Annotated in this window: 33 protein-coding genes; 12 read left to right on the forward strand and 21 right to left on the reverse strand. The window is 50.5% G+C overall.

The window, feature by feature from the left end:
- The 7 genes from K9N21_19245 to K9N21_19275 all read right to left on the reverse strand — a co-directional run.
- The coding region (locus tag K9N21_19245; GenBank protein ID MCF8146047.1) for a hypothetical protein at window positions 1-946 on the reverse strand (946 nt) is incomplete at its 3' end.
- An 863-nt stretch (window positions 947-1,809) separates the two neighbouring features.
- Window positions 1,810-3,609 carry a hypothetical protein gene (locus tag K9N21_19250; protein MCF8146048.1) on the reverse strand — a complete coding sequence of 600 codons (1,800 nt, stop codon included), beginning with the start codon at window positions 3,607-3,609 and terminating at the stop codon, window positions 1,810-1,812.
- A 134-nt stretch (window positions 3,610-3,743) separates the two neighbouring features.
- Window positions 3,744-4,310 carry a hypothetical protein gene (locus K9N21_19255; protein ID MCF8146049.1) on the reverse strand — a complete coding sequence of 189 codons (567 nt, stop codon included), beginning with the start codon at window positions 4,308-4,310 and terminating at the stop codon, window positions 3,744-3,746.
- A 91-nt stretch (window positions 4,311-4,401) separates the two neighbouring features.
- Window positions 4,402-4,851, reverse strand: a complete 450-nt coding sequence (locus tag K9N21_19260) for a hypothetical protein (GenBank protein MCF8146050.1) — start codon at window positions 4,849-4,851, stop codon at window positions 4,402-4,404.
- 161 nt (window positions 4,852-5,012) lie between these two features.
- Entirely contained in the window at window positions 5,013-5,612 is a 600-nt protein-coding gene (locus K9N21_19265) for a hypothetical protein (protein MCF8146051.1), read from the reverse strand.
- 291 nt (window positions 5,613-5,903) lie between these two features.
- Window positions 5,904-6,983 carry a toll/interleukin-1 receptor domain-containing protein gene (locus K9N21_19270; protein ID MCF8146052.1) on the reverse strand — a complete coding sequence of 360 codons (1,080 nt, stop codon included), beginning with the start codon at window positions 6,981-6,983 and terminating at the stop codon, window positions 5,904-5,906.
- 22 nt (window positions 6,984-7,005) lie between these two features.
- Window positions 7,006-9,627, reverse strand: coding sequence for an AAA family ATPase (locus K9N21_19275; GenBank protein ID MCF8146053.1), 2,622 nt, complete (start codon window positions 9,625-9,627; stop codon window positions 7,006-7,008).
- A 383-nt stretch (window positions 9,628-10,010) separates the two neighbouring features.
- On the opposite strand from K9N21_19275, the gene K9N21_19280 reads away from it, so the two are divergent.
- Entirely contained in the window at window positions 10,011-11,324 is a 1,314-nt protein-coding gene (locus K9N21_19280) for an integron integrase (GenBank protein MCF8146054.1), read from the forward strand.
- A 374-nt stretch (window positions 11,325-11,698) separates the two neighbouring features.
- On the opposite strand, the gene K9N21_19285 is transcribed toward K9N21_19280, so the two are convergent.
- From K9N21_19285 to K9N21_19305, 5 genes are all read right to left on the reverse strand, one after another.
- Complete coding sequence (locus K9N21_19285) at window positions 11,699-11,923, reverse strand: YgiT-type zinc finger protein (protein ID MCF8146055.1); 225 nt, start codon at window positions 11,921-11,923, stop codon at window positions 11,699-11,701.
- A gap of 410 nt (window positions 11,924-12,333) precedes the next feature.
- On the reverse strand, window positions 12,334-12,648 hold the full coding sequence (locus tag K9N21_19290; protein MCF8146056.1) for a hypothetical protein: 315 nt from the start codon (window positions 12,646-12,648) through the stop codon (window positions 12,334-12,336).
- A gap of 41 nt (window positions 12,649-12,689) precedes the next feature.
- The gene (locus K9N21_19295) at window positions 12,690-13,004 is read right to left on the reverse strand and encodes a hypothetical protein (protein ID MCF8146057.1); all 315 of its coding nucleotides are present in this window, start codon (window positions 13,002-13,004) and stop codon (window positions 12,690-12,692) included.
- 470 nt (window positions 13,005-13,474) lie between these two features.
- A complete protein-coding gene (locus K9N21_19300) occupies window positions 13,475-14,176 on the reverse strand; it encodes an ORF6N domain-containing protein (GenBank protein MCF8146058.1) in 702 nt (233 codons plus the stop codon).
- 566 nt (window positions 14,177-14,742) lie between these two features.
- A complete protein-coding gene (locus K9N21_19305) occupies window positions 14,743-16,293 on the reverse strand; it encodes a hypothetical protein (GenBank protein ID MCF8146059.1) in 1,551 nt (516 codons plus the stop codon).
- Between the two features lie 497 nt (window positions 16,294-16,790).
- Here K9N21_19305 and K9N21_19310 point away from each other — a divergent pair, with 497 nt between their 5' ends.
- The 5 genes from K9N21_19310 (at window position 16,791) to K9N21_19330 (ending at window position 21,491) form a co-directional block, all read left to right on the forward strand.
- Window positions 16,791-17,264 (forward strand): peroxiredoxin, encoded by a 474-nt coding sequence (locus K9N21_19310; GenBank protein ID MCF8146060.1) that lies wholly within the window; start codon window positions 16,791-16,793, stop codon window positions 17,262-17,264.
- Window positions 17,257-18,159 (forward strand): ADP-ribosylglycohydrolase family protein, encoded by a 903-nt coding sequence (locus K9N21_19315; protein ID MCF8146061.1) that lies wholly within the window; start codon window positions 17,257-17,259, stop codon window positions 18,157-18,159. The genes K9N21_19310 and K9N21_19315 overlap by 8 nt, the downstream gene beginning before the upstream one ends.
- A gap of 795 nt (window positions 18,160-18,954) precedes the next feature.
- Window positions 18,955-21,063: a FapA family protein gene (locus K9N21_19320; GenBank protein ID MCF8146062.1), complete on the forward strand. Its 2,109-nt coding sequence runs from the start codon at window positions 18,955-18,957 to the stop codon at window positions 21,061-21,063.
- 58 nt (window positions 21,064-21,121) lie between these two features.
- A complete protein-coding gene (locus K9N21_19325; GenBank protein ID MCF8146063.1) occupies window positions 21,122-21,349 on the forward strand; it encodes a CBS domain-containing protein in 228 nt (75 codons plus the stop codon).
- Between the two features lie 7 nt (window positions 21,350-21,356).
- On the forward strand, window positions 21,357-21,491 hold the full coding sequence (locus tag K9N21_19330) for a CBS domain-containing protein (GenBank protein ID MCF8146064.1): 135 nt from the start codon (window positions 21,357-21,359) through the stop codon (window positions 21,489-21,491).
- A 374-nt stretch (window positions 21,492-21,865) separates the two neighbouring features.
- Here K9N21_19330 and K9N21_19335 read toward each other — a convergent pair whose 3' ends face one another.
- The gene (locus K9N21_19335) at window positions 21,866-22,762 is read right to left on the reverse strand and encodes an amidohydrolase (GenBank protein ID MCF8146065.1); all 897 of its coding nucleotides are present in this window, start codon (window positions 22,760-22,762) and stop codon (window positions 21,866-21,868) included.
- A gap of 99 nt (window positions 22,763-22,861) precedes the next feature.
- Window positions 22,862-23,236: a DUF202 domain-containing protein gene (locus K9N21_19340; protein ID MCF8146066.1), complete on the reverse strand. Its 375-nt coding sequence runs from the start codon at window positions 23,234-23,236 to the stop codon at window positions 22,862-22,864.
- Between the two features lie 684 nt (window positions 23,237-23,920).
- Here K9N21_19340 and K9N21_19345 point away from each other — a divergent pair.
- The 3 genes from K9N21_19345 to K9N21_19355 all read left to right on the forward strand — a co-directional run bounded on the left by K9N21_19345 (window position 23,921) and on the right by K9N21_19355 (window position 27,268).
- Window positions 23,921-24,415 carry a response regulator gene (locus K9N21_19345; protein ID MCF8146067.1) on the forward strand — a complete coding sequence of 165 codons (495 nt, stop codon included), beginning with the start codon at window positions 23,921-23,923 and terminating at the stop codon, window positions 24,413-24,415.
- A 300-nt stretch (window positions 24,416-24,715) separates the two neighbouring features.
- On the forward strand, window positions 24,716-25,351 hold the full coding sequence (locus K9N21_19350; GenBank protein ID MCF8146068.1) for a ferritin family protein: 636 nt from the start codon (window positions 24,716-24,718) through the stop codon (window positions 25,349-25,351).
- Window positions 25,352-25,981: 630 nt separating this feature from the next.
- Window positions 25,982-27,268, forward strand: coding sequence for a C40 family peptidase (locus tag K9N21_19355; protein MCF8146069.1), 1,287 nt, complete (start codon window positions 25,982-25,984; stop codon window positions 27,266-27,268).
- 174 nt (window positions 27,269-27,442) lie between these two features.
- On the opposite strand, the gene K9N21_19360 is transcribed toward K9N21_19355, so the two are convergent.
- From K9N21_19360 to ppsA, 6 genes are all read right to left on the reverse strand, one after another.
- Window positions 27,443-27,613, reverse strand: coding sequence for a hypothetical protein (locus K9N21_19360; protein MCF8146070.1), 171 nt, complete (start codon window positions 27,611-27,613; stop codon window positions 27,443-27,445).
- A 72-nt stretch (window positions 27,614-27,685) separates the two neighbouring features.
- Window positions 27,686-28,162: a hypothetical protein gene (locus K9N21_19365; protein ID MCF8146071.1), complete on the reverse strand. Its 477-nt coding sequence runs from the start codon at window positions 28,160-28,162 to the stop codon at window positions 27,686-27,688.
- A 296-nt stretch (window positions 28,163-28,458) separates the two neighbouring features.
- Complete coding sequence (nhaR, locus tag K9N21_19370) at window positions 28,459-29,412, reverse strand: transcriptional activator NhaR (protein MCF8146072.1); 954 nt, start codon at window positions 29,410-29,412, stop codon at window positions 28,459-28,461.
- 468 nt (window positions 29,413-29,880) lie between these two features.
- A complete protein-coding gene (locus K9N21_19375) occupies window positions 29,881-30,672 on the reverse strand; it encodes an alpha/beta hydrolase (protein ID MCF8146073.1) in 792 nt (263 codons plus the stop codon).
- A 211-nt stretch (window positions 30,673-30,883) separates the two neighbouring features.
- On the reverse strand, window positions 30,884-31,873 hold the full coding sequence (locus tag K9N21_19380; GenBank protein ID MCF8146074.1) for a ketoacyl-ACP synthase III: 990 nt from the start codon (window positions 31,871-31,873) through the stop codon (window positions 30,884-30,886).
- Window positions 31,874-31,876: 3 nt separating this feature from the next.
- Window positions 31,877-34,372, reverse strand: a complete 2,496-nt coding sequence (ppsA, locus tag K9N21_19385; protein MCF8146075.1) for a phosphoenolpyruvate synthase — start codon at window positions 34,370-34,372, stop codon at window positions 31,877-31,879.
- A 266-nt stretch (window positions 34,373-34,638) separates the two neighbouring features.
- On the opposite strand from ppsA, the gene K9N21_19390 reads away from it, so the two are divergent.
- The 3 genes from K9N21_19390 (at window position 34,639) to murI (ending at window position 39,248) form a co-directional block, all read left to right on the forward strand.
- Entirely contained in the window at window positions 34,639-35,820 is a 1,182-nt protein-coding gene (locus K9N21_19390; GenBank protein MCF8146076.1) for a cysteine desulfurase, read from the forward strand.
- A complete protein-coding gene (gene priA, locus K9N21_19395) occupies window positions 35,817-38,360 on the forward strand; it encodes a primosomal protein N' (GenBank protein MCF8146077.1) in 2,544 nt (847 codons plus the stop codon). The genes K9N21_19390 and priA overlap by 4 nt, the downstream gene beginning before the upstream one ends.
- A gap of 69 nt (window positions 38,361-38,429) precedes the next feature.
- Complete coding sequence (gene murI, locus K9N21_19400; protein ID MCF8146078.1) at window positions 38,430-39,248, forward strand: glutamate racemase; 819 nt, start codon at window positions 38,430-38,432, stop codon at window positions 39,246-39,248.
- Between the two features lie 486 nt (window positions 39,249-39,734).
- On the opposite strand, the gene K9N21_19405 is transcribed toward murI, so the two are convergent.
- Window positions 39,735-40,277, reverse strand: coding sequence for a transposase (locus K9N21_19405; protein ID MCF8146079.1), 543 nt, complete (start codon window positions 40,275-40,277; stop codon window positions 39,735-39,737).
- Between the last annotated feature and the right edge of the window lie 170 nt (window positions 40,278-40,447).

The following is a 40,447-nucleotide window of genomic DNA, read 5'->3' on the forward strand; positions in this document are numbered from 1 at the left end:
CGGCCTCCCACGCAAGGATAAGGTCTCCGGGCCGATCCTCTGTCAGGACCTGAATAAGCTGCGAGGCCTGAACCAGGTCCTTCTCTGCTTTGGTGTGTGCAATCACTCCCCGTTCGCCGAACAACATCAGTTTGTGGAGGGCAAACCTGGCCGGCGTAGGCACCTGAACCAGCACCCCGCCGCCGTTTACCACGGCCCCATGTTCGGCATGTTCCATGAGGAAATCCAGAAAGGGGAGCGGTTGAGCGGCCACGCCGAAACGGGGAATCGGTACGGGACCCGTGTCTTTCGATCCCCTTGAAGGGGTGAGGAAATCCACCCGCAGGGATTTTCCCCGGACTTTGAAGGATGAGGAAGGTTGTCCTGGGTCAAAGGCGGGTACAGGCAGGAAACCCATCTCCAGTTGATCGAGAACTTGGGGTACATCGGCCTTTTCGACTGATGGAAAGGCGATGCCAAGGCGTCGTTCGCCTGCAATATCCAAATCTTGGGTTTGCAGGGCGGAATGAAGCCATTTCACACCAAGGAGGTTCCCTAAAACCGTAAAGGCATGGGTCCCAACCAGGACCGCCCCCATTCTGAACAGTCCGCTTTGGGCAAAGGCCTTGAGCACCCTTGCGGATGCACCTTCCGTTGTCATTGCGCCCCCGGCTCGGAGCAGCGCGCAAAGGCGTTTGATCTCATTCTGGTCGTCTTTCACGCTCTCCCTGTCGGAAGCAAAGCGATCCACGACCCGGTCCAGCGAAGGTCCCCTTTTCCCGATATAGGTTTGCCGTTTCCGGCCGCCAGGGTCGGAATATTGGAAATAGACGTATTGCTCCCCTTTGATGTTCTTAGTGGTGAAACACCCTTCCACACCGCCGATGCTCCTGCCCGCCTCCAGGGCCAGCATCTGCTCCATGAGTTCGGCATACAGGGTCTGTACGACCAGCGGCTGTCTTTCCAAATTCCATCCTTCCTTTCCATGATTTTATACGCACCTTACCATAACTCTGCGTATAAATCACAGATTTTCGAGAAAGCTGAAGATCTTCCTGTTCAATCCCCGGCCCCTGCCCGGGAAGCTCCAGCTTCGCCTGGGAGTGTCCCCTCAGCCAAAAAGAAAGAAGCTCTTCGATTGAGGCGGTTGGATCGCTCCGGCGTACATATCGCCATATTGAATGGCAATTTGGAGGTGTCGACTCACAAAAATCTTCCACTTTCAAAACACCAAAATCTGCACTTGTGAAAGGGGGTGAAATACGTTAATTTGGCCACTTGTCGAGACCCACTTTCGGCCACTTTCAACTGGCTCCATAACCCCGATCATCGGTGGCTCCATAATACCGATCATTGACACCCGCCTCTGGCGGGGTTGTCTGCCTTCGGCAGGTTTAGCCGCCTGTGGCAGGGAAGCCCGAGTGCAAAGCTATGAGTCCCGCTTTCAAGCGGGATTGTGTACTCACGCCAAGGCGTGATTCCCGTCCTTTTTATCCGCCTCAGGCGGAATCCAGGGAGATCTGTCTCACTTGCCGTAAGGCTATAAAAGGGATGCTTCCGGCCCAGACCCAACCAAGGACGCAAGGTTTGGGCTTTATCGATGACGTCGCCAGGGTTGGCCAAACTCCTCCTCATTTGAAATTTATCCGCAGTGCATGCATTCAGACTGAACAGAGAGAATCTTACTTTCTAAACAGCGTTTCGCTGCCGCACAGAAAGTAGTTTGTCACGTTAGTCAACAACGTCCCCTCGGTCCTGTTAAAACCCAACATTGAATATGCTCCTAATTGTTACCAGCTAATCGCGGCGCTGTCCGACTCCAGCCCTTCGTTAGCCGTTCTCATAGATCTGCAAACTTCCTCCCGAATACTGTCTCACCGCATCTATCAGTATGTCGAGAGCGCTGGATGCCAACTTCCGGTTATGGTACATAGCGTCACGATATTGGGCGCTGAAAGCGATGAAATTGTGCAATGACATTAAGCGATCAGGGCACGACCGGGAGTAGTCTGCAAGCAGATCGCGAAAAGCAAAATGCTCGACCGACGTCTCAAGATTCTCTAAGTCATCGATTGACATGACAATCACAGGGGCAATTTTCATATCTCGCTTTATGAATATCCCGCTGGCCAGCGTTGAATCAGGTTGTAAATGGGCAGCAAACTCGGAGGAAAAGAAACTGCCATATACGGGTGAAGTCAGAAATGTATCGTGAACGATGAGAACCGGGTAAATATTCTTAAGAGTCCGAAACTCATCGTCTTTGCCTGCCCGTTTCTTGGTGGCTAGTGATTCAGCCGCTCTCGCGAGTTGGCCAACGCCTTTGAGCTTTAGACGCCCCTTTGAGTTGCTAGTGATACTGTATTTATCCCGCATCGACTGTAGGAGAGTCTCGTAGTCGTCGCATAGGACAGCGGTTTCTGGTATGAGCCCCGATTTGACTTCAAACAGCACAACCTCTAAAGCATCGTTAAGCAATCCGTCTATCTCAACCGAGTTGCCTGCGCTGTCCGCAATTTGGATATTCCGAGAAAAACGCTTTGCCAGACCTCCAGAGGAGGCAAACATACGTCCCAGAATGTCAAGTACATAATCTTCAAATGCATGACCAAAGGCGTTAAATAGATCATCGGATTTGTACTTGGGGGATTTCAGTATGTGGAATAGCGGACCAATCGATGCTTTCTCACTGTAAAAGGTGGGGTCAAATATGATTCCCCGGCCGTCCTCAGTACGTAGGATTGGCCTATCCCTCAATGGACGGTAATAAGCAATAGGCGCATCCTCGTATCGGCCAATATCATGGCCGATGCCGGCCCAAAGTGCCTGTTTCAGTTCATCAGGATCCTGAGACTCGAGCTCCAAGTACCGAGAGAATACATCTCCAAACCTCGAATCTTCTTGAAGGTTTCTGACGTTGAAAATTCCGCTGTTATTTCTGGGATTCATAAAGCTCGTGACCATGGCCGCAAAAGCAATAAAATATTGTTCAACTGAGATTGCCGTCGCTGAAAAGAAATCGGCATCAAAGGAGTGGCAATACTTGGGAAGGTACTGATTAAACAACGCCCAACCACGACCCAGTGATTGAGTCAATTCTGGAGCCGCTGTAATTCCTTCCACACTCTTCCTATTAGGTCCCAGAGCTCTTCTTCGGGCGAGGTCTATACCTCCATCAAGCGAGAATTTATTCTTAAATATGCGGTTAGCCCATATGTCACTCGCTATGAGAGCAGCCTGCGCGAACTTTCTTCTTATCTGAGGGTCCTCATAAGTCGTTCCATCTCCAGGATGATCGATACTCAAAAGGGCTACCCAACGAAACAGCTCAAGAATTTGGCCTCGAAAGAATACCTTGATTCTATTTGCACCTCCGTGGCTATGGGCGAAATCATTGATCGCTTGGATATCTCTCGAAGTGAAGAACTGATTGAGGCCGAATTGTTGCGCTCTTAAGCTGTCTGTGCTGGCACTGGCGGAAACCACAAGATTCAGACGGGCGCACCAAAAGAGTGTATCAGTCCTGCTCAAGTCCGAGAGCAGAGACCTGAATGTGCTGATGTCACTCTGAACCTCAGGGAAGACTTCCGAGACTGGTACGTATACGCCTATTTGGTTCCGACTTTCCATGTCAATGCTCGATCAATTGAAATGGGGAAAACTTGTCTACTCCTGCAGCCGGGTGTGGACTGGCTTGGCTGACCGGCATCAGCGGGCGCGTTTTTTTGGCGATTTGCTGAATGCCGATGTTATCATGTAGTTTTCTATGCTCCTATCTTCGAGCGTATCGAAATGATATATGCTCTCCACAAATAAAACCAATATACTGATACGGCGAATACGACTAGATCAAAACCGCCGATCATTTTGTATAACCATTTTGGTATTTTACTATTTTCTGGCATTGAGAAGAAGAGATGTGCAACTGTGAGATAAATGCAGTAAAGCATGCCCAAACCTATCATGAATGAAAAAATACTAGGACCTATTTTACCTTCTGAAAAAGGAGAGCCAACCCAACTACCGTATTTGATCATTTTGACGTTAGTCATACCTTCAGGCGTAGAAATAGCGTGAGCAATTATGCTTTGAAAGTTTAGATACATAAGATGAAAAACAATGATCGATGCAAAAAAAAGGATGCCAAAAATTAGAGAGAAATACTCTGGATAAATATTCATATCTAAAAATTTAAGGGGTGAACTTTCCTTGTAATATCTGTTGTTCAATAGGCGAATGACTCCTATAATTCCATAAGTTGCGAAAGTGATTACATACAGATGGAAGAATCGGCCAATAGCCTCAAGTGATTTCATAAGAGATTCTTCCATATCAATTCCTCAATAACGTGGTGCTGACCCGGCTGGGGTTGAGCGCCAGCGAAAGCCCAGACGGCGTCCAGCACATGGTTAAGCGTTCCTTTTAGAAGTTTCCACCATCGATTATTTTTTTTCTGTTTAGGAAAATAAAGACCGAACTTGCTGCCAAAGAGCTAAAGAATCCAATGAGGAAACCTATAAATCTCTCTTTCCATATTTGTTTTCTGAATTGCTCTTGTTGCAACCCTAAAATTGATTCGACGAGTTCCTTGTCAACTTTTACAATTGGTTCAAGCCTTTCTTTTTCCTTTCTAAGTTTGTCAACTGACAGCTTATCTTTTTGGAGCTTTTCTCTATGCTGAGTAAGAAAGTCCTGAAGTTCACCCATTGCTCCCTGCATTTCATCTAATTTTTGAATTTGGGCTTTAATTCTTTCGTCATCGGGTAACACTTTTGACTGTGGCAAAATCCATTCCGCTATAGCGCCACCAAGTAACCCTGCCACGGCCCCAATCAACAAAGAACGTAATATAGTTTTATAAACAGTTGGCATCTCGATAAGTATTTACGCTTAACGCGAAAATCACCGGTTTTATCCGGTGCATTTTCTGGTTAGAAATTCTGTTTCGTGTTCAAGAATTTCTATATCGCTCTTTTTGGCCCCAAAAATGCGAATATAGACCCGTTTTTAGGCCCTTTGTCGCTTTAACCAGCTTAATTTATGGCGTTTTTATTGGCCCGACCCCAGTTCCACACATGTTTCATAAACCAGCGTTTTGCCTTGGCGGGCACGCCAAGACGCATCGGATATACCAAGTTCAGAATTTTATGGCATAGTTTTTTAATCTCTGGAAGTTCAGCATCAAAGCAACTTATACCATTCTCCGAGATGTGTTCCGCACCGTGCTGGGCCTGGGCCATCAAACCGGCGTGAATGCTGTGGAGGAACTGGAGCTTTCCGCGCAAAGCTTGGAGCTTCTTCGTGAGGTCGGCCTTCCCTCGACTTGCTTCCCAATCGGCAATCTGGACTAGTAGCTCGGTGAAGTCATCGGGAAGCGGGGGGGCAGGCGGCGGAACGAGATTCCGCCACTCTTCATCGTCGCCAAGGATCTGGGGCACCGTTTCCAATCCCCCCGCCTTCCGCCAAGCTGGGGCAAGTTCCAAGCTTATAAGTATCTCCTCAATCACTAGAAACACGCGCATGAATAGCCGCCGCTTGTCGCCTTTACGCACTATCAAGATGCCGAGAATCGTAGTCAGGGTGCTGAGCGCCCAGCCTGCAAAAACAAGCAACGTACTTTCCCAGATGTTCACGCCACCCTCCACGATTCTACCCCTGCTGTCAGGCACCCTAACGCCAGCTGTTGAGCCGCGAGAATCGCAGGCAAGAGAAGGAAATTGTAGTTTATTTTCTTCTCTTGCTGAGAATCGCAGTCGGCTACAAGATGAGCAACGATCGGTCTATCTGTCATTGCATTCCTCTTAGGGCCTAACGCCGCCTTCACCAGTTTATCTGGTGAAAGGCGTGGTTGGAACAAATTTGAAAAATACTATATTTTGTCAATGTGTAGGTCTGCCCACTTTATTTTTTATGTCTTTTTAACGTCAATTTGAGACCAATCCGAGAAATGATTCCCAAAAATCCCGCAGTCTCATGCTGGGGTCGAAATCATGTTTTTCGACAAAGACTTCATCAAAATCAGTGGAAGTTTGAGCTAAAAAGCTTGAAAGCGCATCCAGCTTTTCAACTGCTTTTGAGATACGACGATCATCTGTATTCGGCTCTACAGCCCCATCCTCTCCTTCTGAAATGTAACCTCTCTCATGCGCGTCTCCAACTTCCTCTCTTAACCAGTCTTTGTCCCAATATGATGGGACCCAGGAGCCGCCATAATATTCATAATATATGGCTTCTACCGCAACATTAGGCAATTTATTAAGATAATCTTTAGCATCTTTAATAAGGGCCTTGAACTGGTCCCATTCATCCATGTCCTCTAATAGCACATCCTGGACAGCCTTGCTGTCCTTGAGTTTCTTAATCTTTTTAATCGTGTTTTTAGCCTTCTCCAATTGTTCTTCTAAGTCTTCGACATCTTGCAAGGCAGTTTCATAATTATCTTGCATCTCAGTATATTTTTCGATGGAGACTTTAGTAAACCCGTCCAGCTTTGGGATCAATTTCTTTATCTTCTTGAGGAATTGATCTCTTTTGACATTCCACCGGCTTGTAGGGCTATGTTTCTCGATATCACCGTCTTCTATGATCCTATCACGTAAACTGTCCAGATCTTCAGGGCTATCTATTTTCCCGACCTCCTTATTTTTCAACACAGCTTCCAAGTCTGAATATTCAAGCGGTGGGCAGATGATGGGAAAAGACGAATGCGTCATTGCCCATGCAGCTCCAAGTTCGCACAAGCAGAAGGAGCTTTCATAATAACTTGGCGTGACGACCATGATAACCAGGAAAGGAGCTTGAATTTTCTCATGGATGAATTCGATTAAATCCTTACCTTTAGGGATATCCATTCCTTCAAGAGATGTGCAGAATACTTGGTCGTGATTAAGCCCTATCCCTGTCTGAAGAAGGTCAACAAAGGCATCAATCAGATTTTTATCAGCCGAAGAGTGGCTGATGAAAAGGTGTGGGACTTTTTTTACGGTAAGTTTTTTTCTTTGCATATCAATCCTCTAATAGTCGAGATCATCGTCGTGCACTTGCTAATTGACGATGTTTTTTCTTTATCTCATCGAATTCGTTGATCTCCTGTATTAGCATTTCGCGTGTGGGTTTAACCGGGACATAAGCATCGCTATGAAGATGCCCTTCGATATATTTTGACAGAGACTCATGTTTATCAATTACCCGCTGGAATAGATCCCCATCCCAAACAACATCCTTTAACCGCCCTGGGCTGATCCGCTCATTGAATCTAATAACAACCCCACCAAGCAGGCTATAAATTATAAATGATTCATAGGTCGTACGAAGAGCGCCGAATCCCTGTTTAAGTTCAAGCTCTTGTTCAGCAGGTGGTAGCTCTTTGGCCTTCTTGTAATGCTCATTAGCGATGTGGGTTGTCTTATAGTCGGATTCTAAAGCAGGGCTATTATTTGCGAACACATATCCAGGCTTGTCATCATTATCGCCGCGTTTGATCCAATGCATCTGGGCGTCAACATTCATATCCTGGCAATAGTTCTTAAGACAATGCACGAAGGGGAGATTATGCGTAAAAACAACCACCTGCCTCTTTTTTGCCTCATTCACGATAAGAGATGCAATGACAGCACTCCATTCAAGGTCAAGCGAAGTCACGGGATCGTCTAGAACAATACCTCCACTGCCGATGTCTAATGCAACCTCAGTCAGGAAATCAGCTAAAGCGACTGCCCGTTTTTCTCCTTCACTCAATACAGTGTCAGGATTAGCACCAGGTGGCAACGAATCGGAATCGGTCTCAAGCATTATTTGTTTGAAAGTTACTCCTTTCCTAGGTGTCGTATCCACCTTTACTCGAATAGGTCTTCCAAGATGACTGAGCATATCCTGAAACAACCGAAGATAGCCACCAGTCACGATGTCTTCGAATAAAGCATTATATTTGAGAGTGATAGGCCGTGTTGAACCGCCAGCTTTGAAAGCCGCTTCAGCCCATGCTAATCGATTTACGTACTTTGTTATTTCTGAAAATTGATCGCCCAACACTTTTTTATGGGTAAGTGTCCTTAATTCTATTTCAAGCTTTTCAATTTCTTTGGCAGGGTCAGAATCACGTAGCTTTTCAAGCTGTTTGTCCAAGTCCTCATTGACGGAAGCGATGAGATCAGATCCGTTTTCGGATAGATCGACAACGGACGCTTTAACGTCCTTATCATCGATCATTTCAGAGAGAGTTTTAATTCGAATTCTACAAGCTTCGATAAACTTTATTATGATCTCAACAATTTTGGATTCCTTTGCCTTATCGTATTCATCTAGATATCGATATGACACTGCCTGATCGCTGAAAAAATCAAGACGCATACCTCCAAGCTTCTGTTTAATCGAATTCAGATTACGAGTTGCTTTGGTGAGAGCTGCCTGAGCTTCACCCTCTAAAAACTGCCACAATTTCAGGATTAATTCCCTTGCCTCTATTGATAAGGGTTGATGGCAAAAGAGACATCTATCATCATCTTGAGGGTAAGGCTTGTCTTCTGCCTGCTCTTCTTCTGCTAATGATTTGGCTGCCTTCACAAAATCATACCAAGTCTGCGTTCCTGTATGCGTAAAGAACTCCGTCTTGAACTGATCGATACCTATCTTTTTAGAAAAGGAATCTGCTTTTTTGAATTCGTCGATACTATTGCTGACACTTTTAACAACTTCATCTGACAACTTCTCAGAATGATTGATGATTTTATCGCGAAGGCCATCAAGATCAGATTTAGTTTTTTCAAGGGCAGCGATTTGCTTTGGAATATTTTTGGTCTTGAGTTCTGCAATCTTTTTATCTAATTCGGCCATTTTGGTCTTATCAACATCAGTCAGCTTAGATGCTTCCTGGAGAGCATTCAGGTCAGTCCTGGCATTTAGCCCTGTGACCATTTCCTTGATAGGTGAATTCCCCCCTTGAAACAAAGGAGTGAAATCTTGGGCCTTGCTCTGAGCATCGACCAAAGCGGCAAGGCGCTCTCTCACAGTGTCGGTTACTTCTGCAAGCTTGGTCAAATGTGATAATCCAGCAGGGGAAAAAGTAAAAGTATTCTTCTTGATGAGGTGTTCCTGAACGCTCTTTACATCAAAGACGTGGAGAGAGTTAAGTTCGATACATTCCTGATTAGGCGAGTAGCTGATACATTGCCTGCCAGAATCGCTTTGTATCTCTATTTCGGCTACCGGCGTAAGATTCGAACAACCAGGTTCATTTATATTCGGAAAAACATCAACTTCACCCCTAATGAACCCCGCACAGCCGAGAATCCTTGCATAACCAGATTTTCCAGAACCGTTAGCACCGAAGACAACCGTTAGGGCTGGACCGAATGGAAGACACTGGCCAGAAACTAATGCGTTTACATTTTGAAGGTTCTTAATTTCGCAGATATGGAGGGTGGACGTTGCTGATAGATCAGCCTGTTTATCAAACATATCGAAGCTGATGTCTGGTCGGTCGGTCTCAACTGGAAATAGTCCATTGTCGATGAGAAGGTGGCGCAACAGCTCTTTAAAGGCTTGGTCGTCAAGCGTTTCACCGGCCATGATTTTGTATAGAGCAAGCTTTTCCCAATATTTGAGCTTCCATCCCGCCCAACCAATAATCTCTGAGATTACTCCGCCCATATCTCCCCCTAATTACACGGCAAATATCCCTTGTGAACAAAAATGTCCAAATCTTGCCAAGGATTTATCAAAGAAGTGGGAAAATAAATTTAAATCGGTCCAGCATTGAGACGCGTTAACTATATTTTTATACCCGTCCGCCTTTTCGTCCCCGAATAAGTGTCTTTCTCCTTTGGATAATTTTCTCAAATTTTTCGTATGCTTTGGATTGCGCCATTTTAATGTTCAGGATGAGCAGCAAACCGGGTTCAACCAGTGATTGTATAGTTTCTGCATAACTTTTGTGACGAAAAAACGGTTGACCAAAGAAACTGGGTGTCTTATGATTTCTTTAACTGCATAATTCCTCAAATGGCGTGTTATTAAAAAACAGGATAACTCCAATGAAAGAGATCCCTCCTGAAATTCGCGTCTTCTACGACGCACAGCTGGTTAAAGAAAGAGTCCCGGAAACGTCCCGCTTCCACTACAGGAAGTGGTTACGGTATTATTTGGATTTTTGTACTAAATATGGATTGAATCAATTAAACACGGAAAATATTTCTCAGTTTATTGATAAATTGAAAGAAAAGCACCAAACTGAACAACAACAAAAACAGGCATTCCATGCTGTTTCAGCATATTTTGATATAGCATTACCAGACAAAGACAAGGATGCGCCATTAAAAAATAAAAAGAAAGGATTATCAAGTAAAAAACGCCGATTGCAATCAACGAACGCAGATTGGCGACCGGTATTCGATGCCCTGAAAGCAGAAATCACATTAAGGCATTATTCCCCAAGGACATTCCAGACATACAGGGGATGGGTGAGGCAGTTGCAGGGATTTACCCGGAGCAAGGACCCGAAGCTCCTCACCGCCTCGGATGCCAGGGATTTCTTGACCTTTTTAGCTGTGGAGCGGAAGGTGGCCGCTTCCACGCAGAACCAGGCGTTCAATGCGCTTTTGTTCTTTTCTCGGCACATCCTCAAAAATGAATTTGGGGAATTGAACGATGTCCCGAGGGCCAAACGAAGGCCCTGTATACCGGTTGTCCTGTCCAGAGAAGAGGTTGACCGGATTATTGAACGGCTGCGGGGGCCGTACGATTTGGTCGTCAGTCTGTTGTATGGGTGCGGCCTGCGGCTATCCGAGTGTTTGAACCTGAGGATAGGGTGTTTCAATTTCGATACGGGCATGCTGACGGTTCATAACGGAAAGGGGCAAAAAGACAGGACCGTGCCTCTGCCCAGGGCGATCGTGCCCGAACTGAAGGCGCATCTTGAAGAGGTGATGGATCTTCATGAGAAAGACATCAAGGCCGGTTACAGCGGCGTGTTCCTGCCCGATGCCCTGGCCGCAGAATACAAAAACGCGGCCACCGAGCTGGTTTGGCAGTGGTTTTTCCCTGCCAAGACCCTGACCCTGGTTCCGGAGACAAAGGAATTAAGAAGATACCATCTCCATCAAAGTCATGTGCAAAAGGCGACCAGGGGTGCGGTGAAAAGGGCCAGGATCCCCAAGCGGGCCACGCCCCACACCTTTCGGCACAGTTTCGGCAGCCACCTGCTTCAGGCCAATTACGATATCCGCACCGTCCAGCAACTCATGGGTCACAGCGATGTGCGAACCACCATGATCTATACCCATACGATACAGAGCCAGACCAAAAAGGAGGCCATAAGCCCGCTTGATTTCGGGCCGCAAGATGCCTGAGGCAGTTATGGGAGCCATGTCTTAGCTCCCGTCAGCAGTGCAGGACTTTCCTTTGGACGCAAGGCAGCCTTTTGGTAATTCAAGGATATACATCAGTTCGCATCCCCCTCCATCCATCCGAAAAAAAACGCCTCCGGGTATGGTAACCCAAAGGCGTCTTGTGATGACCAAGGCACGCTGAACCGCCCTTTGATTTGGAAGATGCGGGGCATGATTTTTTGCATCAATTTTAGAGGGTTTGATTTGTTGGTCTATCCAATCTGTCCGTTCGGGAAAAGGACAATGCGATAACAACCAGTTAATCTCAGAGAAACATCCTTTCGCAACAGCTTGAGCAGACCGGTGCCACTCAAGCGGCATGCTGGGCCTTGCTGTTATCCATAATTATACACGGGAGTCTCTATCACCCTGTCGGGGTTCTCCCTGCTCTTGATAATGCCCTGGATATGCTCGACTGTCTCGGGAGAAAAGAACTGCTCTCCCGTCTCTCTGCATACACGTGCCGGCACATTTTCAACAATAAGAAATTTGCCATCCTGTTCCAGTGTATAGGTTACTTTAGATTCAACCATTGTCTCTTTCATTCCAAGTCTCCTCATGTCTCATCTTATGACCCGAAAGTCGATCCACAGCTCAGGGTCAGGCTGGTATAAAGTGATGATCTTGATAAGTGGCCGGCTCGGGTAACTGCAATGTATGTGCAACGGCCGGCCCGCTCTGGTATACCCCAGGATGAGACAACTCGGGCCATACTTGTCTTCGGGGTAAATGTTTTCGCCTCTGACCGAGGGGCCGGAAAGGAATAGCAGGCGATCGGCCTATTGCCGAATGGTCTTGTCGCCGCTTCGTGTGTTTTTGCTCCGGGAAAATCCTGAAAATCCTGTTTATCCTGTCCAAAAAGAATCACGTGGGATCATCCCTTAACGTGAAAAGGGGACAGGCAATTAACGGATGTCAAGGGCTTTTCTCGGTGTACTGAGGGGGCCAATACCGGGTCTATACACACGGATTACAGCAGAGCGGTCTTGACCAGCAGTTCTTCAACTCGGGAAAGGAATGAAAGAAGCGGCTTGGGTCCAAGACCTTGGGCAAGCGGTTCATGGCGATCCGCGCTTTCAAAAGGATGTACGTGCCATTCGTTGCCCTCTCGATCTATTCCGTAAATGCGCCGCCGCCCCTCAACCAATGCCATGTATAGGCTCATGGATTTTTGGCCGCTGAACACCTGGACGAAAAGGTCCTCTCGAATCATGAGCCGAAAAGAGAGCGTTATGTCCGTCCGCTCCGTCTCTTCCAGCGAGCTGATGAACCAGACCGTCTCCAAGGCCTTTTGAGCCTCTTGCCATAACTCCGAGAGGCCATGTCTCATTGATCTGCCAGCATTTCTTTTAGCTTACGCTCGACGGTTTGCATGCCGCCTATGGCGGTTTCCCAATCCATGGCATCTTGTTCAACTTCCCAGGCATAGTCCATCTTGCGGGTAATCCGCCGGCTCAGGAATTTATCGAAAGTCAGGCCATATTTGCGGGTCAGGTCCATGTCCACCCTTCGATAGCGCGCCAACTGACGTAACCACTCAGCTTTGATGAGTTCACGTACTTTGGCGTCGATATCCTGGTCGCCCGGTACAGAGTGTTGAAGCAGTTCCTGTGTTTGTTCCAATAACGTCGCCGTTGCCATCTTCAGACCCCTGTCTCAAAATCTTTGATTTTTAGACATCTTAATCCAAAGGCTGATCGAGGTCAAGCGCCACTGTCTCTTGCCGGTCCCATGAAATACGCGGCCAGAACAGGGATGTATATGCCCTTATGCCTTTATCCACCATAAGTTGCACAACTGATAATGGAACTATGCTGCCCCCTACACTGGCGCCGGCGCAAGAAAAGGTCTGACAGCCTGTTGTCCCATCCTACTCAAATAGAAACGCCCCCGGGTACGGTAACCCGAAGGCGTCTGGTAATGACCAAGGCGCGATGAACCGCCCTTTATTTTTATCGTATCGGGAATGGTTTCTTTGCCTTAAATTTATGAAAGGCTTGATGAGTTGGCCTATGTTGGCGTTCTTGGATGTCTGATAGTCAATAACTGCCCGTAAGTCAAGACGTTTTTGCCTCTGACCGAGGGGCCGAAAAGGGGCGACCGGCTGAGAGCTAAATGGTCATATCGCCGCTTGGGAGTGTTCTTGTTCCCGCAACATCCTGAGAATCCTGCCTATCCTGTTCAAACAAAGGGCTCTGGACGCTCGACACCGAAAGGACCTGTACCCTGCTCGATGGTCCGGGCCAACCCTCCTTTTTCCTGGTTCTTTTGCCATACCGGCCTTTGGGTTCGCTGACTTCGAATCCAATCTTTTTCCTCGGCCTTTCTATCGGCGTCATGAGTTGCCGGATCGCCTCAAATATCGCCTCGATATTCTCATCATGATTCTCCAACCGCACCTCAATCTCGTAGAGTCTTTGCGCCAGTTGTTTTTGAGAGGAGGATATTTTTCGGAGCTGCACGAAGGCCCTCATGATCGCGATGTTGACATCAATGGCTCTATCCACGTTTAGGATTGACGAAAGCATGGCGATCCCCTGCTCCGTAAAAGCCCGGGGCATTGCTGACGAGTGTTTCAACGGTCCGAACCGGTCACAATTTGTGACCAGTTGCTCTTTTTCCGTTCTTGTTACCCTGAACATAAAATCAGGCGGGAAACGCTTCATGTTTCTTGTGACCGCCTGATTCAGCGCCTTGGTCGACACGCCATAAAGCTCGGCAATATCCCGGTCAATCATGACCTTTTCATCTCGGAGAACAATAATCCTATTCTGGATCAACTCGATTGGTACCAAACCTTTATCAGCCGTCATAAGGCCTACCCTTTTCTCTTTAAAGAATTGCCATTATCCGCGGGACGTTCTTGACTACGTTGACTCAACTACCAGTCTGAACCCCTCGATTTTCCCCTCCGCTTTGCACGGCACCTTAAATATATGGCGTAACGTCTATGCTTTTATACCATTGACGACGGAACTATGCCGCCCTGTGCGTTGGCGCCGAGTCAGAGGAGCCACTGGCGGCCCGTTGTCCCACCGCCCCAATAAAAACGCCTCTGGGTATGGGCAACCCAAAGGCGTCTGGTGATGACCAAGGCACGCTGCACCGCCCTTTGATTTTTATCGTATCGGGCATGGTTTCTTTGCCTCAAATTTATGAAGGTTTAATTTGTTGATCTATGTTGGCGTTCTTTGATGTCTGATAGTCAATAACTGCCTGTAAGTCAACATGTTTTTGCCTCTGACCGAGGGGCCGGAAAGGAATAGGAGGCGACGGCCTTTGTCCCAGCCGCTCCTCAATCAATGTTTTCGGTTCCCCATTCCGATGGAACACGCCATTTCTGAGCCCTTATCTTGATCGGAATTCTTGTTGGATGACTTCATTCCTCAAGCCAAATCAGGACCTGTGCCTTTATGGCCTCCTGCGCCTGAACCACGGCATGGGACAGCGGCGGTGTATAATACCCGGCTGCATGGGTCCAGAAGTGATGAGAGGCACCTTCGACCCACAGGACCGGCTGTTCAGGCAATGGTTGACAGTCCGGGGTTCTGCATACTCCTAAAGAATTCCACGGATCGATGCTCCCGCTAACGTACATGATTCTCGTCCCAACCGGGTTCCATCCTCCATAGTACGCGTTTGTTTCAGAGATTCTTTCCTGGATATCGCTTGCATCGATACCGAAAGCGCGTTGGCAAGGATAGGAACAGATCTCTACCGTGTTTATGTGAGGTTCCTGTGTAAAGGGGCACTCGGTGCCGGGATCACAGGTCTGAAAAAATCCGAATTCGTTACATGCCTGGTACTGCCAAGAGCGGATTGGCCAGGATGAAAGAGAGGTATCAAGCAAGGGGGCGATTGTTGCCGTTTGATAATCGACCGAAGTACATTCCCCGCCGGTGTAAAGGCTCCACAAACCGGCCAACCTGTCTATCGGCTGCCCCAGGTCGCTATTCAACATATAGTCCGAGCACACTTTCTCAATATTGCAGGCATCTTCCTCACAGTTTGGATCATTCGACTGCACCGGGAACAGGGACCCCGTACGCGAACCTGAAAGATCAATACCATCTTGTGTGCTAAGATAGTAGATGAATTGAAACTGGTTATACTCGTCTTTCAATGGATCGGGGTCTGCTGCGCTGGTACAGAGGTTAAAACGGTCATAGAGGAACTGCCGACCTTCTACACTGCCCAAAAGCGAGCCGATATCACTGAACGCGCTCCGAATCTGTTCAACACATTGCTCAGAACCCCCGACTACTGTTGCTCCCATGCTTTGGGCCATGACATTGTTGAATCCCTCCATGTTGTACCAGGCTTCAACAGGAGCGGAAGAGGATACAGCCGCAAAAATGAGATTTGGATATTTTATTCGGGCCCACGCGGCGAGCATCCCAGGATAACTGCCGCCAAAGGTTACCCACTTCTTGTCATCCTTTAAATTGTAGATTTCACTGATGTACGCATGGAACTGTGCGATATCCCCGAGGGCCTGTCTGCTGGTCAGCCATTTCAAATTGGCTGTGGAGAGATCCGACACAGGTTGGCTTTCGCCATAGTATCGGTGCTCAAGTGCCAGAATTAGAGCACCTGCCTGTTTGGCCAGCTCGACCATAACTGCACAATGCACGGTGCCTGTCTGGACAACGTCAGGCGTAAGCGCATCTCCTTCGCCGCCCACACATAAGAATACCGGACCTTTGCCATCAAAGAATGCGTCATTGACAAAATAGCGCTGCTTCCATGTTCTGGTTTCTTCCTGTGAAAAATGATCCAACCGCTGTTCGGTGTACCAACGCGTAGCATCGACTGCGGAGGAACTGGTCCCTTTATCGTCGCCACAGGAAGCAAGAAGGACAGAGATAAAACAGCAAATGCAGGCCAAACGGATCAACGCAACTGCATGGTAATGCTTTTCGAACATCATCGCAGTTCTCCCTCTCTTTGTGATTCAATGCCTTGGATCTTTGTTTTTTGATAAGTGGTACTGAACAGATCATCCGGCCCACGTTATATATAGCGGATCTCCACAATTCCAGCATATCCTGAATAATTGAATTTTCAGGATACGAACGGTAGTTGAAGGCTTCGATTCTCAGGCGCCGTAAACTACCATAAGATCTTGGTGAATTCAACCAAGACAAATCATATTCTCGCCAGAATGTCCTGATTAGTGGGTAACTATTAAAGCCAGAGCGGTCTTCTTCTTGATCTTTATTGCCATAAAGTAAGAGTCACGATAGCACGAAGAAGAGGGTTGCACGTTGTGTGTCAGAAAAGACACTGCAATCCTCCTTCTTGGAATGGCACCCCCGGGAGCGCCTTCCCAGGCGCCAAAAGTTGTGGTAATATACCCCCTGACGCTATTTTTTTGAAAAATCGATGCTGCAATGAAGCTTGATGACCCAGTCACAGGAGGAGACAATGACCATACAGGAGGGCAAAACCGCCCCGGCATTTACCCTGCCGGATGCCGATGGAAATCAGGTTTCCCTGGAAGACTTCAGAGGAAAACATGTGATCCTCTATTTTTATCCCAAAGACAATACATCCGGGTGAACCAAAGAGGCCGAGGGATTCCGTGACCTGTACGGCGAATTCCTGAAACAGGATGCGGTCATCTTAGGTGTTTCACCGGACAGCCAAGCCTCTCATCAAAAATTCATCCGGAAACACAACCTCCCGTTCCTCCTCCTGTCAGATCCGGCCAAGACGGTGATGACAGCATATGGGGCGTTCGGCGAGAAGAAGATGTATGGAAAACCGGTTCAGGGGGTGACCCGGTCCACGGTCTGGATCGGTCCCGATGGTAAGGTGAAAAGGCATTGGCACAGGGTGGCCAAGGCCGCGGATCATCCTTCAAAGGTGCTGGAGGAGATAGGAGGATCTCATGGATAATCATGAAAAGGCGATGGTATTGGCCGCCTTCGCAGCAGATGCATTGGCCCTGGGGGCCCATTGGATTTATGATACTGAATCGATTGCAAAGAAATTCGGAAGGATCGACACTTTTCTGAAGCCTGGCGCCGATTCCTATCACCCCACCAAGGAGAAAGGGGCCTTCACCCATTACGGGGATCAGACCCTGGTCTTGCTGGAATCTCTTGCTGCAAAAAAAGGGTTTGACCTTTCCGACTTCTCCGCCCGGTGGCGGGCCTTATTTGAGAACTATAACGGCTATGTGGATAATGCGACCCGAATTACCCTTTCAAAATATGCCTCGGGAAGCGGCCATGAAGATCCGGGCTCCCCTTCTAACGACCTGGCCGGGGCCTCACGCATCGCCCCCCTGGTCTATGTTTATAGAAACGATCTGGACATGCTTGCAGGGAGTGCAAAGGCTCAGACCCGAATGACCCACGCCGACCCCCTTACCATCGAAAGCGCCGAGTTTTTTGCCAGGGTTGCGTGGCTGGTTTTGCGCGGGACGTCCCCGGCTGAGGCCATGGATCAGGTCGCACAGGAACACTTCAGCAATTCGTCCATAGCCGGTTGGGTCAAAAATGGTCTGGCCTCCACAGATGGAGAAAGTGTCCAAACCATCGCATCTTTCGGGCAGACCTGTCACACCCCTGAGGCCTTTCCCGGGGTGGTGCATCTTATCGGACGCTATCAAACCGACCTGAAGGAGGCCCTGATCCAATCGGTTATGGCAGGGGGCGACAGTGCAGCCAGAGGGATGATCGTAGGGATGGTCCTGGGGGCCCATCTGGGATCCGACGCCCTGCCCGCACCGTGGCTGGAAGATCTCCGGGAAAAAGACCGTATCCTCGACTTGTTGACGGGACTGTAGTCCATTATCAAAACGCTGGCCCACCGGGCAGGTTCTAAAAACGGTGGGGGCCCGCCTGCCACCGATGATTGGATAGGAGCCGCGATTCGGAGGTGCGGAGGCGTAATCCATTAGAGCCCTGCGAGCAGGGCTCCATTGTGATATCGCCTGCCACAGGAAAATGGAAGCGGTGACAATGGATAGTCCCGGTATGAACAAATCGCCTCCCCGCAATAAATACTTCAGCGGTCTCATCTATTCTCTGTTAACTCAATAGGTTATCGCCATCTGGCTACCCTCACATTCAATCTGAATCATATCAATGCGGTTTGGTGACGTCACAATGCATTTGCTGAATCTTCTAATATGAAATCCAGAAAGATATTGACTTGGATTGGCTTATTAACTATAGACAAACAGGGGCACCGAAGATAACCCCACAAAATTTAATCCACCAAAATTACAAGGCAAAGGATCCATGCTTCGCGAATTTAAGGTCGAGAGACGGATACGTGTGCCCTGGGGCATTACAAAACGCCTTTGAGTTATTCTCAAAGGCGTTTTTATTTGATAAAGAAGTGATCGTACCAGCATCCGTTCTGTTACTCCTGGAGAAACCTTTCGAATGGTGTTCATCCCCGCTGCCTTTTCATTCCGGTTATTCATGGGTCAGGGGCGGCCGACGAGTGCCGTGACCGCGCATTTTGTCATCGGGCCGGCCGAAGGAAGAGACGGCCAAAATGTTACAAATGAGGCATATTGATATGGTGTCTCAATTCAGATCGGTGACCAATCCTATGATTTCGAGGGTAAAAAATGCTGCGAACAAGCGTTACCATTTCGTGCGATAATCCTGAAACCGCGCGAATAGAAGGCGCTGAAAAACTTGGTGTTCAGCCCGATGAAGTAACTGTGGAATCGATCAATTCAGATACTTTCACCGTTACCATGCGCAATGCGCACGGCCAACTGAATGTTGTCGTTTTGGATCATGGCATGAACGCGACAATCCAGACGATAACCCCTCCCTTGGGAAATGGGAAGCCGGTAGGGGTCAAAGACATTGAGCGAGCGCTTACAGACCTGAATGTCGTTTTCGGAATCCACAAGGACCTCATCGAGAATATTGTATCCGAAGTTGCAGCTACAGCGATTGCCCAATACAACGTCCTGATTGCAGAAGGAAAGCCCGCAAAAGACGGCGTGGACGCCCGCATAGAATTCAAATTTCGTCTTAATGGTGAAGACCCCCAAATCGTGGATGAATCTCGACGCCGCAGCAAACTGGACCCGACAATCGTGATCAAAGAGATGGTTGCCGAGGGTGACGTGCTTGCCGTCAAGATTCCATCGGAGGAACCCGTCAATGGTAGCACCGTAACCGGAGAAACGCTTTCAGGCGCCGAGCCTAAAGACAAGGTATTGCTGACCGGCAAGAATGTGATGCTTCTACAGGACAATGTAACCTATGTAGTTGCCGAGGGCGTTGTAGCGGGGTATGCGGATTATGTGGATGGCAGTCTCTGTGTCGAGGAAGCCCTTCAGATTTCAAGGGATAAACTGAGAGTCCAGTTATCCGTCCATCCGCCATCGCCGTCGGGAAAAACCCTCACCATGGAAATAGTTGAAAAAATGCTGGCGGATTCAGGCATAACCTTCGGCATCAGAAAGGACGCAATTGAGCAGGCATTTAAGAAGGCAACTGTCGGAAATATGCCGATACTCGACACCCTTATTGCTGAAGGAATGGCCCCTGAGCCGGGGGAAGATGCCAGGATTGAGCTCAAGTTTCTGGCCGAGAAAACAGTAGGGACAATTGACCAGAAATCCGGATCCATCGACTACAAAGAACGCCAAGCCCTGCAAAACGTGAAAACCGGCCAGGTCCTGGCAGTCAAAATACCGCCGACCGAGGGCAAAAACGGGATCAGCGTATATGGCGACATCATTCCTGCTGATCCGGGTACGGATGAAATCCTTGTGCCTGGTGAAAACGTGGAGATATCGGACGACGGCCTTGCCTTAGCTGCGAAGATCGATGGCGTAGCCGTTCTCACCCAAAAGAATAAAGTGTCGGTTTTCAAACAATTCAAAGTGCCCGGCGATGTCGATTATTCAACGGGAAATTTATCCATGGACGGGACACTGGACATCAACGGATGGATTCGCACGGGATTTCGCGTACAGGCGGAAGGGAATATCAATGTCGGCGGCGGTATCGAGGATGCATGTGTCGAAGCCGGTGCCGATATCTCCGTAAAGGGCGGCATCATCGGCTCAGGAGAGGGAAAAGTTCATGCCGGGGGAAATATTACCGTCCGCTTTATTGAAAACGCCCAGGTTCATGCGAACGGCAATATACTCATCAGCAACGATATTGTTCGCAGTAATGTATCGGCCGACGGCCGTATTATCGATACCGGCGGAAAAGGCCGTATACGGGGGGGCAGCGTCAATGCCGGAAAGATGATTGAAATGAACGAAATTGGATCGCCCGCCGGTATCGTAACGCATGTGAGTGTCGGTGTAGCTTCCGAATTCAGGGAGAGATTTGTTGAAATTTCAAAGAAGCTGGCAGAATTCAGGAAAAGCAAAGTAAGAATCAATGTAGCTTTATCTAAATATGATAACTTAGGCAAAGACAAAACCATCCCCGATGCACTTTTGCGTAAACTTGAGATGCTCAGGGAACACAGACGCAATGTGGTCATTGAGGAAGAGAAGATCTTAAAAGAGAGGGAGTTGCTGTCAAAAAAGTTGTCGATTTCCGATGATAAACCGTTGGCAGTGAAGGTCAAAGGGATTGTGTACTCAGGAACGACTGTCTTCGTGAATGGGTATGCTTTAAAAATCAAGGATGATATAGAAGGGAAGGTTATTTTTATTTTGGACGAGGAAGAACTGGCGGTCAAGATGATAAGGTAATCTCTGATACGGGGAGGCATATTGAACGAATATAGAAAAACTAAGGGTTCAGGAGCTGATGCAGAGAGATGTTAAACGGGTTAACCAATCAACACCCATATCCAAAGCCGCAAAAATGATGCGCGATTCAGGTGTATCGAGTCTCGTGGTTGAACCAGAGGCCGATGACGATGCATTCGGAATCATCACACGCAGAGATATCATTCAAGCGTTTCTATCGAGCACGATCAGCGGGCCCGCGCACCTGGTAGAGGATGCAATGACCAAACCGGCCGATCACCGTTAATTTAGGCATGTCCATCTACAACTGTCAGCAGTTGATGCGCATGGTAGGCATTAGAAGGCTGCCGGTTGTTGACGGCAATCAACTGGTGGGGATTCTCAGCAACGCCGACATTTTTGGGAAACTGCTCGAAAATATCGCCTGACAGACAAATGCTCCTCCATGGTCCTGATTGGCCGGCAGTGTCTAATGAATTCGCTCACCCCGGAATCGATTTCCCACGCTGCGCCCTTTCTATACACTTTATGTATAAAATGTGATGAAGAGCGCCGGGCGCTTTTATTCGTGAACCTCATCAAGCGTCCGTCGTCGCCCATGCGCCACTGCGGATAGTTCCTCGACGTAAGATTTCATTTGCCCGGCCTGATCGCTGAGTTCCTGGACCGCGGCCGCCGATTCCTCCGCGCCCGCGGCATTCGTCTGCACCACTCCGTCCATCTTCGAGATTGCCGATTGAATCTGATCCACTCCCCGCGCCTGCCCCCCTGACGCTTGCGTGGAGTTGCAGTAACATATCGCTCAACCGGGGGGTAACTTAAGGCTGAAGAAATCCACAGCGTTCTTGCTGCATATCTTTTCCAAGACATCATCGGAAATACCGGCCGTTTTCAGTGCCTTTAACTCCCTATCCCATGGATACGGGATGTTCGGAAAATCAGAACCGTACATAATTCTGTCTGATCGGTAGCGGCCGAGATCTATCTTTTCTTCAATCGGAAAGTAATCGGTTATCACCATGGTGGTGTCCAGCCAGAGATTATCGTATTTTTCAATCAGGTTTCTGTAAGCCGATATCTCATCAAATCCAAGATGCGGCACACAGATGTTCAGATCCGGGTAATCTATTAAGACATGTTCCAATTTTTCAGCGCTGCACACCTCATAGGGATCGCAACTGTAGGCTGAGCTTTTAGGCTCCCTCCCGATATGCATGATAACCGGTTTTCTATTCTTCCGGCAACATTCATACAGCCGATGCATATGATCACAAGTCATGTCAAAGCACTGCACATGAGCATGCAGCTTCAGGCCCTCAAGCCCGAGATCAAATGCCTCCTGCAAGATGTTTTCCGCATCATTCTCGCCGGGGAACACGGTAGCCATGCCCGTTACCCGATTACCAAACTCTCTGCATTTCTCCGACATATACGTATTCAGTTGCCTGGCGATTCCTGGCTTATGGGCATACTGAAGTGCGATGACATGGTTGATGCCTCGGGACAGCAGGAACTCAAATACCCGGGAGGATGTCATTTGATACCTGATATGCCAGGCATTCTTATCAAACCATTTCCAAATGGCGGAGAAAATATTGCGGGGAAAAATATGAACATGGGCATCGATTACAGGAGGAAATCCGGAAGGAACCCTTGAACCTTCCTGATCGTCGCTTGAGGGCATATTCGGTTTCAACATTGTAATACCAATTTAGTCCTTCTTACCAAAATTTCCAGAAACCTAAGGTCTTACCCTCGCAGATGGCATAATGACATATCCCTTTTCAAGGACCTTATCTCAAAAAATCAGCAGCAGAGAGAGCACTGCGCTGAGCATCAGGACCGATGTAATTCCCCCGATAATCCATAGGGATGTGCCTCGGACCCCTTCTTTGGCCAACTTCCTGAGCGCCGTGCGATAGCTTAAAAACCCCAGAACATAGATCGCGCTCCCCGTAAGGATCAGCATCGCCCCCACCGTTTTGGCAATCCATGGCGAGCCCACTGAGCCGAGAAGCCGCGCTATGCCAAGCCCTGCGGCCATGGCGGAGATGCCTGTCCGTCCCCAGGCGCTGAAGGTGCGTTCCTTGGCCAGCAGGGTACGCTCCTTTGCCCAGTCGGTACGGTCCTCAGCCAGCTCCTGTGTCGATTCCGTCGATGTTTCTTTTCTCATTGACCTCCACTCTGCCGCGCTGGGGATGACCCGCAGCGGCGGTTCCGGAGAAGATTTGACCGAAGATCACCGAAGGAAAACCCGCGCACGGATTGGATGCCGAATCCTTTGTGCCAAATAGCGTTTCATAATACGCGCATGCAGCGCATACGACGGCAAAGACACTTTCATTCCATTATAAAAGGTCAATTCGGGTGCCGCAAGTCCTTATAGACCTCCCATTGAATTCCACGGATGGTATGTCCTGCCAGGGCTTTCCGTTCCTCGTGGGATCCTCTTGGTAACTATCTCTCCCTTTTCAATTTGAATGGGTAACACACCCCGACATACAGCGGATCCCGCCTGCGCCGTATCAAAAAATGAGCGCGAACTTCAGGGGTCCGGAGTCATACCATAATGTTTCAATGTCCGAAAATCATATTTTATCACATTTTATGTCTCTCTCTCAATGATGGAATAGTCACCAAATCGGCTTGACATCCGACGTTTTTTGGGATCTAATTAAATGCAATTCCAATCATTCCGGCTAAATTATGAAAAGTCACCACAATACAGTTGCGAGGCCATCCATATCATCGAACTTCTTTTTCGTATCGATGAAAACCAGGGAAAATTTCTCGAGGGGACTGTCCGTCGGGGTGTGGCGGCCTAAAGGCGGAGTATCGCGCGTTGAAGGGGGAGACCATGGGAGGAAACCTTTTGGATTACAAGAGGATCTTGATTGTGGACGACGAACCGGATGTCATGGATGCTCTGGAAGAGCTTCTACCCACAAGTGAAGTGGTGCGGGCGTCAAGTTTCTCTGAAGCCAAGACATTGCTGGACAGTGAATACTTTGATCTGGCCATTCTGGATATTATGGGGGTGGACGGCTACGCATTACTTGAAATTGCGCGTGCCAAAAACAAAGATGTTATTCCCGTCATGCTTACTGCTCACGCCCTGAGTCCTGAAGATGCACGAAAATCCTTTGAGGAGGGCGCTGCCTCTTACATACCCAAAGAGCGCTTGTCGGACATTTCGCTTTATTTGAATGATATCCTGGAGGCCAAACAAAAGGGCAAATCGTCTTGGTCGCGGTGGTTTGAGCGGTTTGGTTCCTATATGGACAGGAAATTTGGCCCGGACTGGAAGAAGGATGACAGGCAATTCTGGAGCCGGTTTGGTTACTGGGAATAAAGCTGACATCCTTTTTAAAAAATGTCTACGACAATACCCGAACCCAACTTCAATAGCCATCGCATCAAGGAAACGGCTTTTTTTGACCGGGATCAGAAATAAGCATGGTTTCACAAAGGAAGGTCCAGGCACAACAGTAGGTATCCGTCCTGAACGTCTGAACCCAGGATCTGTCAAAGAATTGCGCCAGACTACCCCCATTTTATCCCTTTATACCTTTCACACCCTATTGACCCGCCTGGTTAAACGCCATATAATCTGGTATTTCTTTATTCGATTAAACCGAAGGAGGTGACATATATGATATTGGGGTTTAATGCAGATGAAGTGTTTCGCATTGCCATAGAGATTGAAAAGAATGGGATCACCTTTTATGAGAAAGCAGAAGACGCATTTCAAAATGATCGTTTGAGACAGGTGTTTTCTCATCTTAAAGGCGAAGAGGAAAAGCATCTGAAATCCCTGCAGCAAATGCAGGCGGAACTGCCAAATGCCGCAAAAAGAAAGACCGATTACGATCCGTCCGATGATGTGCAAAGAAAGGCTGAGGAGGAAATCAATCAATACATTCAAGATACGGCGGATATGAATGTCTTTCGAAAACCGGAAAATGTGAATAAATATATAAGTAACCTCAACCGGGTAGAAGATGCATTGCGGCTGGCCATTCAGTTTGAAAAAGATTCCATCACCTTTTATCTTATTCTCCGCGATCTTACCGAGGAAGATAAGGGAAAGGACTTTGTGGATGAAATCCTCGCCCAGGAGAAGGAACACCTCAAGAGCCTCTCCAGAGAACTCAGAGATGAGGTCGGACACGAAAATTTGAATGTTTTTCAGATGCCTGTGTGCGCAGGCCAGACCGCCATGGATGCGGAACAGGCCAGAGCAATGAATCCGGATGAACCCTGCGATGACAGCAGGGCCGGTGTCTAGCTGCATGGCCGGCGATACGGCGGGTACGGCAGCCGGCCTTATGCCGGCCGGAGGCTTAGAATCTTTGATGGTAATCCCGCCTTGCGGGACACCATGGGGAAAAGTTGGTGCCTTATCAGTCAGCGCTCAAAAATTGCCGGAATTTGAACCAATACCTTTTTGATTGCGGCTGTTAGGCCGCCTAGGGTGTGAATACGCATTAGAACGGACCTGCGGGAATCCCTCTAACGATTCGTTGCCGGGGAACATCCATCCATTCAAAAGATCATCCATCCATCATAAAGAGGATGACCGGCCGAACGTCTTGGCCCCACTGAAACCGGGTCCGGGGTTTATATACGTAACTCCCCGAGAGTCTCATTATCGAGAAAGACACCTCTGTTTCAACAACCTTCGGTTATCCTCCATCGCCGCCCAACCATATCGCTCACCCTGATTTTATTGTTGCACTTATTTTCGGGAATGTGATAGGAGTGCATTACCTTTTATTCCCTTCTCGCTTTGATGTTCCTGTGGGCTAAGAGGGCGGTGAGGTACTGCTGAAGGATGTCTTCGAAAAGGAAGACCAACTCAAATTCTGACACGGGTAAGGTGGTGAGGCGTTCTGGAGGCCTGGAGAGAAAAACACTGATGAGACTGAGTTCGCCTATCCTCACATTCTTCCTTTTTCTCAATCTTTTTTGCGGATTTTTCCTGTATGGCGCTCTTGCCTCAGAAAAGAGGCCTCACAAGCCCCATGGCAAGAGCCTTTCTGTCAAGAAGCCGACCTCGCCACCCACTACACTTATGGAGGAATCCTTTCTGGAACTGGTGAAGGGATATATCGGCACGCCTTACCGGTGGGGGGGGGCCAGCAAGAAAGGGATGGATTGTTCCGGATTCGTCAGGCATGTCTATTCAAAAACCTTTTTCTTAGATCTTCCCCATTCCAGCTACCAGCAATATTCCCTCCCCATCATGAAAAAAATCCCTAAGGAAGACCTTAGAACGGGCGACCTGGTCTTTTTTTCTCAGAAAGGCCGACGGGTCAATCACGTCGGCATCTATCTTGAAGATGGCAAGTTCATTCATGCGGCTAGGCAAAAAGGGGTCTCCATATCCAGCCTCGACAACCGTTACTGGAGGCTGAAAATGGTCTGTGCCAAGAGACCTGCCGGGGTGTGGAAGGACGAAGGCGCCGACCATGCACATTCGTTGAGCGAGGTCGAAATCGCCATGAATGACTTGGGCGAGCTGTCGTATGGGTACGCCGGAAATGGAAAAGGGTATTTATCCCTGAGCGACGGGTTGAGACCGTCCTCTTTGTGGCAGACCTTTTCTCCCGGAGGTCTTACGGAGGGTCTGACCCACACGTTGGGCTTCCAGATCAGCCGCTCCTTCGGTGACGCTTCCTGGAGCATGCGCCTGCTCCAGGAAAGTCGCTTGCGCTATTCCTCAGAGGAGACTGATGATTTCCTGACCGCCCGGCCAACGTATTCGTTGTCAGAGCGTCACCGCACCCTGGACACACACCTTCAGGGGCTGAAGATGGCCGGAGATATCCATCCGTTCGAATGGTTGCAGGTTACGCCTTCCTTTTCCTACGTGGGGTATGAGAATGGCCTGGAAGACTCCCCCTCTTGGGGGCCGGGTCTGGGCCTTGAAGTCCGGATCAGGCCGTTGCCCGCGAGATGGTCATTTTCCGCAGATGTTCAATACTGGGAAGAAAGCGATCGTCTTGGCGGCGGTTTCGACGCTATCGACAGTTGGAAAAGCAGAAACGTCTCCCTCATGTTCGGGTACGATCTTTCCCATAATTTGAAGCTCAGCATCGTCGGACAGCATGGGATAGGCAGTTTTTTCAGTGGCAAGGAGAGCGACTCAAATCACGGGCAGAGGCATAACGGGCTGTTCCTCGGTCTTGACTGGGCCTTCTAGCAAGCCTCTCCCTTGGCCAGCCCATCCCTCCCTATAGGCGTACACATAGTCATTAATGATCCCCAAGACCTTCTTTGTACTTATCGTGAACTCCCTTCGGTTCCTTTCTTTTTAGGAGGATTCCCATCACGTCCGCCCAACTCCTGTGTGTCCCTCATTTCCTTCAGAAGTCGTTCAAACAGTGAACCCTATATCGAAAACATCATGGCAGGATGGGCAGATAAAGAGCCATTTAGTGATACCTTCCGCTTTTAGGAACATGGAATGAAATCCATCCTTGTATCCACATGAAGGACAGACCTTGAACTCCCCTTTTATCTCGACGGTTTTGATTTCATAATCCATAGGGTACTCCTTATCGAACTTGATCCGGTGAGACCACGCAATCTCACAACCAGCTCATTAGACCTGACTTTCCTATCCCATATCTTTCATATAACGGCTCTTGAACACCTCCTCCAGCCTCGCCAGGTGGTTCAGTTCATCGTCCCGAAGGGTTTCATACATCTCGCCCATAGGCGCATCGGCGCACTGCTCCGCCAACTTTCCATAAAAATCCACGGCGCGCTTCTTGTCGTGTATCGCGAAAATCATGACATCCTGTGCCGTAGCGGTTTCATCCAGAGGTTTTTCCTTCAAGAGCATGGTCAGGTTCATGGTAGTTCCTTCCTTGATGCCCGATGCGTGGAGCTGAATCGTTTCTTCAAAGAAGGCCTTCTCGAGGATGTATTTGTGTCTCAGCGCATCAAGGGACAAGTCCCTCAGCAGGTCCTTCGCGACCCTGTCTTTAACCAAGAAATAGGCACTTTTATACAGTTCGAAACTTGCCGCTTCCATTTCTATCGCCTTATGCAGGGCCGCTTCCCTGGTAAAGCAGACCTTTTCCGTTTCCATAGCAACCAAATCCTCCTCTGGGACAATATAATCCGGAGGGCTTGCCCTTATCTGACACGTTATTTACAAGACCTTCCCGGATGTATGATCCTTCTTCCACGGGGATTTCTTTGCCGGAAATTACGTGAGTAAGCGCCCTCCCTTGAAGGACAGGCTATACCTACATTTCGATGAGTGTCAAGGAAGAAATAGACGATAAATTGCAATTCAGCTTCGCTTCCGGGCATGCCATTATTTCCAGACGCACCATAAACCCTCCCCGGATTGCTGAGAGGATACCAGCGCAGAGATGAAGCTTATCTCGCTTGAGGATGGGGGATAGGCTTATCCGGATTTTTTGCTCTATTTAGGCCAGCAAACAAATCTCGTCTCGCCGTATTTGTGATGGCCGTCACTGCAGGGTGTTTGATAATCCGTTCATAAGAAACGGCATAGAAGCGCTCACGTACTGCATGGGTCCGCCCCACAACATTGACATCATATTGGCGTTGAACCTCTTTTTCGATAACAGAGGGGACTGCAAAAATCCCATAACCTTTCTGACCGAATTTTTCCATTAGGGCGCTGTCTTCAAACTCAGCCGCGATCATCGGTCTCAGGTGAAGAGACTCAAACCACCTTTCCAGACCTTGCCGGACCGTGGTCATATCCAGAGGAAGAAGCATCGGGGCGTTGTCAAGGGATTCCGGGAATGCCGGCTGAAATTGTGTGCACAGCTTTTTGCTTGCAAGGAATGTAATACCACATTCTCCCAATAAGTGGTTGTATACTTTGATGTTCACATGTTTTCGCACCGGAGAATCACTTAGGATTAAGTCAAGATTATGCATCGCCAGTTCGGAAAGGAGGCGTTCCTCTTTGTCTTGATGGCAAATCATATGAACCCTTTCTGGAAGGCTCAAGGCCGGCTCCAGTAATTTGCACGCGATCAGCTTCGGCAAGACATTAACGACTCCCGCTCTTAACGGCAGGGGACTCATCGTCGCACGCCCCCGCACCGTGTCCATCATTTCCCGGCCAAGGGAAAAAATCTCGTTCGCATAGCGGAATATCAGATGTCCCAGTTCCGTCGGCTCCAGGTCTCGTCCCACCCGGCGAAAAAGTTTGCCGCCCAGGGTTTCTTCGAGGTTGCCCACCTGAGTGCTGACAGTAGAGGGGGACAGCCGAAGCCTTTTACAGGCTGCGGTCATGCTTCCTTCGTGCATTACCGTCCAAAAATAGAACAAATGATGATAGTTCAGCCATTCCATTATCCCTGTCTCCCGATTCTACTTTTTAGAAAGATAATATCGCAATTTTCTAATTGTATGAAGTGTTTTTTTTCTTCATACTGCATTTTTGTCCGCATTTAAAAGCGGCGCTCGGTTCGACGACAGGCGCAGCTCAGATGAATAATGAATTAATGGTGTTTGAAGGGATCTAAAGGAACGATCCTTGAAAACTCCGAACTTTCAAGATGAGGAGGATAACGGAAATGGAAATACCATGGCCAAAGTGGATGGAATTTGTGGTGGTCGGCATATCAATCGTCCTTTGTGCGATCGTCTTACCTATGATCGACCGTTTTCAGAAACCGTCAGACGATTAGTCGCCCGAAAGATTCTGACAGGAGAAGGGCCTTTGCACGACCCCAGGGGGGCGTCGAGTGGAAGGTGGAAGGGATTCAGGATTGCCTCTGCGGGTCTGTGTGAGACATATTGGATCGCGAATATGCCGCCTTAGAAATTTAAGATAAAATCGAGCACATGTTTATTAAAGGTCTGATGCTTTTCAATCATGACCATGTGCCCTGCATCAGGGATGACCTCCATCCTGCTCCCGCGAATGGCTTCATGGAGTCTCCGTGAAAGGGAGGGCGGCGCCATTTTATCTTCACTGCCGCAGAGGATCAGGCAGGGGAGATGGATATTTTCTATCTGATCTCGCACATCAAATTGGTTGCAGGCATAAAAGTCCTTGTATACCACCTCATCGCCCGCCGCCTTCATCAGACGTACCCCTTCTTGGACAATCCGCGTGTCCACACCCTCTGCATAAGCGTACCCCATGAGTGTACTGATGATGGTGTCAAAATTCTTTTTCAGGCCTTCCAGGAACATGGGGGCCACCTGGAGCCGGGGGCCTGTCCCCGCCAGGATGATCGCCTTCATGAGGTCCGGGTCTGACAGGGCCGTCTTCTGGACGATGGCTCCGCCCATGGAATGGCCCATCAGGACAGGCGGCTCGTGGAAAACGGTCCCAAGCACGTGGCCCAGCCATGCTGCGTAGCCGTCCGTATCCGATTGCGCTTCGCCCCGGCTTTCGCCGTGACCCGGCAGGTCCAGGGCCAGGAGATTGACAGCCCTGCTGAGTCGGGCTGACGGGGCCTTGGATACTCGGGTCTGATTCAGCCAGATCCGGGAGGCCCCCCCTGCCCCGTGAATCATGACGAGAGTCGGTCGATCCGCGGCAAAATGCTCTGATCCGGCAATGAACCCGACCCCCATGTCCCTGAGCTTATTGGCGATCACCGTATACTCCTTTTGAGCCGGATACTGGATGCTGGAAACCGGATGCTGGATACTCGATGCCGGTTTCGCGGTTGTGCCTAGCCCTCTTACCCTCTCATCTTCTAAACTTCTGCTGGATGCTGGATGCTGGTCGTAGCGAAGCGAAGATCCCGCAGAAGGCGGGAATGCTGGATGCCGGATAGTCGATACAGGCCCAGGGCGGGCGGCTGGTCTACCATCGTATCAAAGCGCTGCCCCAGGTCAATCCGCCGCCGAAGACCGGGAGACAGACCAGGTCATTCTTCTTTACATTGCCTTCCCTGACCGCCTCATCCAGGGCAATGGCGCACGATGCAGAAGAGATATTGCCATATCTGTCCAGGGTCACGTAGAACCTGTCCATAGAAATATCCAGAATCCTGGCCATGGACTGGAACATACGGAGATTTGCCTGGTGAGGAATAAACCACCGGATGTCTTCAACCGCTACACGGTTGAATTCGGCGGCCTCCTTGATGGAATCCACAAAATGCCTCACGGCGACCCGGAAACTGGCGTTGGCTTCGATCAACTGCAGAACATGCAGCTTTTTATCAACGCTCTCATGGGAAATCGGGGTGGTCCGGGATCCGCCTCCGGGCATCAGGAGATCCTGCCCGTTAACCCCGTCCGTATGGAGGTGGGTGGACAGGATTTCAGGACCCTCATTCCCCAGGGAAAGCACGGCCGCCCCTGCGCCGTCCCCCCAGAGGATGCAGGAGGTCCGGTCGGTCCAGTCGAGGGTCCGGCTCATGACCTCCGACGCCACCACCAGGATGCGTTTGGCCGCCCCGGTCTTGAGATACTGCTCTGCAACATTCAATGCGAAAATAAATCCGGAACAGGCCGCAGTGACGTCGAATGTCACGGCCTGGGGCGCATCCAGTTTGGCCTGGAGCCAGTTGGCCGCGGACGGACAGCAGGTGTCCGGCGTGATGGTCGCCACGATAATCAGGTCAATATCTTTGGCCGTGATCCCGGCCATGTCAAAGGCCTTGAGCGCGGCCTCACGACCCAGATCCGAAGTGTTGACGTCCGGGTCGGCGATCCGCCGCTCCCTCACGCCGGTCCGTTGAACGATCCATTCGTCGGTGGTATCCAGTCCCATTTTCTCCAGATCGAAATTGGACAGGACTCTCGGCGGCACATACGACCCCACTCCCAAAATTCTGACCGATTCCATTGTCTATTTTTTCTCCACCAGGATGCCGAGTTCTTTTTCCTTTTTGGCAACTGCCAGACGGGTCTTAACCACGGTATCCGGTATGAGACTCATGGAATCGATGCCGCACTCCACCAAAAACTCTGCAAATTCAGGAAAATCGCTCGGGGCCTGGCCGCAGATCCCGATCTTGCGTCCCTTCTTTTTGGCCACCTCAATGACCTGCGCGATCAACCGTTTCACCGCAAGGTTTCTCTCGTCATAGATATGGGCAACCAGAGAGGAATCCCGGTCCAGACCGAGGGCCAACTGGGTCAGGTCATTGGATCCGATGGAAAAACCGTCGAAGATGTCTGCAAACTGATCCGCACAGATCACATTGCTGGGGATCTCGCACATCACATAGACCTCAAGATCGTCCTCCCCCTGGACCAGCCCGAATTTATTCATGACCTCGATGACCTTTTTCCCCTCTTCCGGGGTCCTGCAGAAGGGGATCATGGCCTTGATATTGGTAAGCCCCATCTCGCTCCGGGCCTTGTGCAGGGCAATACACTCCAGTTCAAAGGCCGGCATGAACTTCTCATCATAATAACGGGATGCCCCCCGCCAACCGATCATCGGATTGTTTTCCGCGGGTTCATACAGGTACCCGCCCAGGAGGTTTTCATATTCATTGGTCTTGAAATCAGAGAGCCGCACAATGACGTCATTGGGGTAGAATCCCGCGGCGATTCGGCCAATACCTTCTGAAAGCTTATCAATAAAAAACTGCCTCTTATCGGTGTATACCGCTGTGATTTCATCAATCTTGTAAATGACCCCGGCGATTTTCTGGTCGGACTTGGCCTTTTCCCTCAACTTATCGTAATCCAGCAGGGCCAGGGGATGGATCCCGATGTGCGAGCTGATGATAAACTCCTCCCTGGCCAGGCCCACCCCGTCATTGGGGATCTTTCCCTGGGAAAAGGCCTTTTCGGGCATGCCCACGTTCATCATGATCTTGGTCCGTGTTCGGGGGATGTCCTTGAGATCCACGGTCTGCACATCATATTTCAGTAGACCTTTGTACACCTGCCCGGTCTCTCCTTCGCAGCACGAGACCGTGACCTCCTGTCCCGATGCGATCATCTCATCGCCGTTCCCTGTGCCGATCACGCACGGGATGCCCAGCTCCCGGGAGATGATGGCCGCATGACAGGTCCGGCCCCCCTTGTTGGTGACAATGGCCGCCGCGATCTTCATGACCGGCTCCCAGTCAGGATCGGTCATGCTGGTCACCAGGATCTGATTCGGTTCGAACTTGTTCATATCCAGCGTCGACTGGATGACATTGGCGACTCCCTGGCCCACCTTGCTCCCCACAGCGGTTCCCGTGGCCAGGATTTCACCCTTTTCCAAAAGCTTATAGCTTTCATAGGTATTGACATCCTGCTGCGAATGAATGGTCTCGGGCCTTGCTTGCACGATGAAGAGTTCGCCGGTACCCACATTGACCCCGTCGCCGTCCTTGGCCCATTCAATGTCCATCGGCTTGAAATGCCCGGCCTCGTCGCTGTAGTGGTCTTCGATAATACAGGCCCACTCGGCCAGTTTCAGGATCTCATCATCGGTCAACACATACCGATGCCGTTCATCCAGGGTCGTGGGGACATTTCTTACCGTGGCATCGTCTTCCACGGAATAGACCATCTTGATATCGCGGTCCCCTGCCTTGCGACCGATAATAGCCCGTTTCCCCATCTTAAGCGTCGGCTTGAAAACATAAAACTCGTCCGGATTGACCGTGCCCTGAACTACATTCTCACCCAGGCCGTAAGCACCCGTAATAAATACCGCGTCTTTGAACCCTGTCTCCGTATCGATGGAAAACATGACCCCCGAATAGGCTGAATCGCTGCGCACCATCTTCTGGACCGCAATGGAAAGGGAGACGTCAAACTGGCCGAAGCCCTTGTCGTGACGGTAAGAGATGGCACGGTTGGTAAAGAGACTGGCAAAACATTTCCTGCAGGCATCCAGGACGCTTCGTCTCCCGCGAATATTCAGGTAGGTGTCCTGCTGCCCTGCAAAGGAGGCATCCGGCAGATCCTCGGCCGTTGCCGATGAGCGGATGGCCACGTCCACATTGGTGATCCTTTGGGCCTTTTCCCCGTTCTCAGCATACTCCTGGCCTAATTTGTCATATGCCGAATAGATGGCCTGGGTTAGATCCGGAGGAAGTTCAGAATGGGTGATGATCTCCCGGACCTCCCTCCCCCTGGCCATCAGGTTGTAAATGTCATGGGTGTTCAGATCCTTCAAAATCTTTTTGATCTCGTCTTCAATCCCAGCGTACTTGAGGAAGTAGCGGTAGGCATAGGCGGTAATCGCAAAGCCGTTGGGGACCCGGATTCCTTTGCTTCCAAGTTTCTGATACATCTCACCCAGGGAAGCGTTTTTACCGCCGACCAACGGAACGTCCCCAATGCCGACTTCACCAAACCAGAGGATAAACTCCTTCTTATTGTCTGCCGCCATCTTCCACCTCCTGTTTTCCGGTTTTTATAGGATAATCCCGACTGGTTTTTGTATGCTTTCCCGTTTGTCGTGTATCACTATATGGTATTTGTTGTCAATCTGCAAAATATATCCTACAAAGGGATGGCAGGAGGATTCTGGATACTGGATACTGGCCGATAGCTGATGGCTCATGGCTGATGGCTGATGGCTGATGGACCTAAGCCCTTGTGCCTTGTCGAAGATCCCGCGTCCTTTTGCGGGGCGCCTTCTAAGGAGAACTCATAATGCCGGATAACCACTCGAAAACACCGATCTACCTGGATCATAATGCCACAACCCCCATCGATCCGGAGGCCCTGAGGGCGATGATGCCTTTTCTGACGGAGGAATTCGGAAATCCCTCCAGCGGGTATGTACTGGGCCAGCGGGCCCATGAGGCCATGGACCATGCCCGGGAGGCCGTGGCCGATCTGCTGGGGTGTCAGGCCGATGAGATCGTCTTCACATCGGGCGGGAGCGAGTCCAACAATTATGTCCTCAAAGGGGTCGTTGACCTGACACACCCGCAGGAGTGTCATATCATCACCTCGGCCATCGAGCACCCCGCCATCCTGAATCCCGCCCTCTTCCTGATGGAACTGGGCGTCCGGCTGACCATTCTCCCTGTGGACCGTTTCGGACAACTGGATCCCGATGACGTGAAAAAGGCCATCTCCCCCGATACGGTCCTGATCACGATTATGCTCGCCAATAACGAAACCGGTGTGCTCCAACCCATACGAGAGATATCGGCCATCGCAACGGAACACGGAGTTCTCCTGCACACGGATGCGGCCCAGGCCGTTGGAAAGATCCCTGTGGATGTCCAAGACCTCAACCTGGATTTCCTGAGCGTGGCCGGTCACAAGGTCTACGGTCCCAAAGGGGTGGGCGCCCTCTATATACGGAAAGGTCGATCCCTGACCCCGCTCATTCATGGGGCCGGGCAGGAAGACGGCAGACGCGCAGGCACCGAGAATGTAGCCCTGGCCGCAGGACTCGGGGCCGCATGCAGGGTTGCCGTGGAGAGGCTCCGGAAAGATGCGGAGCGGATCGGCCGCATGAGAGACCTCCTGCAGGAACGTCTGTTTGCAGAGATCGACGGGCTGGTCCTCAACGGTCACCCTCAAGACCGGCTTCCCAATACCCTAAATGTATCGGTCCCCGGCCTGGAGGGCGGAAGGATCCTGGAGGCCATCCCTACTATCATGGCCTCTACAGGGGCTGCATGCCATGACCGGACCGTAAAGCTCTCTCATGTGCTGTCCGCCATGTCCGTTCCGTCGGAAGTGGGGATGGGCGCCCTCAGACTTACCCTGGGGAGAGGCAATACCATGAAACAGATTGACACCGCGGCCGGGCAGATCATCCAGCAGGTGAAAAGGATGCGTATCGAGCATTCAGTATCGAGTAACCAGAAACCATGACCCATCAGCCATCAGCTATCAGCCATGACCTATCAGCCATGACCCATGACCCATCACCCATGACCCCCCGCCATCCGGCATCCGATAATCGGAACCCGGATGCAGGCCAGATCCCCTGCCTCAGGGTGGCCCTGTCGGTCCCGGTAAAAGGGACTTTCGACTATGCCGTCCCTGAAGGTCTCGGCTCGGCGGCGCAGGTGGGGTGCCGGGTTCTGGTCCCATTCAACCGCCGAAAGATTACCGGATATATCCTGGAAACCCATTCCCATACCCCGGACCGGGACCTGAAAGAGACCATCGACATACTGGATGTGGAGCCTGTTTTCCTTCCAACGATGGTCCCCTTTTTTGAGTGGATCGCCGATTATTACATCCACCCGATAGGGATGGTCATCCGTTCCGCCCTGCCTGAAACCCATTTCAAAACCGCGCGCCTGACGGAAAAAGGGTCGGCTGCGCTGACCCGATGTCTCTTCGCATCCGAAACCGCGGAGGTCCTCTCCTGGATAAGGGATCATCCTGAGGCACGGCTCCCCTGGCCCCTCAAAACCATTTACCCGCTTCAGGAAAAGGGATGGATTCGTATCGAGGGACGGATCAAAACATCTGAAATCACAAATCCATATGAGCTGAAATTCATCCGGCCTAAAAAAGATCTCGACCTCAAGATCGTACTCGCAAAACGGGGCGCGGCAACGGCCGCCAACGAGGAGGAGTTTCTGACAGAGGTCTTTCAATCGGGCGCGATTCTTCTAAGCGAGCTGACAAATCAATTCAAAAACGGTCGTTATCTTGCTGATAAATGGATTAAAAATAGCATACTGGAAATCCAGTGCATTCCGGTCCACAGGGATCCGGGGCCGGTCGCTGTTCCGCCGCCAGCCCTGCCTGGCGAGCTGCATGCCCACCAGCAAAAGGCATTGAATCGGATACGGGAGGGCCTTGACACGGGCGCGTTTGCCTCCTGTCTCCTCTACGGGGTCACGGGAAGCGGCAAGACAGAGGTCTATTATCGTGCAGTGGAACACGCCATTCGAATGGGGCGACAGGCCATATTGATGGCGCCCGAAATCTCCCTGGTCGGGTATCTGGAGGGTCTGTTCCGATCCAGGCTCGGGGATCGGGTCGCGGTCTACCACAGCGGGCTCACCCAGAGGGAGCGGCATTATCAGTGGATGCGCATGATCCGGGGAGAGGTGGATCTGGTCGTCGGGGCCCGCTCGGCCCTCTTCGCCCCCCTTCCCGAATTGGGATTGATCATCGTGGATGAGGAGCATGATTCCGCCTATGTCCAAGAGGAGCGGCGGGGCGGGCCCCATTACCAGGCCAGAGATGCCGCGGTGGTTCGGGCCAAGATGGAGCGCGCCCTCGTTATCCTCGGCTCCGGCACTCCTTCTGTCCAGTCCTATCAGAACAGCATTACCGGGAGATACCGCCTCCTGACCATGCCCAAACGGGTCGAGAACCGTCCGCTCCCGCAGGTGGAGATCGTGGACATGAAGGAGCAGACAGACGGCCGTGGAAAACAGCAGATGATCAGCCCGAGGCTCTTTAAGGCCCTGGGTGACAGCCTGGCGGCAGGGGATCAGACGATCCTTTTTTTAAACCGGAGGGGGTTTCATCGTCTCTATCTGTGCCGGGCGTGCGGTCAATCCATCTCCTGCCCCAACTGCGACGTGGCGCTCACCTTTCACCTCCAGGAAGACCGTCTCATCTGCCACTATTGCGGTTTTACCTGCGGGACCACGGTTCGCTGCGCGGCCTGCGGCCAGGGCCGGTTCAAGCCCTATGGATTCGGCACCGAAAAACTGGAACAGGAGGTGCATAGGCTTTTCCCTGAGGCGCAAATATCCCGGATGGATGCAGATGCCACCCGACGAAAGGGCGAGGCATCCAGGATCTTACGCCGGTTTGGCAGGCGCGAGAGCGATATCCTCGTGGGAACCCAGATGATCACCAAGGGGCATGACTTCCCCCATGTCACATTGGTGGGCGTCATCTCTGCCGAGCTTTCCCTCAGTTTTCCGGATTTCAGGGCAGGGGAACGGACGTTTCAGCTCCTGTCGCAGGTTGCCGGCCGGGCCGGGAGGGGGACCCGGAAGGGGCGGGTGATTATTCAGACCTTTAACCCGGATCACTATGTGGTTCGTTCGGCCATGGCCCATGATTTCCAGTCTTTTTTCGACAAGGAACAGGGGCTCAGAAAGGCCTTGGGCTACCCCCCTTTTTGCAGCCTGGCATGCCTGAGACTCCAGGGCACTGACAGAAAAAAGACCGACGCAGCGGCCCGGCAGTTAGGTACGGATCTGCGGGCGATCTTGAGAAGATGGCCCAGGCGGGGAAAAGAGATCCAGGTCCTGGGTCCGGTCGAAGCCCCCATCGCACGGATCAAGGGAAAGGTACGGTGGCAGTTTCTGGTCAAGAGCAAAAGCCCGGCGCTCTTGAGACACTTCCTGGTAGAGATTGAACGCTCATCGAAGTGGCTTCGATCCCAGGGCGTTTATCTGGTCTCGGATGTGGACCCTTATGACATGCTCTGAAAGCCGCCGTTGTCTTTAACAGGGGTCGGGACGGGCGGCGGATCACAGCAATATGGAGATTGCGGCAATATGATCGGCGTTTTTGATTCAGGCCTCGGAGGACTCACTATACTCAAGGCCTTTCTGACCAAACTCCCCGGGTATGATTACACCTACCTGGGCGATAATGCGCGAACCCCCTACGGCAATAAATCCCAGGGCGTCATCTATACCTACACGCGTCAGGCCGTGGAGTTCCTGTTCGCCAGGGGATGCATCCTGGTGATCCTGGCATGCAACACGGCATCGGCCAAGGCCCTGCGCAGGATCCAGCAGGAGTTCCTCCCGGCAAAGTTTCCGGACCGCCGGGTCCTGGGCGTGGTCATCCCCCTGGCCGAGGCAGGCGTGGACGCCTCCCGATACGGTCGGATCGGGGTCATCGGGACCCGGGCGACCATCGAGTCGGGGGTCTACGAACAGGAGCTGGCCAAACTGAGGCCGGATATCAAGGTCTTTGGCCAGGCCTGCCCGCTCCTGGTCCCCCTGGTGGAAGAGGACTGGATCGGAAAGCCCGAAACCCACATGATTCTCAAGAAGTATCTGTACCGGATCAAGCGAAAAAAAATCGACTCCCTCATCCTGGGCTGCACCCACTATCCCTTTCTGCAGAAGGACATCGAACGGATCATGGGGAAGAACTGCCGGGTCCTGAACGGTCCTGACACGGTCTCGGACAAATTGATCGATTATCTCTCCAGGCATCCGGAAATCGAGGAGCGGCTCGACCGGACCGGAACCGTGGACTTCTGCACCACGGACGACCCCGTCCGATTCAGGCTCATGGGTCAGAAATTCCTCTGTCACAACATCCCCGATGTGGAACAGGCGGTATTGGAAAATCAGGAGTGAGGAACTCCGCGTTTGGAAAAAACCATTGAACCGGGGCAAGACCGTTTTGAAACAACGCATCGTCGTAAAGAGGGTTCCCCTATTTGACGTTGAAGTCAGTGTTCAATACAACACCGGTCCTGTTTGTTTTCCCATCTTTGTAGGTTGGGTAGAGCGAAGCGAAACCCAACACTCGCAGTAATTCTGATTTTGCGATTGCTGATGCCACATATCCCGTTCGTAGTGTCGCCGTCAGGCGATTTTTCAGGGGCTAACGGCCCCACTACAAACGGATCGTATCGCTGCAAAAAGAATGTGAAAATTGCTGCAACATTTCCCATCTTTGTAGGTTGGGTAGAGAGAAGCGAAACCCAACACTCCCCACCCTTGTAGCATGTAGGTTGGGTTAACGCCGACATCTGACGAACGCGGCCTGATCCCAAACAGCGCCAACAACGAGGGAGCCTTTTGAAACACGCAAATTTGAGCGTAACCCAACATTCCCTTTTATTCCCTTCCTACCGAAGCGTCGAATTCCATCTTTGTTCCCGCTCCCCAATTCACATCCATAAGCCCGGCCTGGGCGTACCTGTGGAAACTGGAATAGACATAGTCCTTGGGCGCTTTGACCAGTCCATGCTTGACAGGGTTGTAATGAGTGTATTCGACATGGCGCTCCAGATCATTTTCGTCCCGAATCGTATGTTCCCAGAAGCGTCGCTGCCATACGGCCCGCTCTCCTTTCAAACGTCGTGTTGGATCCAACATATCTTCATTTCTATGATGATACGTCCTGCTGAAGTCGCTCTTTATCAATCTCCATCGAACCGAGAAATCCGCGTCTCTCCGGGGCAGTGTCCAGACGGCATGGATGTGGTCCGGAAGCACGACAACGGCGTCTATCACAAACGGATGGGTTTTCATGACCCTTGCAATTGATTCGCGCAACCGCTGGATATGAGCCGGATCAGCGAAAACGGGCCGGCGCCGGTGCGTTACCACAGTAAAGAAAAACGTGCCGCCGGGTATGTATGCCCTCCGGTATTGCATGGAAAAGGCGTCCTCGTATGTTGGATCGTCAAACCGTTTTGTTGGGTCTCGCTCCGCTCTACCCAACCTACAACAACCTGCCCCAGCTGCCTATGCCATCATGTACACAAGAGATTTCCGTAGGTTGGGTTAGCGGCTCAGCAGGAAAGGCATGCTCATTTTCTCCGTAC

This window comes from Deltaproteobacteria bacterium, from assembly GCA_021737785.1.
Taxonomy (GTDB): domain Bacteria; phylum Desulfobacterota; class DSM-4660; order Desulfatiglandales; family Desulfatiglandaceae; genus AUK324.

Coding starts and splice junctions, on each gene's coding strand:
- K9N21_19250 (MCF8146048.1), bottom strand. CDS start 3,609: ATGGAAAGTCGGAACCAAATAGGCGTATACGTACCAGTCTCGGAAGTC.
- K9N21_19355 (MCF8146069.1), top strand. CDS start 25,982: ATGAGACTGAGTTCGCCTATCCTCACATTCTTCCTTTTTCTCAATCTT.
- K9N21_19365 (MCF8146071.1), bottom strand. CDS start 28,162: ATGGAAACGGAAAAGGTCTGCTTTACCAGGGAAGCGGCCCTGCATAAG.
- K9N21_19380 (MCF8146074.1), bottom strand. CDS start 31,873: ATGGAATCGGTCAGAATTTTGGGAGTGGGGTCGTATGTGCCGCCGAGA.
- K9N21_19330 (MCF8146064.1), top strand. CDS start 21,357: ATGTCCATCTACAACTGTCAGCAGTTGATGCGCATGGTAGGCATTAGA.
- K9N21_19315 (MCF8146061.1), top strand. CDS start 17,257: ATGGATAATCATGAAAAGGCGATGGTATTGGCCGCCTTCGCAGCAGAT.
- priA (MCF8146077.1), top strand. CDS start 35,817: ATGACCCATCAGCCATCAGCTATCAGCCATGACCTATCAGCCATGACC.
- nhaR (MCF8146072.1), bottom strand. CDS start 29,412: ATGGAATGGCTGAACTATCATCATTTGTTCTATTTTTGGACGGTAATG.
- K9N21_19360 (MCF8146070.1), bottom strand. CDS start 27,613: ATGGATTATGAAATCAAAACCGTCGAGATAAAAGGGGAGTTCAAGGTC.
- K9N21_19325 (MCF8146063.1), top strand. CDS start 21,122: ATGCAGAGAGATGTTAAACGGGTTAACCAATCAACACCCATATCCAAA.
- murI (MCF8146078.1), top strand. CDS start 38,430: ATGATCGGCGTTTTTGATTCAGGCCTCGGAGGACTCACTATACTCAAG.
- K9N21_19270 (MCF8146052.1), bottom strand. CDS start 6,983: ATGCAAAGAAAAAAACTTACCGTAAAAAAAGTCCCACACCTTTTCATC.
- K9N21_19345 (MCF8146067.1), top strand. CDS start 23,921: ATGGGAGGAAACCTTTTGGATTACAAGAGGATCTTGATTGTGGACGAC.
- K9N21_19295 (MCF8146057.1), bottom strand. CDS start 13,004: ATGGCAACGGCGACGTTATTGGAACAAACACAGGAACTGCTTCAACAC.
- K9N21_19280 (MCF8146054.1), top strand. CDS start 10,011: ATGAAAGAGATCCCTCCTGAAATTCGCGTCTTCTACGACGCACAGCTG.
- K9N21_19285 (MCF8146055.1), bottom strand. CDS start 11,923: ATGAGGAGACTTGGAATGAAAGAGACAATGGTTGAATCTAAAGTAACC.
- K9N21_19255 (MCF8146049.1), bottom strand. CDS start 4,310: ATGGAAGAATCTCTTATGAAATCACTTGAGGCTATTGGCCGATTCTTC.
- K9N21_19320 (MCF8146062.1), top strand. CDS start 18,955: ATGCTGCGAACAAGCGTTACCATTTCGTGCGATAATCCTGAAACCGCG.
- K9N21_19405 (MCF8146079.1), bottom strand. CDS start 40,277: ATGCAATACCGGAGGGCATACATACCCGGCGGCACGTTTTTCTTTACT.
- K9N21_19335 (MCF8146065.1), bottom strand. CDS start 22,762: ATGTTGAAACCGAATATGCCCTCAAGCGACGATCAGGAAGGTTCAAGG.
- K9N21_19340 (MCF8146066.1), bottom strand. CDS start 23,236: ATGAGAAAAGAAACATCGACGGAATCGACACAGGAGCTGGCTGAGGAC.
- K9N21_19300 (MCF8146058.1), bottom strand. CDS start 14,176: ATGACGGCTGATAAAGGTTTGGTACCAATCGAGTTGATCCAGAATAGG.
- K9N21_19350 (MCF8146068.1), top strand. CDS start 24,716: ATGATATTGGGGTTTAATGCAGATGAAGTGTTTCGCATTGCCATAGAG.
- K9N21_19275 (MCF8146053.1), bottom strand. CDS start 9,627: ATGGGCGGAGTAATCTCAGAGATTATTGGTTGGGCGGGATGGAAGCTC.
- K9N21_19305 (MCF8146059.1), bottom strand. CDS start 16,293: ATGATGTTCGAAAAGCATTACCATGCAGTTGCGTTGATCCGTTTGGCC.
- K9N21_19260 (MCF8146050.1), bottom strand. CDS start 4,851: ATGCCAACTGTTTATAAAACTATATTACGTTCTTTGTTGATTGGGGCC.
- K9N21_19390 (MCF8146076.1), top strand. CDS start 34,639: ATGCCGGATAACCACTCGAAAACACCGATCTACCTGGATCATAATGCC.
- ppsA (MCF8146075.1), bottom strand. CDS start 34,372: ATGGCGGCAGACAATAAGAAGGAGTTTATCCTCTGGTTTGGTGAAGTC.